The following is a 57,671-nucleotide window of genomic DNA, read 5'->3' as shown; positions in this document are numbered from 1 at the left end:
CACGCCGGCAAGGCGCGGCGGTGCTTGCCGGCGGCACCTGGATGATGCGTGATCCACGGCGCGGGGTCGACCTTCCCGAGGCGGTGGTCGCACTCCACCGAATACCCGCCTTGTCCAAGGTCGAAATCGAACCGGACCATGTCGTGATCGGCGCAGCCGTTACCCATGCAGTCCTTGGCCGCGCGTTGCACGGGGCAGTGGGCTTCGAAGGTCTGGTTGCCGCGGCGGAGAATGCGGCCAATCCCGGCATCCGAAGGGTCGCCACCGTGGGCGGCAACCTTTGTGCCCTCGACTTTGCCGCCGCCGATCTCGCCCCTGCGCTTCTCGTCTGTGAGGCGGCGGTGGAACTGGAGACGTTCGAAGGCCCAAAACTTCTCGGTATTTCAGATTTCCTCAAAGACAGGCATACGCTGCTGGCCGAAGCGATTGTGACGAGAATTCATCTGCGCCGCGACCTTGTCGCAAGTGCTCATATCCGCCTGCCGCTTCGGAAAGCCGGCGACTATCCGGTCGCCGTCGTCTCGCTTGCGGTAGACAAAGACAAACGATGTCGCATCGCCGTCGGCTCGGTGGAGCCGGTAGCGCGGCGCTGGACGGCGCTCGAACAGGCCATGAGGGCAGGCCCGGCCTATGCGCTCGATCCGGAACGCACCGCCGAGCTTGCACTGGAGCACAATGATTTTCAGGGCCGCGACGGTAAGGAGGCGGAGGGTTGGTACCGCCGCCAGGTTCTTCCGCCGCTGGTCAAACGCGGTGTTGCCGCACTTCTCAAGACTGGGGGCCTGGCATGACCGTGACATTCCAGCTGAATGGCGAGGACTGCCGCTTTGATGGCGATCCGATGACGCCGCTCGTCGACATCTTGCGGCAGGAACGATTCCTGACGGGGACCAAAGCCGTGTGCCGCGAAGGCTTTTGCGGCGCGTGCACGGTGCATGTCGACGACGAAGCGGTGCCGTCCTGCCTGAAGCCGATTGGCCTCGTCCAGGGATGCGCGGTGACGACCATCGAGGGATTGAGTTTCGGAAGCCAGGCGCTGCACCCGCTCCAGGCCAATTTCGAGGCGGTCGATGCCGTGCAATGCGGCATGTGTTTTCCAGGAATGGTCATGAGCCTTTCGGCGTTCGTGCGTGACAATCCGCATGCGAGCCGTCCCGAAATCAAGGCCGCGATGGCCGGCAACATCTGCCGCTGCACGGGATATGAGCGGATCGTCGACGCCGTGGCCGACTGCCTTGACCAAGCGCGGAAGGCTGGCCAGTTGGCGGGAGGCATACATGTCTGAGCTGTCCGCCACCGTGATGAATCTTCCCCGCCGCGATGCGCAGGACAAGCTGCGCGGGCGGACGAAATACACCAACGACCGGGTTCGCCCCGACATGTTGCATGCCGTGCTGCTGCGGTCGACCGTTCCCGCGGGGCGTATCCGCAAGCTCGACGTTTCGGCGGCACTTCGCTGTCCTGGCGTGCGCGCGGTGGCGACCGGCGCCGACGCGCCAGGGCTCTACGGCATCGGCATTGCCGACCATCCGCTCCTGGCCATCGACACGATCCGCTATCACGGTGAACCAATCGCCGTCGTCGCCGCCGAGACGGAGAAGCAGGCGCGGGCGGCACTTGCCGCCATCATGCTCGAGGTCGAGCCGCTGGCACCGGTGCTCACCATGGCCGACGCGCTCCAGCCCGGCGCCCGTCTCGTCCACGAGGGCTGGCGCGGCTACGAGGTGATCACCGAGGGCGGTGCACGTGCCGGCAACATCGCATGGGAGGCAAAATCCAGCCGCGGTGACGTCGATGCGGCCTTCGCCCGTCCCGACATACGCATTGTCGAGAGCAGCTTTACCGTCGGCCGGCAGAGCCATGTGCCCTTCGAACCGCGCGTTGCCATCGGCTCCTGGGAGGACGGCCGTGCTCACATACAGACCTCGACGCAGGTGCCTTGGACCGTGCGCAACGTCACCGGAAGGGTCATGCAGCTTCCGCCCGGGCGTGTGCGGGTCACTGTACCCCCTGTCGGCGGCGGGTTCGGCCTGAAATTCGATGCATCCATCGAGCCTATCACTGCAGTTCTGGCGCGGATGACCGGGCGCACGGTGGTCCTGGAAAATACCCGGCAGGAAGAGATGGCAACCTGCCTCTGCCGCGAGAATGCGGAAATCCGCATCCGGTCCGCTGTCACTGCCGAAGGATACATCGCCGGGCGCGAGGCGGTCGTGCTGATGGACTGCGGTGCGTATGGAGGCGAACAGGTTTTTCTGACGACGATGACGGCGCACACGCTGGGCGGCAATTACAGGGTTGGCGCAACGCGGCTCGTCAGCCGCGCCGTATACACCAACACACCACCCAACGGTGCTTTCCGGGCTTGCAACGGCGTCTACAACACATTCGCTTTGGAGCGACACACCGACGAAATCTGTGATGCGCTAGGCTTCGACCCGATGGAGTTCCGGAAGAAAAATGTCCTGGGAGATGGTGATCTCGGTGCCACGGGCCAGGTTTTCGAGGCCGACGTGCTGGGTCCGATGCTCGATCGCATGGAGACACTGCGCGCCAGTACCGGTACATCAGAGGCCGAGGCCGACGGCAGGCTCTATGGTATTGCAACCACGGTCGGCACATGGTTCGTTTTCGTCGGGCCTTCGGCGGCGACGGTGAATTTGAACGCCGACGGCAGTGCAACACTGGTCACGTCGGGTGTGGAGATCGGATCTGGCACGATGGTGCAATCCCTGCCGCAAATCGTGGCCGGGCAACTCGGCCTCGCTCCCGACCAGGTGATCGTGCGCGAAGCCGACACCGATGCCGCCGGTCTCGATGTCGGCGTTGGCGGCGGACGAACCACCGTGTCCATCGGCGCGGCAAGTGTGGCTGCCTGCGCGGAAGTGCGGGAAAAGCTGCTGCGGACCGCCGGCGAGATGCTCCAGACCCGACCGGAAGACTTGGTGCTGCGGGATGGTCGTGTCGAGATCGCGGGACGTCCCGGCTCCGGCATATCGATCCCCGCTGTCGTCGCCCATGCGCAGGCAACCACCGGCCCGGTCACCGGAAGCGGAGCCTTTACCGCCAGGAACACTCCGGCAATGTCCGGCTGCGCGATGGGGCACTTCATCGATGCGCTCGACATCCCCGTCTTCGTTGTCCACGAGGCCGAGGTGGCGGTTGATCCGGACACCGGTCATGTCGAGGTGCTGGCCTATCGCGTGGTGCAGGATGTCGGCCGCGCACTCAACCCGCGCGCGGTCATGGGCCAGATACAGGGTGGTGTCGTGCAGGGTCTCGGCTACGCCCTGCATGAGGAGGTGACGATCACCGCTGACGGACGTATCGCGCAGGACGATTTCGAGACCTATCGCCTGCCGCTGGCGCAGGACGTGGTTCCGGTCGCCGCCGACCTCTACGAGGGCGCTCCGTCGATGGGGCCTCTAGGCACCAAGGGCGCGGGCGAGGTCCCGATCCTGGCCGTGGGCGCGGCGATCGGCTGCGCTGTGGCACGCGCTATCGGCAAGCCGGTGCGGCAGCTGCCACTGACGCCGCCGCGCGTGCTTCGACTGCTGCACGAGCGCGAACCGCCGCCGGAATTCCCCCACATCGCCCACGGCTGGGCGTCGAACACTCTGGGCTGAGGCAAGCAAACCATGGTCACCCTGAACTGCGACATGGGGGAAAGTTACGGCAACTGGCGTTTCGGCGACGATGCCGGCATCATGCCCCACATCGATTGCGCCAACATCGCATGCGGCTTCCACGCCTCCGATCCATGGACGATGCTGAAGACCGTGCGGCTCGCGCTTTCGCACGGAAAGCAGGTTGGCGCGCATCCGTCCCTTCCCGATCGCGAGGGGTTCGGCCGGCGCGAGATGAAACTTCAGCCCGAGGAACTGACAGCCGCCTTCCTCTACCAAATCGGTGCGCTGACAGGAATGCTGGCCGCCGAGGGCGGGCAGCTCAGCCATGTCAAGCCGCATGGCATCATCTACGGCATGGCCGCGCACGACGTGGACACTGCCCGGGCGATTGCCGCGGCGGTCAAGCCGTTCGGCGTCCCTCTCTTCGGCCTGGCGGGAACCTGTCACGAGACGGCGGCAGCCGAACTCGGCGTCGCCTTCGTGGGCGAGTTCTTTCCCGATCTTGCCTACGCTCCCGGCGGCAGCCTGATCATTCCGCGCGTCCAGTCGGCCATCGACCTGACGCTTGCCGAGCACCGCATGGTGGGGGCGCTTACCCGACGCGAACTCGTCACGACAGACGGTACGATCCGCCCGGTCGACTTCGACACCGTCTGCATCCACTCCGATCCTCCGAATGCGCGCGACGTCGCCGCGCTGATGCGGCGGATCATCGACACCCATTCCAACAGCCTGCCATGATTCATTTCCCGAATCGTGAAAGCTCCACGCATGGGATCGAGGACTATCTCGCACTCACCTCCCGAACCATTTCCCCAAGCCGCTGAGGACTTCCATGGATGCGCTTTCCAACTCTCTCGCCGCCGCCGACATCGCCACCTCCATGCACCCCTACACAAACCTGCGTCAGCACGAGGAAACCGGGCCGCTGATCATCAGCCGCGGCGACGGCATCCGTGTGTATGACGAACGCGGCAAGGAATACATCGAAGGGCTCGCCGGGCTGTGGTCGGTGGGCGTCGGCTTTTCGGAAAAGCGGTTGGCCGACGCTGCCTACCAGCAAATGCTGAAGCTGCCCTACTACCACACCTTCTCCTCCAAGGCGCATGAGCCATCCATCCGGCTCGCTGAGAAACTCGTGGAGATGACGCCGGAAAACCTGACGCGTGTCTTCTTCACGTCGTCGGGCTCGGAAGCCAACGACACCATCGTCAAGATGATGTGGTTCATGAACAACGCGCTGGGCCGGCCAAAAAAGAAGAAATTCCTGGCACGGACCAAGGGCTATCACGGCATCACCGTCGCCTCCGGCAGCCTGACGGGCCTGCCGGTCAACCATCGCGACTTCGATCTGCCGGCGATTCCCGTTCGCCATTTGACCTGCCCGCACTTCTATCGCTTCGGCATGGAAGGCGAAGACGAAGCCGCCTTCACGGCGCGTCTGCTCGCCGAGCTGGAAGCGGCGATCGCGGAAGAAGGGGCTGACACCATTGCAGCCTTTATAGGAGAGCCGCTCATGGCAGCCGGCGGCGTTCTGCCGCCGCCGGTCGGGTACTGGGAAGGCGTGGAGAAAATCTGCCGGGCAAATGATATCATCCTGATAGCAGACGAGGTGATCTGTGGTTTCGGGCGGCTTGGTACGCCTTTCGGCGCTCAGAAATACGGCTTCACGCCTGATATCATGACGGTCTCCAAGCAAATCACGTCGTCTTATATGCCGCTTGCCGCCGTCATTTTCTCCGATGCGATCTATCAGGCGATCGCCGACAACACCGCAACGATCGGCAATTTCGGCCACGGCTTCACGGCGTCGGGTCATCCGGTCGCGACGGCGGTGGGTCTCGAAAACCTCGCCATCTTCGAGGAGCGGGACTTGATCGGAAACGCGGCCCGCCTTGAGACGTCGTTCCAGGCCGGCATCCGCTCGTTCGCCGATCACCCGCTTGTCGGCGAAGCGCGGGGCACCGGTCTTATCGGCGCCGTGGAGCTGGTGGCAGACAAGGCGACGAAACGCCCCTTCGCCAAGGTTGGGCGCGCAGGGAGTATCGCAGCGGGAATCGGCCACGAGGAAGGCCTCATCTTCCGCGCCATCGGCGACCAGCTCGCGCTCTGTCCGCCGATGATCTCGACAGAAGACGATGTGAAGGAAATCATGACGCGCATGGGCCGGACGCTTGAGCGCCTGACCGGTGCGGTTGCCAAGGAGGGACTTGAATGACCCGCATGAAAGCCGAACCGGTCATCCATATCGACGACGAACGCTTTCGGGTCACCGAATGGCGCTTTGCCACCGGGGCCGAGACCGGCTGGCACATCCATGGCCATGACTACGTCATCGTGCCGCTTACGGACGGCAAGCTCGGTCTCGAAGGCCCCGACGGCGCGCAGTCGCAAGCCGCTCTCACTCAAGGGGTGCCCTACTCGCGGCGGACGGGTGTGGCCCACAATGTCATCAATGCCGGCGATGCGCCGCTCGCCTTTCTCGAGGTCGAGGTCGTTGAGGCTGGCGATCTCGCAGCCAGGCGGCTCGCCGTGCTCGACCGGTTCCTCGCGGCCTGGAACGCTCGCGACGTGGGCGCGCTGATGGACTGCATGGTTGAGAATTGCGCTTTCCACGGCTCGGCCGGCCCCGATGCCGAAGGGCGCAAGCATGTGGGGCGTGACGCAGTGCGCGTCGCCTATGCAGCGCTGTTCGATGCCTTCCCGAAAGCCGCGTGGATCAGGGGACGGCACATCGTGACGGGCGACACCGGGCTTTCATCATGGCGCTTCGTCGGCACCACGGCAGCGGGGCAGCAAATCGAAGTCGACGGCTGCGATATCTTCGCTTTCTCGGGGGAGCTCATAGCGCTCAAGGATTCCTACCGCAAAGCGCGAGGGTAGCGAAAATCTGGATTCATCGGGCGACAAGGGCGGTCCAAACGGGCCGCCCTCGTTTTTTGCTCAAAGGCAATATCCTCAAAAGACGAAAGGCCCGGTCATCCCAAAGGAACAGGGCCTTCCGCATATGAAGGGCCGGGCTTACCCGGCCCATCTTCTCCTACTTGAGCAAGGCTTCCATCGGTACCGGCTCGGAAATCGTCCAGTTGCCTACAACACCCGGCTTGCCGGCCTTGGTCTCGACGATCAGGTACCGCGTCTGGTTCTGGTGATGCAGTTCCGGCGTGAAGGTACGAGGCCCGAACAGTGTCGGCTCATTCTTCATCTTTTCCAGTTCCGCGACGACCGCGTCGGCATCGGCCGTGCCTGCACGCTCCACCGCCTTGGCCCAGACGTCGACCATGACGTAACCCGGAAAGACATACTGGCTCGAGGGATCGGCGCCTGTCTTCTGCTTGTAGGTGGCATTGAACTTCAGCACGGCCGGATTGGGATCGTCGCCATAGATCGATCCCTGAACGGGGACGTAGAAGTTCGTCAGATCGGGCACAGCCGAGAGCCAATAGCTACCGTCGACGCCCGATCCATTCAGGATCATGGAATTGATACCCGCGGCGCGAAGCTGCTTGATGGCCGAGACGGCGCCCGGCATCATCGTGCAAAGCATGATCGCATCCGGCTCCTTCGGCAGAGACTTGATGCGGGTGATCTGCGCGGCGATGGAGGCATCCTCGTTCTTGAAGGTGTCTTCACCGACAAGCTTCGCGCCCTGGGCTTCGAGCTTCGGCATCATCCAGTCGAAGCCGTCGCAGATGCCCTTGTTGTAGGCCGTCCAGGTATCGAGCAGACGGTAGAAGTCCTTTGCGCCCTTTTCCTTGAATGCCCACTCGGCCATGGTCGCTCCCTGCACGGCCGCCAGCACCGACGCGGAGAAGCTGTGCGGGCCGACACCCTGGATGCCGGCCTTGACCGATTCCGCGCACAGGAAGAAGGAGATACGGCCTGCGTCCTCGGCCGCGAGCGCAGCCGGCGATCCGAAGTCGTAGTCGCAGGACACGACCACGAGATCCGCACCCTGGTCGAGCACGGAGAGGCCAGCCTTGGCGCCTTCGGCCCGGTCGGACTTGGTGTCGGCCTTGACGACCTTGATCTGCTTTCCAAGCAGACCGCCAGCCGCATTGATCTCGTCGATGCGGATCAAAGCCGCCTCCTGGGCAGGCTTGTCATAGGCTTCCATGAAGCCCGACTCCGCAGTGGCGAAGCCGATGACGATAGTCTTGTCATCGGCCAGGGCCGGGTATGCGATGGACATCGAGGCCAGAGCGGTTGCGACAATTCTCATTTTGTATGCCATGCACGTCTCCTTTTTTGTTTTCCGGTCGGGCTTGTGCCGCCGGTCACTTGTTGCGACTGCTGCGAGGTAAGGTGAGTTCGCGGTTGCCCATGAGTCCGGATGGGCGAAGCGCGAGGATCACGATCATGATGACGCCGAGGGCTATTTCCTGAACCCCTTTCGGGAGGGCGAACGTGGACTCGCCGAGCGATACGCCTGCCTCCAGCCAACGCAGCGCCTGGATGAGGGCGGACAGCAGGACGACACCCACCACACCACCCGACAGGCTGCCCATGCCGCCGACGACGAGCATGGAAAGGGTGATGAAGGTGAGACCGAGATAGAATGTATCGGGTGTGACCACGCCGATGGAATGAGCCATCAGCGCACCGCCCAGCCCCATCACCGCGCCCGATACGACGAACGCCACCAGTCTTTCCCTGGGAATGTCGATACCGGAAGCCGCGGCGGCGGTGGGCTCGTCGCGGGCAGCACGAAGGGCTAGGCCGGACCGGGAGATCGCGTGCACCCAGGCGATGAAGATTGCGACCACGGCGCCGATGAGATACGGCCAGATCACGCGCACGATCGGAATGCCGACGACCGACGAGGTCGCTCCGGTCACGCTCTCCCAGTTGGAATAAATTGTGTTGATCATGGCGAGCATCGCGAAGGTCGCGATCGATGCTGCGATGCCCGATAATCGCATCAGCACCCGCCCGAAGATGAGAGCGGCGAGGGCGGCGAACAATGCCGCCAGCACGGCCGATTGCCAGTAAGGCAATCGGGTCGCCAGCAGCCATTCGGGCAGTCCCGGCAACGAACCGCGTTTCATCATCGGGTTGATGGTGAGCCACGCGGCCGCGTAGGCGCCAAGGCAGGTGAAGCCGATATGCCCGAAGCTGAGAACGCCCGAATTTCCGATAAAGATGTATAGGCCCACGACGAGGATGACACGGACGAACACGTCGATCACCGTCTGGTTGAAGGGCCGCGATCCGGTCATCACCGTGATCAGCGCGATGGCCAGCAGCAGCAGAGAAAGCAGGACCGGCGTCAGGATTGTGCGGCGCGCAAGTGCGAAGCGGGCGGGCTTTTGCTTGGCAGCCGCGGCACCGGGAGCGGTAGAGTTGGCTAGGGAGGCGGCGACAGCCATGAAATCAGACCCTTTCCTTGGTGCCGCGCGCGGCAATAAGCCCTTGCGGGCGGAAGAGGAGGACGAGGATGACCGCTCCATAGACAAAGGCATCGCGGAATGGCCGGGCGTCGATGGGCAGCATGACCTGCATGATCACCGAGGCGGCACCCAGCAGGAAGCCGGCGAGCACGGCTCCCCCGAGGCTGCCGAGGCCGCCAATGACGGTGGCGATGAAGGCCATCAACATGATCGAGGCGCCCATCTGGATGTCCAGCGTGCCTGTCTGGGCGCCAAAGATCAGCGCAATGGCGGCGGCCAACGCGCCGGAGAGGGCGAACGCACCCATGATGACCCGGTTCGCACGCACACCCAGCATGCGGGCCATCGAGAAGTTCTCGGCCGCCGCCCGCATCTCCAGGCCGAAGCGGGTTTGACGCAGGAACAATGTCAGGCCGATCAGGATGACCATCGTGGCGACGATCGTTATGAGCTGGAGGAGGGGAAGCCGGGCACCAAGGATCTCCACCGGCTGGGACAATTCGGGCAGCAGCGAAATCGATTTCGGCCGACTGGAGAAAAGCATGAGCAGGAAGTAGCGAATAACGAAACCGAGCGCGAAGGAGGCGATCATCATGGTTGCCGGATTTGCCTGGCGGAACCGCCTGAAGACGACGATTTCGCACAGCACCGACAGCCCGGCCCCGCAGAGGAGCACGAAGGGCACCAGCAGGTACCACGGCAATTGGCCGGCGAAGACGATGGCCATGGCGTCTGTTGACGGCCATAGCAGCGCGAAGACGCAGAAGGCGATGACGTCGCCATGCGCGAAGTTCACGAGCCGCATCACGCCGAAGATGAGGGCAATGCCGAGCGCGCCGAGCGCGTACAGCGAGCCAAGCGAGAGTGCGTCGAACAGGATCTGAAGCATCTCAATTGTCCTCGTAGCCGAAATAGGCAGCCTGGATCGCCTCGCCGTTGCCGAGCGTCCGCGCGTCGCCATCGAGCACGATCTGTCCGCCACGCATCAGGATCATCCTCCCGCCCACCATCATCGCCCGGGCCGAGCTCTGCTCAACGATCAGGAGCGTGAGTTGGCGCTGCGCACGCAGCGCGATCAGCCGCTCGTAGACCTGGTCGTTGATGTTGGGGGCGAGGCCCAGCGAAGGCTCGTCAATGGCTACAAGCCGCGGATTGGTCATCAGCGCGCGTCCGATGACCAGCATTTGCTGCTGCCCGCCGGACAGCAATCCCGCCTGCCCGTGCCGCCTCTCTTTCAGCATCGGGAAGGTTGCGTAGACGGCTTCGAGTTCGTCGGCCGCTCGGCTGCGCCAGCCGCGTTCGCGGGCGTGCATGCCGGTTCCGACCAGGAGGTTCTCTTCGGTCGTCAGCGAGCCGAAGACATCGCGCCCCTCCGGCACCATGGAGAATCCGAGCCGGGCGATGTTTTCCGGCGCCTGGCCGGTGATCTCATGACCTGCAAGGTCGATCCGGCCGCCCGCCACCGGCGTAACACCGGCGATCGCGCGCAGCAGCGAAGACTTCCCGGCTCCGTTCGGGCCGGTGATGAACAGGATTTCTCCCTCGGCCATGGAGAAGGAGACATTTCGGACCGCCGTGAGACGGCTATAGCGAATAGTGATATCGGAAAGGGCGAGCAGGCTCATTCCATCGCCTCCAGAACAGGCAAGTCGGTGTTCGCGGCCGTGCCCATATAGGCGTGGCGCACCTTCTCGCTGTCGCGGATGGCCGCAGGCGGGCCTTCCTCGATGATCGCTCCGGAATCGAGCACAACGATATGCTGGCAAAGGCCGAGCACCAGCCCGACATTGTGCTCGATGAGCAGGACACCGCAGCCGAGATCGCTGGCGATATGTCTTATCAGGGCCGAAAGCTCCCGCGCCTCCAGTGCACTCATGCCAGCCGCGGGCTCGTCGAGCAGGATGTATGCGGGCCGTCCCATCAGGGCGCGGCCAATGGCGACGCGGCGCTCGTCCGTATATGGCAACGTTCCGGCGATGCGGGTGCTCAGCGCACCGATGCCTATCCAGTCGAGCATCGCTTCCGCTTCGGCGATGGCAGCGCGCCGGCTCATTCCCAGGCCAACGCCGGTTACCTCCAAATTGTCCAGCACAGGCAAGTCGCGGAAGAGCCGCCCACCCTGGAAGGTGCGGGCGATGCCGCGCCGCCGGACCTGATGCGGCTTGAGACCCGTGAGTGCTGCGCCGTCGAGCTTGATGGTGCCTTCCGTCGGTGCCTGGAAGCCGGTCAGCACGTTGACGAGCGTGGTCTTGCCAGCGCCATTCGGGCCGATGAGGCCACTAATGCGGCCGGGCGTAATTTGGAGGTCTACCGATGACAGGGCCTTCAGCCCCGCAAACGATACCGAGACGTTCTCCGCGCTCAGATGACTCATGACCCTTTCCTTCTTTCTACCGACGGAAAGGCGCGAAGCATCCGGCCTTGCGGCCAGTCACGTTGCAAATGTCTTCCCCTGTCGGTTCCGGCGGTCTCTAGCGGACTGCTCGGATGCCAAATTCACGCCGTTGCCCGGCGTCGTCTTGTCGTTTCGCGCACCGGATTTTGTCTTCCGCCACGCACGGTCGGTTTTGGCCGGCCGATCTCCTCGCCACCGGCTCCTCCGCCGGCATTTTTCCGGCTGACGTCAGCCGGCCAGATGTCCTTCAGCACGCGCCAGCGCGGCGCGCTGTTCGGTTCGCGCGGCAAGCGCGTCTTCCAGCGTCACCGGAACGAAGCGCGCCGGGGTGTGCGGCTGGAGCTGGGCGATAAGGTCCATGTCGGCCGATATCACCACGCCCAGCATCATGTACCCGCCACCCGAAACCGCGTCCCGGTGAAGAACGATCGGCTCCGTGCCACTCGGCACCTGGACGGATCCGTAGGGATAGCAGGCATCGACGATGTTCGAGGGGTCGGAGCCCGCACCGAAAGGCTGCTCGCGCTCGACGAACTCCAGCGGCGTCCCGCCCCGGAAGCGATAGCCGATGCGGTCGGCTTCGGGCGCGACCTTCCAGGTTTCCTCAAAGAACCGATTGCCGGCAGCCTCGGTGATCCGATGCCAGTACATCCCGGGAAGCATTCTGAGTTCCGCCGGACTATTGCCCGCGCGGCGCAGATTTGCAGGCAGTGAAAGACCGGCTTTGCCGGAACCTTCGCCGAGGGGAAGCTCATCACCCGCCTTCAGCGTGCGGCCCTGATGGCCGCCGAGTGCGCCCAGAATGTAAGTCGAGCGCGAACCGAGAACCACGGGTACGTCGATGCCGCCGGAGACGGCCAGATAAGCGCGCGCGCCGCCCTTGAGGAAGCCGAAGGAAAGCCGGTCACCGGCCTTCACCGGAAAACTTTCCCAGGTCGGCCGCTCCTCGCCATTGAGTTTGGGGGGGAGTTCTCCGCCGGTGACGGCGACGACCGCGGATTGGGTGAATTCGAGTTCGGGGCCCATGAAGGTGGCTTCGAGCACCGCGGCACCCGGATTGTTGCCGACAAGCAGGTTTGCGATGCGTGTGGCAAAGCGGTCCATGCCGCCGCCTTCGGGAATGCCGACATGATAGTGGCCTGGTCGACCAAGGTCCTGCACGGAAGTGGAGAGGCCGGGAGAGATTACCTTAACGGCCATTGATAAGCTCCATCAGCTTTGCATTGGTGCCGTAAATATCGCTGTTGAAGTCCTTCAGGCTGAAGGTGCACTCGCGAACCGTCGGCTGCCACCGATTGGCTTCAATTTCCTCCAGCGTGGCGTCGTAGTCATCGCGGCCAATGGCCTTGAACTTGACGATGTCGCCTGGCTTGAACAGGCACATGTCATCGGAGAGGTAGCGCACCTTCCTGGTCGGGTCGTAGATCGGGGCCGGGGTTATGCCATACATCTGGTAGCCGCCAGCGCCGCGTACTGAATAGATCGCTGCGAAGCAGCCGCCATGGCCAATGGTGAGCTTGGGAGTGTCGGTGCGTGGACGCAAGTATTTCGGCGCCTGAATCTGTTTCTTGCGCTCAACCATCTGGTACAGGAAGGGCAGTCCGGCGACGAAGCCGACCATCGATACGAACCAGGGCTGGCCGGAATAGGCCTCGATAAATTCTTCCACCGTGGCGTAGCCGTTGATGCGGGCCGAATATTCAAGATCGGTGGAGGAGGGGTCCTGATGGCGCTCGCGGAAGCGCAAGCAGGTTTCACGCGTCCATGGATCCTGGAAATAAACCGGCAGTTCGATGATCCGGGTCTTCAGCACCGGGTCCGCCTTCGAGGCCGCCTCTTCCATCGACTTCAGTTCGCTGAGCAAATCCTGCGGCTTGACGATGTCGGGGTTGAAGCGAATCTGGAAGCTGGCGTTGGCAGGGCAGATCTCGGTGACACCTCGGATGCCTGCCGTACGCACCGCGTTCGTCATCGAAAGGCCGGTAAAGAAGGAGGTGAGCGACATTTCCTCGGACACCTCGCCGAAGATATGTTCGTCACCGCCGAAGTTGAATCGTATCGACATCGGTCCCCCTTAAACCGCCAAAGCTGCGGCGTTTTCGATGAGCCAGCCTTCCAGCCAGCGGGTATGCACGTCTCCCGCCCGCACCGCCGGATCGGCGGCCAGCGCAAGAAACAGCGGCTTGGTGGTCTTGAGCCCGCCGATCTTCAACTCGTTGAGCGCGCGGATCAGGCGCACTATCGCCGCCTCGCGCGTCTCTGCATGCACGATCAGCTTGGCAAGCAGCGAGTCATAAAAGGGCGGCACCTGATAGCCTTGGTAAAGCATCGAATCGAAGCGTACGCCCGGACCGCCGGGAATGCGAAGCTCGGCCACTTGCCCCGGGAATGGAGCGAACTCCTTCGCCGGGTCTTCGGCATTGAGCCGGACTTCGATCGCATGCCCCTTGACGGAGACATCGCCTTGCCGGATCCGCAGCTTCTCGCCGCCGGCGATGCGAAGCATCTCCGCAACGAGGTCGATGCCGGTGATCGCTTCGGTGACCGGGTGCTCGACCTGGATACGGGTGTTCATCTCGATGAAGTAAAAGCGATCTGCTTCATCGTCATAAAGATACTCTACCGTGCCGGCACCAGAGTATTTGACCGCCTTGGCCAAAGCGACCGCCGAAGCGCAGAGCTCCTCGCGCAGCCTGTCTGAAAGTGCGCGCGACGGCGCCTCCTCCCAAACCTTCTGGCGTCGCCGCTGCAGTGAGCACTCCCGCTCGTAGCAGTGGATGGCATCGCTTCCGTCTGCCAGCACCTGCACCTCGATATGGCGGGCCTTGCCGATCACCTTTTCCATGTAGAGGCCACCGTCGCCAAAGGCGGCGAGGGCTTCTGCTTTGGCTTGAGGAAAGGCTTGTTCGAACTCGGCGAGCGAGTTGGCGATGCGGATGCCCCGCCCACCGCCGCCTGCCGCCGCCTTGATCATCACCGGAAAACCGGTTGCGGTCAGCACCTCGTGGCCAGCCTTGAGGCCCTCGACCCGGCCAGCCGAGCCAGGCACCACAGGGACACCTGCAGCGGCGGCGGCGGATCGCGCCGAGACCTTGTCTCCCATCATCCGGATCGCATCTCCCGACGGGCCGACGAAGACCAATCCAGCGCCTGTGACCGCGTCGGAAAACGCGGCATTCTCGGCAAGGAACCCATAGCCTGGATGAACGCTGTCGCAACCGGTGTCGCGGGCAGCCTTCAGAATTGCTTCGACATTGAGATAGGACTTCTTTGCCGCTGGTGGGCCGATGTTGACCGCTTCGTCCGCAAGCTGGACGTGGAGCGACTCGGCGTCTGCGGCCGAATACACCGCCACGGTGGTGATCCCCAAATCTTGCGCGGCCCGGATGATCCTGACCGCTATCTCACCCCGGTTGGCAACCAGAAGCTTTTTCAGCATCAGTCGAGATCCGCAATAGGTGCGCCGGCCATGATGGGGTCTTCATTGTCGGCAATGAAGCGGATGTTCGTACCGGCCGTCTCGGCCCTCACTTCGTGGAACGACTTCATCACTTCGATGAGACCGATTACGTCTCCGGCGGAAACCGCGTCGCCATCCGCCTTGTAGGGCGGCTGGTCTGGCGAAGCGCTGCGATAGAAGGTGCCGGGAAGAGGCGAAAGAATCTGGGCCATAAAAAGCTCCGGAAAACTGCGGACAGATTAATTTGGAACCGCCCGCGCGGGCGGGTTCGGTCGAGTTCAGTGCCAGGGGGCGATTGCGGTGCGCACGGCTCTGGCTATTTCGATGGCGTTCGGCGTATCGGAATGCACGCAGATGGTTTCGCAGCGTACGGGGAAGAAACTGCCGTCCTCTGCCGTGCCCTCGCCCTCCCTGATGGCGCGTACGCACCGCTCGGCCATCTCTGCGGGGTCCTTGGCGTCATGAACGCGTGTCAAGATCAGCTTGCCGGAGGCATCGTAGTCGAGATCGGCATAGAACTCGGCGACGAATGGGATACCGCGCTCTTGATAAATCTTCTCATGCAGGGTGCCCGTCATGCCGAAGAGGGGTACGCCGAAAACCTCTGCGGCGTCACACACGCCATGGGCGATTGCCTCCTGCTGCATGGCCATGAAGTAAAGGCTGCCATGCGGCTTGATGTGGTGGAGTTCCACACCTTCGGCCTTGAGGAAGCCGGCAAGCGCTCCCACCTGGTAAATGATGGTGTTCCTGACTTCTTCGCGGGTCATCCGCATCTCGCGCCGGCCGAAACCCTGAATGTCGGGCAAGCCTGGATGGGCGCCGATCTTGACGCCACTCGCCTTGGCGCTGCGGACGGCGGCGTGCATGTGATCCGGATCAGAAGCGTGGAAACCACAGGCGACATTGGCAACGTCGATGATGGGCATCATGCCCATATCATCGCCAACCTTGTAGAGGCCAAAGCTTTCGCCCATGTCGCAGTTTAGCGTCACCGCCATCGCATTGTTACCCCTCGAAGCTGCCGTCTTTGCGGCGTTGCAGCATTTTTTGCGCATGCGAAGGCGTTTGTGAAATAGTAGTTTATTGATTGTCATATCAAAAAAACAGATAATGGTTCTGGGCCGGAGCGCACCATGACCATCACCTTGAAACAGCTTGATTATTTTATCGCGACCGCCGAGAGCGGACAGGTCAGTCATGCTGCGGTGGAACTCAACATCTCGCAATCGGCGGTCACTGCGGCGATAAAGACGCTTGAGGCTGACCTGGGCGTACGGCTTTTGGAGCGTAACCACGCTGGCGTAAGATTGACGATGGAGGGCGCGCGGTTTCTTGAACATGCGCGGGTTATCACCGGGGCCGTCGCTGCCGCCGTCCGAAGCCCGTTGCGCGATAGGAAAGGCCTGGCGGGCAAGCTGCGGCTGGGCATGACCTACACGGTCGTCGGCTACTACATGTCGCGCCACTACGCCCGGTTTCGAAAAACTTATCCCGAGATCGAGGTCGAGGTGCTGGAACTGCCCCGAGACGCTCTCGAAAGCGGGTTGATGTGCGGGGACATCGACATGGCCGTGATGCTGGTGTCGAACCTGGAGCACACCAAGGAGTTGGCGCAGGAGGTCTTGATGCGGTCGAACCGCCGGCTCTGGCTTTCGGCTGATCATCACCTGCTCGCGCGACAGGAAATCAGCCTCACCGATGTGGCGGCGGAAGATTATGTCATGCTGACGGTTGACGAGGCACGTACGACGGCCGCCCGTTACTGGGATGCCGCGGGGCTTTCGCTCCGCGCCGTCCTTACCACCAGTTCGGTCGAGGCCGTGCGGTCGCTCGTGGCTGCCGGCATGGGGGTCACTGTCCTGTCCGACATGGTTTACCGCCCCTGGTCCTTGGAGGGGCAGCGCATCGAAGTGCGCGGGCTTGTCGAGCCCATCCCCACTATGGATGTCGGCCTGGCCTGGTCGCGTGACAGATCAATCGAACCGGCAGCGGCGGCCTTCCGGGCCTTCATGTCCGTGACCATGGGCGGCGGCGGCTAACCGCCTGCCGTCAGGCAGGCGCTATGGCACAGGCTTGGAATGGTGGCGACGACGCGGATGCCGAACGGTGCGAGTTCCACGGCCATGGCCCGGGTGGCGGCAATCGCCCAGCCCTTGAAGCATTGCACCAAGTCAAATTCGGGCGAGGCGAGACGCCGCCGTTGGCGATCCGGTCGAACATCTCTTCGTCCATCGTCTCGAGCGCCAGGGCGGCTGGGCCACGCCGGCATTGTTGACCAGTATGTCGAGACCGCCAAAGGCCGAGCGGGCCAGGTCTGCCGCCGATGGCGACCTTGCCAGCAAGTCTCATATCTGCTCCTCCATTGCCGGCACCATCGGGGAAGTCGCGTACATTGCACAGTCCGATTATCTGAACGCCCTTTTAGCTTTCTTTGTTTGAGGTCGACCGGCGTGGGAGGCATAGTCGCCACGGAATTGTGAGGAGGAAGGGATGACGCTGAATTTCGACCCGCGGGCGAAGGCCACGGCGCTCTACCACGGCGAATTCCGGCCGATGTTCGTCGGCGGCAAGTGGGTTCCGGCACGGTCCGGCCAGGAGATGCAGGCGCTCAACCCGGCGACTGGCGAAGTGCTGGCCACCGTGCCGCGTGGCTCGGCGGCCGCACGTCGATGCGGCGGTGGCCGCTGCGCGCACGGCTTTCGAAGGGCCATGGTCAAAATTTTCGCCCTATGAGCGGCAGTGCGTGCTTCTGCGCATCGCCGATCTCTTCGAGACCCATTGGGAAGAGCTCAGCGTTTCGGACACTCTCGACATGGGACTGCCGATCACGCGCACGCTCGCCAACCGGCGGCGCGTCATCGGCATGCTGCGCTTCTATGCGGGCATGGCGACCGCGCTGCATGGCGAATCCATAGACAATTCGATCCCTGGCGAGATCGTCAGCTTCACAAGGCGCGAGCCGGTGGGCGTTGTCGGCGCGATCATCCCCTGGAACGCTCCGACCGCCGCTTCGATCTGGAAGATCGCGCCGGCGCTCGCCACCGGCTGCACCATCGTGCTGAAGCCCTCGGAGGATGCCTCGTTGACGCCGTTGCTGATCGCCAGGCTGATGCAGGAAGCCGGCGTTCCCGACGGCGTCGTCAACGTCGTCACCGGCACCGGGGCGGAGGCCGGTGCGTGGCTCGCTAAACATCCCGACGTCAACAAGATCGTCTTCACCGGCTCGACGCTGACCGGCCAGGCCATCGCGCGGGCGGGCGTGATCAACCTCAAGCGCGTTTCCCTGGAACTCGGCGGCAAATCGCCGATCATCGTCTGCCGTGATGCCGACATCGACAAGGCGGTTCCTGTCGCCGCGATGGCGGTGTTCGTGCATTCGGGCCAGATCTGCATCGCCGGATCGCGGCTGTTCGTGGCGCGCGAGATCCATGACGAATTCGTGCGCCGGGTAGCCGAGTTTGCCGGCAGGCTTCGCATCGGCCATGGCATCGAGGCGGAAACCGAAATCGGCCCGCTCATCAATGCCAGGCAGGCCGGCAAGGTGGTGGGCTATATCAAGGCCGGCCGCGACGAAGGCGCGGAACTGATAGCGGGCGGCTCGCGACTGACCGGCGAGATCTACGACGGCGGCAATTTCATCGCGCCGACTGTCTTCGGCGCGGTGTCGGACAAGATGACCATCGCGCGTGAAGAAATCTTCGGTCCGGTGATTTCGGCGATGCCGTTCGACACGCTCGACGAAGCCGTTGCGCGGGCCAATGCGACGCCCTACGGCCTGGCCGCCGGCATTTTCACCAGTCATCTGGGCACCGCCCACAAGCTCGCCCGCCGCATCAAGGCCGGCTCGGTGTGGGTCAACATGTACCACGCCATCGACCCGGCGGTGCCGTTCGGCGGCATGAAGATGTCCGGCTACGGCCGCGAGGGCGGCATCGAACATCTGCATGAATATCTGGAGACCAAGTCGATCTGGATCCAGACCGACTGAGCGTGCGCTGATATTCAGGTGAGGCCGGCCTGCGAATGACGGCGTCCCGCACCATTCTCGGCGCTCGTGCAAGGTGCCTGTCCGAAGGCGCGATGCTCAGTTTGCCAGTTCGCAAATTGGTGCGGATGAGGTTCATCAGCTGTTCGGAGAAGGACTGGTGCACATAGCCCCGCGGTGATGATGCCGACGGAGCGGTGGGCGTCGCGATGGTCGATCGGCACCACTCGCATGCAGTGTGGAGAAAGACGATGAGGAATCGTCGGTTGTGTCCTCTGCCGGATTTCACCTGCCGCAAAGCTCAGCCCGATGCCGGTAGCTGCCGCGATCCCGTGACGGTACTTTCTTGAGTGACGGGAGTGTCTGGCCCGGCAGTCAAGCGGCTCTACTTTCCCCAGCTTCCGTCCTATAGGCCGTTTCCCTCGATCATCGCCATCAGGCAATCGCCAGATTGTGTGCCGCTGATGCCCAGATCACGCACGCTGTTCATGTGGTTTCGGTCATTCAGGCGGAGGTCGCAGACAAGGTGCCCCTGCGCGCGTAAGCGCTTTCCGAAGTCGGCGGCCTGCTGGTGAAAAGGTGACGTTTCCTGATCTCCGACGAGAATGGTCGCTGCCGTCTCCGGGTCATGCCACCGCGTCATCGGGGTGAAGGCAGTTGCCTCCTCATCGGTGATTCCGATTAGCGGCTGGAGGAAGGACGTCTGAAGGGGCTTGAGGTCGTAAAGGCCGCCTAGCAGCAGCGCCGCACGTATGCGCGATGGCATTGGCGTCTTTTCGAACAGGAATGTGGCCAGGTGCGCGCCCGCCGAATGACCACTTACGCTTAGCCGGGCAGGGTCACCGCCATGGGCGGCTATATTGTCCAGCACCCATTGTTTGGCACGCCGGATCTGGTCGACGATTGCCGCCATCCTGACTTCAGGCATCAGCGCATAGTCGACGATGACCGCGATCGCCCCAGCTTTGGTGACTGTGTTCGCTACATAAGAATAGTCGCTTCTGGAGAACATGCGCCAGTAGCCACCATGGATGAAGATGTGCACGGGAAGATCCCTGCGCTCGCCGGGCGGAAAGAACAGGTCCAACCTTTCGGCCTCGCCCTCGCCATAGGCGATATCAGCCGACATCGGCAGGTTCGCCCGGGTTTCCGCGCTGCGAGTCACTATGTCGGCCACAATATAGTCAAAATCGGCCACATGGTCGCGGGTGCGGAAAGGGTCTTTTGACATGACTGCCGGTTCAGAAGGTGACGGCAATATATTTAGCCTCCATGAACTCGGCGATGCCGTGGTGCTGGCCGCCTTCGCGGCCAAGGCCACTCTGCTTGACGCCTCCGAATGGTGCGGCCGGATCCGACATCAGTCCCCGGTTGAGACCGATCATGCCGGCCTCGATCCCCGACGCCACCCGCATGCCGCGTCCAATATCGCGTGTGTATATATAAGCGGCCAGACCATATTCCGTGTTGTTAGCATGTGCGATCGCCTCGGCCTCGGTGTCGAAGCGTGTGATGGGTGCCACCGGGCCGAAAATCTCCTCGTGCGCCATCTCCGCATCGGGCGGCACATCGGACAGCACTGTGGGCGGATAGAAGAATCCTTCTTCCTCCGAAATCGCCCCGCCGCAAAGCACCTTGGCTCCCCGGCCCACGGCGTCCTTGACCAAGCGGTCGATCTTGTCGACAGCCTTTCTGGTGATCATCGGCCCGCATTCTGTGTCTGCATTCGGGCCTGCTCCCACCTTAAGTGCCGCCATGCGCTTGCGGAGCCCGTCGGCAAAAGCATCATAGATTCCCGATTGCACATAGAGGCGATTGGCGGCGGTGCAGGCCTCGCCGGCGTTGCGCATCTTGGCGATCATCGCGCCGTCGAGGGCGGCGTCGAGATCGGCATCGTCGAAGACGACAAACGGGGCATTGCCGCCGAGTTCCATCGAACAGGAAATGACATGCTTTGAAGCCTCGCCGAGCAAGGTTCGGCCCACGCCCGTCGACCCCGTGAAGGACAGCTTCCTGACGCGCGGATCGGCGAGCATGGCCGAAGTCAGCGGCCCGGGACTGGTCGTGGTCAGCACGTTGACGACACCGGCAGGCACGCCGGCTTCGCTGTAGAGTGCCGCCAGCGCATAGGCCGTCAGCGGTGTTTCACTTGCCGGCTTCAGGACGACAGTGCAGCCTGCCGCCAGCGCCGGCGCGATCTTGCGGGTCGCCATAGCGGCCGGAAAATTCCACGGGGTGATCAGCACGCAAATTCCGATCGGCTCATAATCGACCACGATGCGATTGCTGCCGGAGGGCGCGGTGCCGAACTCGCCGGTGATGCGGACCGCTTCCTCAGCATTCCAACGGAAGAACTCGGCTGCATAGGCTACCTCGCCGCGCGCGTCGCGCAGCGCCTTGCCATTCTCCAGGGAAATCAGCATGGCAAGCGTTTCGGAGCGTTCGACCATGAGCTCAAAACAGCGCCGAAGGATTTCCGAGCGTTTGCGCGGCGCCGTCTCCCGCCATCCCTTAGCTGCTTTGGCCGCGGCCTCGACGGCGGCGGTGGCGTCCTCGACTGTCGCATCGGGAACCGCCGCGATCACCGCCCCGGAGGAGGGATCGACAACATCGATGAGCCGACCGTCGGAGGACGGTCGCCAAGTACCGTCGATGTAGAGTCCGTGTGAAAAACCGCGCACGTCATAGCCATCCTGGTCGAGCTGCTGAGCGTTCAAATTCATCGCTTTGTTCCGTTTTCACATAACGCAGGCGGCGAGGTCGCCGTCATGGGCAGCCTGAACGAGGCGTCGCATCGTGCCGAGATCGAAGGCACGCGGATTGTTCTTGATCAGGCGGTCGATGCCGAGCGCTTGCTCGGCGGTCCAGTCAAGCTTATCGGCAGGGAGGCCTAGATCCGCCAGTGTTGGCGTAATGCCGATCGCCGCGAACAATCGCCTGATCTCCTCGATTGTGGCGGCTGCCATCTGGGCGGTGGTTCTCGCCTTCGTCTCCAAGCCAAGTGCCGCGCCGATCTCTGCCATCTCGTCAGCGGCGACGCGGCTGTTATAGGTCATTACGTAAGGCATCATTGTCGCCACGCCCAAACCATGGGCGGTGTGGGTGAGGGCGCCTGCCGGATATTGCACGGCATGCGCCGCCGCCGTGCCGGCAGTGCCGAATGCGCAGCCCGCTGCCAGAGCGCCCATCATGACATCGGCACGCGCGTCGGCATCGGCGCCGTCGCTGCAGGCTTTCTCCAGACTCCGGCCAAGCAGTTTTATCGCGAGCAACGCGAAATGGTCGGTCAGGTCAGTCTTGCCGATGAAGACATGCTGTTGCGGCAGATTGGGGTCTTCACCGCGCCGCATGGCGGTGAAGGCCTCGATCGCATGGGTCAAAGCGTCAGCGCCGGCGATCGCGGTCAGGCCAGGGGGGCAGGTCATTGTCAGTTCGGGGTCGCACAGGGCGACTGCGGCGATAAGGTGAGGGCTCGATATGCCGACCTTGAGCGTCCGGTCCGGGTCGGAAATCACCGCGACCGGCGTCACCTCGGAGCCGGTGCCGGCCGTGGTGGGTACGGCGATCAGCGGCAGCGTCGGACCCGGCACCTTGAACTCCCCGTAATAGTCCTGGAGCTTGCCGCCATGGCTGAGAAGCAGCGTGGTGCATTTGGCGAAATCGAGACAGCTGCCGCCGCCGATGCCGATCACCATGTCCGGTCTGAACCCCTTCGCTTCCTCGACACAGATGCCGACCGTGTCGCGTGGCACGTCGGGCAGAACGCGGTCATGCACAAGGACTTCGATCGAGGCTGATTGAAGGGACTTGATGATGTCGACGAATACCGTTGTGCCCGCGAAACGCTCATCGGTGCAGACCAGCGCACGTTGGCCGAACCGGGCGGCGACCGTCGGCAGCACATGGCGCTGCCCTTTCCCGAACAGGATTTCACGCGGCAACCGCAGGGCGGCGAAGAGGGTCATGATCGGTCCTTTGACGGCGGCTGACTGGAAACGGAGGCATTGAACTGGGCTTGGGATCGGACGGTCTAAGCGCGTGTCTCTCGCCCCTAAAACATATCCGCTTTAAAATCGTATAGGATATAGGATTGCATCGACGGAACCATCGTGTTAGCAGTCCTGACTGTCAAGAGGCAAAATATGCACACCGCAAACTTACCCGACCCAAGCGACGCCACCATTGGAGTTGGTCGCATCCAGCGCGCCAACAGTCTCGTCGAAGATGTCTATGAAGCCATCTTCGCGCAGTTGATGGCGCTGAAAATCCCGCCAGGCTCACGTATTACAGTCGATAGCCTGGTCAAGGAATTCAACGTCTCGCACACGCCGATCCGCGAAGCCCTTGGCCGGCTCGAAGGCGAAGGCCTCGTCCTCAAGACGCATTTGATCGGTTATCGTGCTGCACCCCAGATCACCCGGCGCCGTTTCGACGAATTGTACGAAATGCGTCTGCTGCTCGAACCGCATGGCGCCGCAAAGGCCGCCGTAATGATGGACGAGGCCAAGTTCAATGTGTTGCTCGAAGCCGCCGGCGTGATGTCACGCCGCGACGGCAAGGATGATCGCGTACGCTATTCGAACTTCGCCAGGCAGGATGCGATCTTCCACGACAAGATCTTGGAGTTTTCTCAAAACGAACTCATCCGAGAGACGTTGGGCCACCAGCACACGCACTTCCACATCTTCCGCCTGATGTTTCATGCACGTGTGACCGAGGAGGCACTTGACGAACATGAGGCGATTCTTGCCGCGTTCGGCTCTGCCGATCCCGATGCCGCCGCAAAGGCGATGCGCATCCATATAGAGCACTCGCGCGATCGCCTGCTCCCGGCATTCGATTGAGGTCGGAACGGATGTCTATTGCCGCTAATATCGCCGGGGAGGGCGGGAGCACGTTGTCCAGCAATGCGCATGGTTCGCTCGAACCGGTGCTGCGCGCCCAGCAATTGTCCAAGCAATACGGCCCGGTGACGGTGTTGTCGGACGTCACTTTGGACATCCTGCCCGGTGAGGTCCACGCCATCATTGGCGAGAACGGTGCCGGCAAGTCGACGTTGATGCGGCTGCTGTCCGGCTATGTCGAGCCAAGCCATGGCACATTGTCGATGAACGGACACGCGGTGAAATTTGCCAAGCCCAGCCAGGCACAGGATGCCGGTATCGCCTTGGTCCATCAGGAGATCCTGCTCGCAGAGGGGCTCACGGTCACCGACAATCTGTTTCTCGGGCGAGAGCTTTCGCGTGGCCTTGTCGTGGATGACCGCACCATGCGCCGGCTGGCGGCCGACAAACTGGCGCAGATCGGCTGCGCGGTCTCGCCAAGGGCACTGGTGCGAGACGTCTCGCTGGCAGACCGGCAGATGGTGCAGATCGCTCGTGCTCTGCTTGACGACTATAAATTGGTTATCTTCGACGAGCCGACCGCCGTTCTGACCGGTGGCGAGGTCGAGCGCCTTCTGGAGATCGTCCTGCGACTGAAGGCTCACGGCACCGCCGTGCTGTATATCAGCCACCGGTTGGACGAGGTGCAACGGGTCGCCGACAAAGTGACCGTTCTGCGCGACGGCAAGATGGTCGGCACCTATCCCGGCAAGACGCTGAGCCAGATGGATATGGCGCGGTTGATGGTCGGTCGCGAACTGGCCGCACTCTATCCTGAAAGGACCGCAGCGCCTTCGGATGTACCGATGCTGAGCGTGAGGAACGCCTCCGTTCCCGGCTATGCGGAGGACGTGTCGTTCACGGTCCACAAAGGCGAGATCCTCGGGTTCGCCGGCATGGTCGGCGCAGGTCGAACTGAACTCTTCGAGGGCATTATCGGCCTGCGCCCGGCGGCCGCCAAGGTCGAACTTGAGGGCAAGTCGATCCATTTCCAATCGCCGCGCGCGGCGATCGACGCCGGCGTCGGTTACCTGACCGAGGATCGCAAGGGCAAGGGACTGCTGCTGCAGGAGCGCCTGGCGCCTAACCTGACGCTGTCGGCGCTCGGTTTGTTCCATCCCGGCCTCTCGATGGGTCGGCGCCGCGAAGCGGAGGCCTTGGAACAGGCCGTGGAGACATATGACATCAGGCTGAAGAGCCTCGGCGCCAAGGCGGGCCAGCTTTCCGGGGGCAATCAGCAGAAGCTGCTGCTGGCGAAGGTGCTGCTGACCGATCCTTCGGTGGTCATTATCGACGAGCCCACGCGTGGCATCGACATCGCCAACAAGGCGCAGATCTATGCCTTCATCCAGGAGCTTGTGGCCAAGGGCAAGGCCTGCATCGTCATCTCTTCGGAGATGCAGGAACTGATCGGCATCTGCGACCGCATCCTGGTGATGCGCGAAGGCCGCATCACCGGCGAGGTCAGCGGCGCCGAAATGACCGAAAGCAACGTGGCGGTACTGGCGACCAGTGGCCCCAAGCCAGGGCTAAAAGCCAAGGGAGGCACAGAATGGCTGTCATGACCGAATCCGCACCCAGGCGTCGCCCCCTGGATCTCAATGTCAGTTGGACCGACATCGGGCCCTTCCTTGCGCTGGCGGCCCTCCTGGTCGTGGGTTACCTCATCAACCCCGATTTCCTGTCCGCCACCAATCTCGCCAACGTCATCACCCGCAGCGCCTTCATCGCCATTATCGCGGTCGGCGCGACATTTGTGATCTCGTCCGGCGGGCTCGATCTTTCCGTCGGCTCGATGGCCGCCTTCATCACCGGCATCACCATCATGTTCATGAACACGGTGGCCCCGCATGCCGGTATCTGGGCTATTCCCGCCGGCATGGCGGTGGCGATCCTGGTCGGCCTGCTGTGCGGGCTTGCCAACGGCCTCATCGTCACGGTCGGCAGGATCGAACCGTTTATCGCCACGCTGGGCACGATGGGGATTTTCCGGGCGCTGATAACCTATCTGACCGACGGCGGCACGATACCGATCGACCGATCGCTGCGCGAGGCCTACCGGCCTGTCTATTTCGGCACGGTTGCCGGCATCCCGGTTCCTATCCTCATATCCGTCGCCGTCGCCGCGGCCGCATCCTTCATCCTGTACAAGATGAAATACGGCCGCAAATGCGCGGCGGTCGGCGCCAATGAGGATGTCGCCCGTTATTCCGGCATCTCGGTGATCAGGACACGGACCGTGGCCTATATCGTCCAGGGTGCCTGCGTGGCCATTGCCGCGATCTGCTACGTGCCGCGCCTGGGCGCTGCAACGCCGACGACCGGACAGCTTTGGGAACTGCAGGTCATCACAGCCGTGGTGATCGGCGGCACCGCGCTGCGCGGCGGCAAGGGCCATGTGTGGGGAACAGTCGCCGGCGCCGTCATCCTGGAGCTCATCGCCAACCTCATGGTGCTGTCGGACTTCGTCTCGGAATACCTCGTTGCCGCTGTTCAGGGCGTCATCATCATCATCGCCATGCTCATCCAGCGGTTTTCAAATTCGAAATAGCGCCGCGTCCGGACCACGCGGATCAACGTTCTTATAGGTCCAAGGGAGAAGACAATGTTCAGTAGAAAATGGATTGCGGCGGCGACACTTGGCGCGCTGCTGCTGGCCGGTCAGGCCATGGCGCAAGACAAGAAGGTCATCGCGGTGTCGATACCGGCAGCCGACCACGGTTGGACGGCGGGCATCGTCTATCACGCACAGGCGGCGGCCAAGGAAATCAACGCCGCGTTCCCGAACGTCGAAGTGGTCGTGAAGACGTCGCCGTCCGCGGCGGAGCAGGTCAGCGCGCTTGAGGACCTGTCGGCCAGCCGCAAGCTGGATGCTTTGGTGATCCTGCCTTACAGCTCGGAAGAGCTGACTCAGCCGGTCAAGGCTATCAAGGACATGGGCACGTTCATTACCGTCGTCGATCGCGGTCTGACTGACGCCTCCGTCCAGGATCTTTACCTCGCGGGCGACAATATCGCGGTTGGCACCAACACAGCCAAGTTCATGATCGACAAGCTCGGCGGCAAGGGCGACGTCGTTGTGCTGCGCGGCATTCCGACCGTCATCGACGACGAGCGCATCAAGGGCTTCCAGGACACGATCAAGGGTACGAACCTGAAAGTCCTCGACATCCAGTACGCGCATTGGAACAGCGACGAGGCCTTCAAGCTGATGCAGGACTATCTGGCCAAGTACCCGCATATCGATGCGGTCTGGGCCAATGACGACGACATGCTGCTTGGCGTGCTCGAAGCGGTCAAGCAATCGGGCCGGACCGATATCAAGCTGGCGCTCGGTGGCAACGGCATGAAGGACATCGTCAAGAAGGTGATCGACGGCGACGCCATGACGCCGGTCGAGACGCCATATCCGCCGTCGATGATCAAGACCGCGATCTACATGACCGTCGCCAACCTGATCGGCCAGGCACCCGTCCGTGGCACCGTCAAGCTCGACGCGCCGTTGATCACCCAAGCCAACGCCAAGGAATACTATTTCCCCGACTCGCCATTCTAACCCTATCCGATTTCACCGAAAGGCAGGGCGCGGTCCGCGCACTGCCTAGCTCAAACACTGAGAGGAAGAGCCATGCCAGGCAAGAAGATACTGATGCTGACCGGTGAGTTCACCGAAGAATACGAAATCTTTGTCTATCAGCAAGCCATGGAAGCCGTCGGTCACACCATCCACGTGGTGTGCCCAGACAAGAACGCCGGAGATCTGATCAAGACCTCGCTGCACGACTTCGAGGGCGACCAGACCTACACCGAAAAGCTCGGCCACTATGCGCTGATCAACAAGACTTTCTCGGAAGCCGAGAGGCAGCTCGATCAATATCATGCCGTCTACTGCGCGGGCGGCCGCGGCCCGGAATACATCCGCACCGACAAGCGCGTGCAGGCCATCGTGCGCCATTTCCACGAGGCCAAGAAGCCGATCTTCACCATCTGCCACGGTGTGCAGATCCTGATCGCTGTTGACGGCGTGGTGCGTGGCAAGAAGGTCGCAGCACTCGGCGCCTGCGAGCCTGAGGTGACACTGGCGGGTGGCACCTATATCGACCTGTCGCCGACCGAGGCCTATGTGGACGGGACAATGGTTTCTGCCAAAGGCTGGACGGCGCTTGCTGCGTTCATCCGCGAATGTCTGAAGGTGCTGGGAACGGAAATCCGCCACGCATAAGCTTCTGGAACCGACGCATTTCGCCAAGGGATGCGTCGGTTGCTTTCAACAGCGCATCCATATCCATAAGTTCGATCGGGATCGCGGCTCCCGAGCACAACGATATAGGCGAGATGCTCAAGGGTCGCCGCCTGGTTGCGCTGCTTTCGTCCTTCTTGTTTCACTGATCGCGGTAGTGCTGTTCGACATGCTGGCGCGCGGCGTTGTTTCAGCGTCCGGATTAGAGGTCGTGTCGTCGACCGTGCGGCCCGTCGTCGCCCCGAGGCCATCACGCTCGGTGCCGAGGCCCGGTGAACAAGTTCTCATAAAACCTTCTGACAACCGTTCGATCGGCGCTCAGGCTCGACGTCACTATGAAAGCGGGATGCGCCTGAGTTCAGGCCTGCGTCAGTGAATATGGCATCGCGGATAACCAATAGTCTCTGGCGTCCGGGTTGGTCATCGGCCTAACGAAAAGAACGGCGTCTAGGAACGATTCCGGCCGGCTGCCGTTGCCTAACATTAGCTATCTCTTATGGAATCTGCGAAATGCCGCTGTGTCAGAATCTATGCCCTCTTGAAATGACATTCAAATGCCCGCGTTGCGGATTGGCTTTGCTGAAACCCGGGCGCTGGTTTCAGGTTGCATCCAAATATCGCTGCGAGGGGTGTCACAGCGAAATCCGGATCACTTATCCCGACAAGATTGCACTATTCCAGAAGTATGCGGCTTCGCAACGCGAGGGTCCATCTCCGCCAAAGCATAGCTCAGTCCTGGCCAAGTCATTCAGCGGCTAGGCCATGGTCCTGCCAGGGCAGTCTGAACGCTGACTGCCGGCGGTAGTGCTGCCTGTTGCATGGAACGAAATCCGTTCCTTGCGGTTGGGAGTTCATGCCTCCAGCTACACGCAATTGAGCCGGCCATGCCCTGCAGTCAGGAGCAGTGATGCAAACATACCTGGTAGAGCAAATGGAAGGGGACGACGTAGTTGCGGCGAGTAATGTCAATGCGTCCAGCCCGTTCACGGCGGCGACTATATCAACAGGACGCCAGGTTACCCTGCGGACATGGGAAAACAACTGGGTTCGTGTCACGGATGAGCTTGGAGGAGAAGTATTCGCATATTGCTTCGTTTCAGGCGCCGGCGAAGCGGACAGCAGCGCACAGCCCGACACCTCGGTAAGGTAGTCCCACAGCCCGGGCGGGCGCAGGCTTGCATGCTCAACTTCGAACGATTCAAGCGATCAAGACCGCCTGGCGCATCATCCGAATGATTGATGAAAAGATCATGCCGCGGGGCGATAAGCGGCAACAATCCTAGCGTGGGGCCCTTATGTCTCTGGCGCATTTAGAATCTTCGAGGGCGATTCGAACGGTGCAGACTGACTACCAACCGGTGGTCTCTTGTCGATGGTCAAAAGTTCCCGATCATGCTCTTGACGAGGGCGGGCCCGTTCTACGTCTGCATCAACGGATGGGAACTGGCTTCGTCGACATTCCGGTCTTTGATCACCTGAGGGAAATCGCCGGGCATTATTCCGAAAAATTAGCCGCCAGCGACGGCACCAACCGACTGACCTATTCCGAGCTTTTTCGGGCGGTCGAGGCCTTGGCCAGCCGGATTGAAGCCGTCGTTCCCGACGGAAATGCGGTTGGAATACTTCAGGCCAACTCGGTCTGGTACACAGTTGCGATGCTGGCCAGCATGGCATCCGGTCGACCGTCAGTACCGCTTAACGTGCGAGATCCGGACTCGCGCATCAACGAAATCGTCGCCGACGCGAGGCTCTCCGCCATAATTGGCGACAAAGGCATCCATGGCCTTGATCTGCCCCAGCACGTTGCCCGGATCGAGATAGCGCAATCGTTGCAGGCAACGCTTCGTCCAGCTGAACACCGTACCGTTTCTGTCGATGCACCGGCAATGGTGCTTTATACCTCCGGCAGCACGGGCCGCCCCAAGGGGATTGTCAACAGCCAGCGGAGCTTGCTGTGCCGAGTGCAGCAATATGTCGACGCCTGCCACATCAATGCGCAGGATGTTTTCCTGCCCCTGACCGGCCCGGCAACCATCGCCGGTTGCCGGGAAATCCTTGCTGCTCTTCTTACGGGTGCTACGTTGCAGCTTGTGGAGGTCGAAGCCGTCGGCCTGCGCTCGGTTCGCGGCCGCATGCAATCGGAAGGCGTGACGATCACGTATCTGGTGCCGGCATTGCTTCGCGCTCTCCTGGCGGATGAGCCCGCGGACGCCTTTGGTTCACTCAGGGTTGCCCGAATTGGAGGCGAGAAGGTGTCCTCGGCCGACATCCGCCTGGTGCGCAAGGCTGTCCCGCCAACTTGCCTGGTGCAGATCGGCTATTCATCGACGGAAACGACTGGATCGCAGTGGTTCTTGCCGCACGATTGGCCGGAATTCGATTCCTCAGCTCCCGTCGGTTGGCTGCTTCCGGGAATCAGCTTCGCAATTGTCGATGAAGACGGTTACCCGGTTCAGCCCGGCAAGATCGGAGAACTGTTGATCAGAAGCCCGTATGTCGCACTCGGATATTGGGAAAACGGGGCAGTTGTTCCGTTTGAAATAGATCCCGCCGACCAGACGCTTCGTATCTTTGCAACGGGCGATCTTGTGCAAATTGGGAGTGATGGCCTGTTGCGGATCATCGGTCGCAAAGGGCGCCAGATAAAGGTCAATGGGCGGCGCGTTGAGCCGGCCGAACTCGAACGGGTTCTGCGTGGCGCGCCGTCGGTGAAGGATGCCGTGGTTATCGTCACCCCGGCGAATGAACTGGTTGCGTTCGCCGTACCGCACGGCAGGGCGGGAGTCAGTTTTTGCGACGAGCTGCGCCAATTTGCCAGGACAAAATTGCCGCCGGCGCTTTGCCCGCTGCGGCTCCATGCAAGCGCCGAGATACCGCGGCTGGCCAGCGGAAAGATCGATATGGCAATGCTGGCTGCAATCGACCTTTCGGTGCGGGAAACAACGCCCCCACCGCAAATCGCCCATGCGGGAAATGAAGTTCCTGCTCATCAGATCGTACGGCGTGCCTGGACCAAGGTCCTTAAAACGCGGGTCGCACTGGGGTGCTGGGATGAAGCGGGGGGAGATTCGCTGAAGCTGCTGCATTGCGTGATGGAAATCGAAAGCGCGATCGGGCAAGAGCTCGGATTGGAAGCCTTCACGGTTGGAATGAGCTTCGATGAGATGGTTGCAGCGGTCATTTCCGCTCAAGGAGGCGGAGAGCACGCGCCCGCCTGGAAACACGAGCCTCCGCTGCTTTTCCTTTTCCCCGGGTCGGTCGGCTATGGTCCGAGCCTTGCTTCGTTCGCATCAGCAATAAGCAAGGTCGCCAGGGTGTCTCCCATCAGATATCCGGCCCTGGGCATGATCCTGCAAGGTCAGAACACTGTCGCCGCAATGGTCGAAGCTGCAATTGATCATATCAACCGCGTGCAGCCGACCGGCTGTGTTCGCCTGCTTGGCCACTCGCTCGGAGGAGCGGTCGCTTTTGAGGTTGCCGCGCGTCTGCTTGATCAAGGGCGAGCGGTAGCGTTCACGGGCATTCTGGATACCAGCCTGGTTGGCGAGCGCAGCAAGCGTTGGGAGACCATTACCCGGACATTTCACCGGATCCGAACCAATCGTATATCGGCTAGTCGGGTGGCGTGTCGCGCGCTTGCCAAGGTCGCGGTCAAAATGCACTGCGAATCCCGGCTTGCCGGCTTCCTCGACCGCTATGCCGAGGGTCAGTTCAATCCGACGAGCTTCAGAACCAAACTGGAACTGCAGGAGGTTCTGCGGGCGCGGGCCTTCTTCCAATGGCTGACAGAACCTAGGCCGATACTGCCGATCACCGGCACCTTGTTCCGTTGCGCGCGGCCCGGAATGCCCCTTGCACTCGGGTGGGATCGGGCATTCGTCCATCTGGACGTCATTCCGATCGCCGGCACCCACATCGACATGGTCGTGGAGCCTCATCTGACCGTCAATCGCCCACTCATCGAAAACGCTGTGACCGAGACCTACTCTTCAATCGAGTCACGCAAACAGGAGGCAGTGTCATCGACCTGATCGGCGAATTCAGCAGCGATGTGCTGGCGCTCGATGCCCGGCTGGAGATCGATCGCATCGTCGAGACTTTGCGCGAACAGGTTCTCGGCACACAACGGCGTCGCGGAGTGGTCGTCGGGCTCTCCGGAGGCATCGACAGTTCGGTCGTCGCAACGGTGTGCGCACGGGCGTTCGGAAAGTACAAGGTACTGGGCCTGTTCATGCCGGAGCGCGATTCGTCAGGCGACTCGTTGAGGCTTGGCCGCAGCGTCGCTGGGCAGCTTGGCATCGACACCATCCTTGAAGATATCGAGCCGGCGCTCGAAGGCATTGGCGCCTACGCCCGACAGATCGAGGCCATCCGAACTGCCGTCCCTGGATATGGCGAAGGCTGGAAATGCAAGCTGGTCATGGCATCGGTGCTGGAGAGCAGCGGCCTCAATATCACGCGCCTTACGGTCGAGGATCCGGACGGAAAGATCGACACCGTGCGTCTGTCGCCGGCGGCTTACCTGCAGATCGTCGCTGCTACCAACTACAAGCAGCGGGTTCGCAAGATGACCGAATATTATCATGCGGACCGCCTCAACTATGCAGTGGCAGGCACGCCAAACCGGCTCGAATACGACCAGGGCTTCTTCGTCAAGCAGGGCGACGGCGTCGCCGATGTGATGCCTATCGTCCATCTCTACAAGACCCAGGTTTACCAGCTGGCGGAATATCTCGGGATTGACACGGAGGTCCGAACAAGGCCGCCGACCACGGACACGTTTTCCATGGCGCAAACCCAGGAGGAGTTCTACTTCGCCTTGCCCTATCAGTTAATGGATTTGTGCCTCTACGGCATGAATCACGGAATTTCGGCCGGCGCGGTCGCCGCCGCCGCCGGCCTCACGGCCGAGCAGGTCGAGAAGGTCTATAAGGATATCGTCAGCAAACGCCGCGCCGCACGCTACCTTCACGCACGGCCGCAGCTGTCCGCTGCGATGGACAGGGATTGACCCATGTGCGGCATCGCCGGAATTGTGGCGCTGAAAGCGGCTGCGGAGCCTCCGTCACGAGCCGCGCTTCTGAGAATGGCAGCCGCGCTCTCCCATCGAGGTCCGGACGAAAGCGGCCTTTACCGCGACAAGCGAGCGGGGCTGGCGCATACCCGCCTGTCGGTCATCGATCTCTCGACCGGACAGCAGCCTCTCGCCGACACAGGCAATACCACCTGGATCGTGTTCAACGGCGAGATCTTCAACTACGTCGAGTTGCGTGACCAACTCATAGCCCTGGGACATCGTTTCCGCACCCGCAGCGATACGGAGGTCGTCGTGCATGCCTACCGCGCCTGGGGCGTGGGCGCGTTCGAGCGGCTGAACGGGCAGTGGGCACTCGCCATCTGGGACTCGCTGACAGGCCGCCTCGTCCTGTCGCGCGACCGGTTCGGCATCTGCCCGCTGCATTTGTGCGAACACGCTGGCCGCCTGCATTTCGCCAGCGAAGTTAAGGCCATCTTCGCAGCCGACCCGGCGATACCGCGGGCCTTCGATCCGGCGGGGGTCGACCAGACTTTCACGCTGTGGACCGTCGTACCGCCGCAAGGCGTATTTCAGGGAGTACAGGAACTTACCCCCGGCCATGTCCGCATCTACGACAATGGCAGCGTTCGTGAGCAGGCTTTCTGGAAACCTTGCTATCCCGAGAGCGAGGACCTGTCCCATGGCACCTTCAGGGGCTCGCTGGAGGATGCGGTGGACGAAGTGCGCGGCGCCTTGCAGGCCGCGACGGCGCTTAGGATGGTGAAGGCGGATGTGCCGGTCGGCTGCTACCTTTCCGGCGGGCTCGACAGCTCACTTGTCGCCATGCTCGGGAGGCGCTTCGCCGGCGCGCCGTTCCAGACTTTCTCGTTGCGTTTTGCTGACGCCGAATATGATGAAACCCGTTACCAGCGGCTGGTTGCAAGTGCGAGCGGCGGCGAGCACCACGAGGTGATGGTTTCGCGCAGTGACATCGCCGACATCTTCCCAGATGTGATCCGTCACGCCGAGCGTCCGATTCTCAGGACGGCGCCGGCGCCGTTGTTCCTTCTCTCGAGGCTGGTGCGCGAACATGGCATCAAGGTCGTGCTGACCGGCGAAGGGGCCGACGAGATGTTCGCCGGCTACGACCTGTTCCGGGAAGGCAAGGTCCGCCGCTTCTGGGGGCGGCAGCCCGCCTCTGCCCGACGCGCGCGACTGCTGGAACGCCTCTACCCTTATCTGAGCCGCTCGCCGGTCAAGCAGCAGGCGATGGCGCGCCAGTTCTTTGGACATGGTATCCATGCATTTGGCGCGCCCGGCTTCGCGCATGATACCCGCTGGCGCACCACCAGCGCCATCAAACGGCTGTTCTCGGCCGACATGCACGCCGAAACGGCGCGTCACGACGTGGTGGCGGACCTGCTCTGCCGCCTGCCCGAAGAGTTTCAACGATGGGGTCCTCTCGCGCAGGACCAGTATCTTGAGATCAGGACGCTGATGTCGGGCTACCTGCTCTCCTCGCAGGGAGACAGGATGCTGATGGCCCATTCCGTCGAAGGGCGGTTCCCGTTCCTGGACGACAGGCTGGTGGCCTTGGCGAATTCGCTACCGGCCGACTACAAGCTGCGCATTCTGGATGAGAAACACGTGCTGAAGCGTGTGGCGAAATCGATCGTGCCCGCGGAAGTCGTGGCCCGCAAGAAGCAACCCTACCGGGCGCCCAACGCACTTTGCTTCATCGGCGATAGCGCACCCGCCTATGTCCGCGAAGCACTCTCGGAGACTGCCCTGCGCGCGGCGAATGTCTTTGATCCGAACTCGGTCGCGCGCCTGCTGGACAAATGCGCTGCCAAGACCGGCGATGGGGATCTGTCCAACTCGGACAACATGGCGTTGGTCGGCGTGCTGTCGACGCAGCTCCTCCATCAGCAGTTTGTCGCAAGCCGCCCTTCGAGCGGGTGTGCGGTCGACCTCAGGATAGATGTCGATCACCTGCACAGGCAAGAGGTGCTGGTATGATGCATGGCGCCGTCCCTCTGCTGCACGACTACCTCAGCCATTCGGCCGGCCGGCTCGGCGACAAGGTGGCGCTGGTGTGCGGCGGGCACCGGCTCGCCTATGATGAGCTTGAGACACGTTCCAACGCGGTCGCCCATCATCTCGTCACGTCCGGGGTCGCCCCCGGTGACCGCGTCATGATCTTCGCCGACAACACCGTCGAGACCGTGGTCAGCTTCTGGGCGGTTCTCAAGGCGAGCGCCGTTGTGTGCGTCGTCAATCCGCTCACCAAGAGCGACAAGCTGGGGTATTTGCTCAACGATTGCCTGCCGGCGGCATTGATCACCGACAAACATTTGCAGCCGATCTTTACTGAGCCGGCGCGTAACTGTCCGTCGCTGCGGCGGCTCATCGTCTCCGGTCAGGTGGACGACGCCGAGCTCCGGGGATTGCCGCATGCCGTGCGCTGGGATGAGGCGGCTGCCGGCCACGGCAAAGCGCCGGCCCGCCGCCGCATCGATATCGATCTCGCAGCCATCATCTACACGTCGGGCTCGACCGGCGAACCCAAAGGCGTGATGCTGACACACAGGAACATGATGGCAGCCTGCGCGTCTATCGCCTCGTACCTCGAGCTTGGCGAAGACGACGTGATCCTCAATGTCTTGCCCCTGGCCTTCGATTACGGCCTCTATCAGATGATAATGGCATTCCGTACCGGGGCGCGGTTGGTCCTCGAGCGCTCGTTTGCCTTCCCCGCACAGATACTTGCGATCATCGAAAGGGAGAGAGTTACAGGCTTTCCCGGCGTGCCGACCATCTTTGCCGCGCTGTCGGATCTCAAGACGCTGAAGGCAAATGATTTTGCAAGCATAAGGTATGTCACGAACACTGCTGCGGCACTGCCGCTCAAGCACATTCGCCTGCTCCAGGAACTGTTTGCCGATGCCCGGATCTATTCGATGTACGGCCTGACCGAATGCAAACGCTGCACCTATCTTCCGCCGGAAGATCTTGCGCGAAAACCGTTGAGCGTGGGGATCGCCATCCCGAACACCGAAATGTGGATTGTCGATGAGGATGACCGAAAGGTCGGTCCCAATGTCGTCGGCCAGTTGGTCATCCGCGGAGCAACGGTCATGAAGGGCTACTGGGGTAAGCCGGAGGCTACCGCGAGGAAGCTCAAGCCTGGCCCTTTGCCCGGCGAGCAGGTTCTGTACACCGGCGACTACTGCCGAATGGACGAGGAAGGGTACCTCTATTTTGTCGGCCGCAGCGATGAGATCATAAAATCGCGGGGAGAAAAGGTGGCGCCTAGGGAAGTCGAAAACGTGCTGATGGAAATCCCGGGAGTACGGGAAGCCGCGGTTGTCGGAGTTCCCGACGACCTGCTGGGGCAAGCAGTGAAAGCGTTTGTCGTCATGGAGCAAGGAACGATCATAGGCGAAAAGCAGCTGCGGATGGAATGTCAGAAGCGGTTGGAAAACTTCATGATTCCGAAGTCCATCCAAATTGTGTCCAGTCTACCGATGACGGACACGGGCAAGCTCAAGAAAATAGCGCTGTCATAAAGCGATACCTGGAAATCATTTGGATCGGAGGCCAATTCAATGCTGAGCACGAACAACAGAATTGACACCTACAGCGATCAGATACGCGCCTTTCTGGCGTCAAATTTCTACGTGGCCGACCCGCGTGCCCTGGAGGTTGAAACGTCGTTGCTCGACCAGGGCATCATAGACTCGACTGGAGTGCTTGAAGTTATCGGCTTCGTCGAGGAGACATTCGGCATCACTGTCGAGGACAGTGAACTTCTGCCTGAGAATTTCGATTCCATCCAGGGAATTGCACGTTACGTGGTGAGCAAGGAAAACTGATCGCCGGGCGATGGTAATAAGGGCGTCTTCCCAACCGAGCGCGCAAACCCATGGCGCGGCTCACGCTGGCGTTCTGGCTCGTGCACAAACCACCCTGGCTTCACCAGCATTGTTCGCAACCGTGCGAATGCTCTCGTAGCCTTTGGAACGTTCAACCAAACTCATGACCTGCCGGTCCTGGCCAAGCCCGACCTCGAAAAGCAGCATACCACCTTGCCGCAGATAGCGCCGCGCCTCCTTGATCACCCGCATGTGAATGCTCAGGCCGTAGGGCCCGGCAGCGAACGCCTCACGTGGTTCAAGTTCCATCAAATGCGCGCGGTCGTTTTCGAGCCGCTTCTCGGAGATGTAAGGCGGGTTGCAAACGACCAGATCGATCGTGCCTTCGAGCTCCAGACCCGAGAAGGAATTGAACAGGTCGCCCTGCAGCACCGAAATGCGTCCGGCCAGGCCAAGATGGGCGACGTTCCGGCACGTGGTTTCTACACAGCTGTCAGTGAGATCGCTCGCCCAGACGCGCGCGGTGGGGACCTTGTATCCAATGGCGCAGGCGAGATTGCCTGCCCCGCAGCACATGTCGACGACACGCGGGACCGGCCGATTAAGTTCACGCAGCACATTGAGGGCGGTGCAGCCGAGCAATTCCGTCTCCGGGCGAGGGACGAGCACGCCGGGCGCGACAACCAACTTCAGTCCCATGAAGTCGGTGCGGCCGGTGCTGTAGGCGCTGGCGACATCTATTTCACCAATCACGACAAACCCGCTTTCTTGATTTTCCCATGCTCGATTTCTCAGGTCGCCCATGTCTTCATGCTGTGAGGCGAGGCATCAGCCTCATCGTTCCCGGCTAGGTTCACGTCCGCGTAGCTACTGGATCGCCGCACTCTGCAGGTCGCTGCTGAACCTCACCTCGATCGTGTCTCCAGGCGCGACCTCAGTGTCCTGGTCGACCGGTCGACTTCTCGACGCGTCGCCGGCCCCGCCGGTTATTGTGATCCGCGCCTGGAAGGTTTCGCCGGCGACCGGCAGTGGAAGAGCGGACGCCCCTGATGGCTGAAGCTTCTGGCTGGCTGCGTGGAGCCTTGCAGTGGTCTCGGCGAGGCGAAGGTCGGTGTCCCTCAACTCGTTCAGAAGGCCGATCCTTCGTTGATTTTCATTGCGTTCCTGCTGCCTGACGAAGTCTTCCTGCTGGCGTCGCGTTCTCATGAGTTCGACCGACGTCTCGAGCGCCCGGCTCGACGACATCAGCACGGCACGTCTGACGTCGGCGAGCCTGCTGTTGGTCAGGTTGCCCGATTCGAACGATTTGGTGACCCGCGCCAGATCGTCCTCATCCTGTTTCACCGCGGCCGCTTCCGTCTGCTCGCGCTTGAGCAGAACCTCGACCTCAGCCTCGGCATCCTTGGCGGTCTTGTCGAGATAGCTTTGCTCCTGTTGAAAATTGTTCAGCGAAATTCTGAGACCCTCCGCTTCCGCCTGCGCGACCGCCGATATCAATGCATTCGACAGGGGCGAACCTTGCGGCGGCTGCATGTCAAATTCTGCCTGGTTCTGAAGTTCGGCGCGGATACGGGCGCCATGAAAGTAGTCCCTGATATAATCCCCCCAGATCGACTCGTAGTCGCGTCGCAGATCAACGGGATCAGGTCCGCTTTGGCTTGCCCGCGACCGCAGAAGGCTGAAACCGCCGGCGACCGCAATCGCCTGCCGGACTGTCATGAGTGGCCGGTAAGCCTGCTGCCCTGGCGTCAGCACATCGCCAGTCACGTAGATCGGCCGGTACTCCGCGATCACGGCCGTGACGTCGCTCGGCTTGATGACGATCATTTGCTCCCGTCCATCAGGCAGACGCTGGTGGACGATCTTGGTTGGCAGCACCGCTTCCATGCGCGTCTGCAATTCAGCCGGCGTCAACCCGCCAACTGGGATCATCCCGAACTCGGGCAGCGCGATCGAGCCATCCATCTGGACAATCGCGCGTTGCGTTCGTTCCGCTATGGAGGCAATTCCTATCTCTACCGTGTCGCCGGGGGAAAGCTTGTAGGCCACCGGCGCTTCAGCCGCGGCTGCGATATCCAGGGCCAGGCAGCCGGCAAGCGCTGCAAAGAAAATTCGGCTAACGAAGGCCATTGATGGCAATCTCCCTTTAATTCAAGCTCGGCTGCTGCGGCCAATCGAGACGGGCGACGAATTCGTAGACCGGCCCACCAGGCACCCCCCAATTGCTCGACCAGATCACTTGCGACCCATCAGGGGACGGTGAGGCATGTGTCTCGCTCCAATAGTCAAATGGAGCGTTTCGCGTCTGCACGATGCGTCGGACCTCCTGACGACCGTCAACACGCAGCGCGATCACTTCGCGCGTGTATGGCGCCCAGTTTGGATGGCTCCGAACCTCATCGGGATTGCCCCCGTAACTTATAAATGCCCATTCGGGCCTGTCCAAAGCACGCAGCGACGTATGCTCGGCCTCACCGTACTTCGTGAGCGACGTGACCTTTCCATCGGACAGCCGACGCTTGATCACCTGATATTCGTCCGGAGCGGATTTGCTGGTTCCGACGTAAATCTCGCTACCATCCGCATCGAGAGTCAAATCGCCATGGCCGGGCCGATGATGGTCCTTCCACCTCTGGCGCAGGGTGCCGTCGACTGCGAAAATGGCTCGCTGCTCGGTGCCGTCGACCAGGTTTTGGAAACACAGGATGTTTTCTCCAAGCGGAGAAATGGTGCAGGAACTGGTCGTTCCGGCAACCTGGGCGAGATCGATGTCCGGGTATTTCAGACGCCGGTCGATGTCGTATGCGAAGACGACGGCAGCTCCATCATCGCGGGTCGCGCGTACGGCAATGCGGTTGCCGTCACGACTAGGATTTCCCTTGGACGGGCCGAATTCGAGATCCCGATATTTCGTTGCGGCATACACTATGTCCTCACGATTGGTGCGGGGAGCCCAAGTCGAGATCTTTTGACCGTCGACACAGATCATCATCTCCGCCTTTCGAGGGCGCCATTCGCACTCACCCGACTTGTTGCGGTGAAACAAAGGGAGGTAGGTTTTCCCGTCGAGGAAACACATGCCGTTGCAGCCGTTCATGAGGACGAGGAGGCTCTGATCCGCATTCCACGCTTGCGCGCTCGAGTATCGGTGACTGCAATATATCTTGCCGCAGACAATTCCGCTGCCAAGAGCTCCGGGCTGGGTAATCCGAGTAAAGCTGATCCCTGTCGCCGGATCAGTGACAGGTTTCAGGTAAGCGGGCAGATCCATTGACGGCTCCGTGCCTGCCGCACCGCTCGGCCGGTTTCCGGCTGTGTGCAGCGCCAGCAGAGCGGCCATCAGCAGCACAGCCGGTATGAGCCGCGGAAAGGTCATGTCATATAGCTCATTTCACGACGGACGCGGCCTTCGCTGAGGCGCGAGCGCCACCACTCGATGGTCCTTTCCAGACCATCACGCAGGCTCGTATGTGCCCGCCATCCGACTTTACTTTCAAGGTTTGAGGAATCGGCGAGCAACGCACGAACCTCGGAGTTCTGCGGCCGCACCCGGCTTTCATCGCGGCGGACCGGTTTCCTGGTGCCACTCAACTCGAGCACCAACTCCAAAACGTCCGAGACACTGGCGGCGCGCTGGCTGCCGGCATTGTAGGCATGGCCAAATTCAAGCTTGGCCGCCCCTGCCGCCACAAATGCCGCCGCAGTGTCTTCCACAAAGGTAAGGTCGCGGATAGGGCTGGTGTCGCCGACCATGATCGCCGAACAGTTCTCGTCCAGAGCCTGCCTTATGATGGTCGGCACGATGGCCCGCTCGCTCTGGCGCGGCCCGTATGTATTGAACGGTCGCAGGATCACCACCGGCACATCGAAGGACCTGGCATAGGACGCCGCCATCATGTCCGCGCCGATCTTGGATGCGGAGTAGGGGGATTGTCCCTGCAACGGGTGGGATTCGTGGATCGGCATGGTCAGAGCGGTGCCATAAACCTCGCTTGTGGACGTATGCACAATGCGCTCGGTTTCCCAGTGGCGTGCCGCTTCGAGGACATTCACGGTACCCAGCACATTGGTTTCCACATAGGATTGGGCAGCCGCATAGGAATAGGGAATCGCAATCAGCGCAGCCAGATGAAACACCACCGCCTGGCCGCGCACGATCCGGTTGATGAAGGCGCTGTCACGAACGTCCCCCCGAATGCACTGCAACTGGCTTCGAACGTGGTCGGGCAAATCATCCAGCCAGCCATGGCTGTCGAACGAGTTGTAGAGGGCCAGTGCCGTGACATCGGCACCTTCGCGCACCAGCGCTTCCGTGAGGTGGGATCCGATAAATCCATCCGCACCCGTGACCAGGACCTTCCTGCCGTGATAGTTCACGACCGTGCACTCCTTCGATCATGTGAGCCGTCAAACTGGCGAACGAACAACAATCCATTCATGCCAAACTCTCCTCACTTGCCAACTCTACCCACTTGCCGCGGGAGGCAGGGACACGCCGAAAACCGCCCTGAAGCCCCGCATTATCCAGACGAGGTCCGATGCAATGGTGCGCCGCGGATAGTAGGCGAGGTCGATCGTTGCCTTGGCCGGGAACAGGACCTCTCGATAAAACAGGAGCGGATCAAGGGAGGGCGGGTAAAAACAGGCTTCGTGACGGAAGAGAACCTGGGTTGGGCCGAGCAGGCCAGGCTTCCACTGTAGGACAGCTTCATTGCCGCCGCGGAAACAATCGGCGAAGGCAAGGCTTTCCGGCCGCGGCCCGACAATTGCCATGTCCCCCGTGAAAACGTTCCACAGTTGGGGCAGCTCATCAAGTTTCGTTGCCGCGAGAAAACGGCCTACCCGCGTCATGCGGCTGTCATCGTTCATGGTCAGCGCAAGGCCGAAAGGATCGGCTGTCGTCTTGAATTTGCGGAACTTGTACATGCGAAACGGTTTTGCGCCGGCACCCAGGCGCGTCTGTGCGAAAAGCACGGGCCAACCGCCCTCGACAAAGAGTGCAACGGCAATCAGGAGCATCAGTGGAGCGAGTACCATTCCCGCTACTGCGGCGAGGATGATGTCCATAGCGCGTCTGGCAATTCCGTGGCTGGTGCCAGCTACGGCGGGCCGATGCATCGTCACGTCGAGTGCGTTCATGCCGCGGCTCCCGCCCGCCCGCTGCCTTCAATCGCCGTGGCCAACGCAACAACCACCGACTCGATCGCACTTGCCGTAATTTGCGGGTGTAGTGGAATCGTCAATTCCCGCTGCGCGAAGTCCTCGGTCTTCGGCAGATGGATTTCAGTGAACATCTGGCGATAAAGCGTCATCTGGTGCACGGGCGTATAGTGGATTGTGGTCTGTATACCCTTCGTTCGCAGATGGTCGATTACCGTTTGCCGGTCGACGTCATGCGGCAGGAGGACAGGCATGATGTGGTAGGCCGAGGTCCGCGGTTTGCCGAACGGGACTGTCACAGCCGAGCAATAATCTGCGATCAGACGCCGATAGAGGACGACCAATATGCGCCGGATTTCATTCCATTCCTGCAGGTTCTGAAGTTGGACCAAGCCGATAGCGGCGCGCAATTCGTCCATGCGATAATTGAAACCGAGCATCGTCACGTCGTATTGCGGCGTGCGGCTGTTCAGCCGCTGATGTGTGCCACTGGTCATCCCATGTCCGCGAGCCTGGCGGATCGCTTCACGGAGCTGTGCATCCCGGGCGATAACGGCCCCGCCTTCCGCGGTGGTCATGTTCTTGTTGCCGTAGAAGCTAAAGGCCGCGGCCGCACCGTAAGTCCCCACCTCCTTAAGGCCGGGAGCATGCGCGGCATCCTCGACGATATGCAGTCCTCGCACACGGGCAAATCTCTGCCATTCTTCCCGGTCGGCGAGGTAGCCGGCAAAATGGACGAGAATGACTGCCTTGGTGCGTCCGGTGCACTTGGCTTCCGCGTCGCTTAGAGACATCAGTGGCACTTCGGCCGACTCTATGTCGACGAATACCGGTGTTGCTCCTACGTAGAGCACTGCATTCGCGGTCGCCACGAAGGTCAGCGAGGGAACCAGCACTTCGTCTCCAGGGCCGATCCCAAGTGCATGGAGAATGAGATGCAGGGCGGCGGTGCAAGAGCTGACGGCGACGCAATCGACCGCATCATGCACGGCCGCGAAGGCCTCTTCAAAGGCTCGTACCTGGTCCCCCATCGTCAGCCACCCACTGTCGACAACTTTGGCCAGGGCCGCCTTTTCCGGAAAGCCAAGAATAGGAGCGCTGACCAAGAGCATTACGACCTCCTCATGTTGGCGCGGCCGAGCGTTCGGCCCTCAAGCGGCCGCTGCCGAGACCTCGATCGATGCGGACTGCTCTTCCCAGGCAATGGTTTGTGCGTTTTGAAAATCTTCAACGCGTCCGATATCCAGCCAAAGCCCATCATGTTTGTAGACGTGCACATTCGTGCCGTTTTGCATCATCTGCAGCATGAGGTCGTCGAATCCGAAGGCGATACCGTCAGGTATAAAACGGAAAACATCTGGGTTCATGCAATATATACCCATGCTTACCAGATGAGATAGAGTCGGTTTTTCACGAAATACTTTAACAGTATTGTCGATCTCGTCGATGACGCCGAAGTCCATCTTGATGACGCGGGAAGCGGTGGCTATGGTGACTGGATCCGTGTGAGTCCGGTGTGATGCCACAAACCGGCTGAGACTGAGATCGGTAAGTACGTCCCCATTGAGAACAATGAACGGCTCGTCCAGTTCCTCCCTGATCAGGGAGAGCGGGCCGATAGTGCCGAGAGGTTCCAGCTCCTGGGTATAGCGTATCCTTAGATTCCACTGTGATCCGTCTCCGCATACGGTGCGGATCAAGTGCCCCAGATAGCCGGTCGTGACGTAGACTTCCTGAATGCCGTTCCGTCGCAGCCACTTCAAAAGCAATTCAAGAACCGGTCGAGCACCGATCGGCATGAGAGGCTTGGGCAAGATGGATGTGAAAGGCCGAAGGCGTGTTCCCATTCCACCGCACTGAATGACCGCTTTCATCTCGTCCTCCTATTGATACGACTGTCGCGGTGTGATGGGTCCAGCCCACCGGCCGGAAGGCACGCCAGTGTTGGTTTCGCCTCTCCGGGTGCAGCGATGGTAAGTGGCGCCCGAGAAGGCGTCGTCGTGCATTTGAATGGCACTTTCCCGGCGTTTTGATTTCAATATTCCAGCCGGCAGGGCATGGGCGCGGCAGGGCGGTCAATCAGAGCTGGGAGCTGTAGCCGCTCGATTGGCAACTGCTGTGCGCATGTCCGGCGCCGGTAACGACCTTCTCGGAAGGGCATCGCTACCGTTCGTACGAAAAAAACACTTTGCCATCTGGCCCTGAAATGTGTGCGATTGTAAGCTATATTAGCAGGTTGAAATGTGCGGATGGGCGGCGACGAGCGTCGACATACGGGGGATCAGCGGGCGGCTGATCTGTGTTGGGTCACCGTACAGTCCATCCAAAGGGAGGGTTCGGCAGCTAGGGACACATGCGGGCTGCCAAAAGGTGGGTGGTTCATGTATCGTATTATCATCGCCGATGATCACGGCTTGTATCGTCGTGGGCTGCGACTGGCATTGATGGCCGGCATTCCAGACTTGGAAATATTCGAAGCGGCGTGTTTTGATACCGTCATAAGCCTGCTTGAAGATCAGGCGCCCGTTGATCTCGCCGTCATCGACCTGAACATGCCAGGACTGTCCGGCCAGGACGATCTTCGCGACGTCTTACCGGCTCATCCCGACACACGGTTTGCAATTGTTTCAGGGACCGATTCACGCGCCGAGATTCTAACTGCCCTCTCGATTGGACTTCATGGCTATATCGTAAAGTCCCAAACGGACGAGGAGGTGGTCCTGGCGGTGAAGGAAATCCTGGCCGGCCGTATTTACGTTCCGGCACTTCTTTCACAAAGGTCCAAGGAGCCGGTACGCCTTCCATCCGAGGCTCCCACGCGAATGCCCCACAGGACCACCAGCGTCAACAATCTGGGCAGGCTTACGTCCAGACAGAAGGAAGTCCTCAGGTTGATGGCCGAAGGTTACTCGAACAAAGAGATTGCCCGCTCTCTTGAAATTGCAGAAGCGACGACGAAGATTCATGCCGCCGCCGTCCTGCGCGAACTTGGGGCACGAAATCGGACAGAGGCCGCGGTTCTGCTGAAGACATGGGCCGCCAGAGACGTCAACTAGCGCCGATTGCTTTTGGCGGCAGCCGGACCGAATATTTCAGTCCGTGAGCCAGCATCTCAAGCTTGGAAGAGTGACCCACGATAGGCTCACCGTCGGCTCCAATGATCAACGACCCAAAACCGCGCCGAGCCGAGGTGGAGACCCGGCGCTCTCCCGATTCCGACCATTCAAACACGATGTCGGCGCCGGGCTCCTGGGCTGTGAATTGCCACATGACCTCGATCCGGCCTGCCGGAGTGCCGAGAGCCCCATGCTTCACGGAATTGGTCGTAAGCTCGTGAACGATCATTGCGAAGCTCTCAGCCGAACCCTCTGCGATTTTTACTTCGGGCCCACTGATCGAGATGTTGTGCGTCCCCATGTAGGGCTGCAATTCCTGAACGATGAGGTCGCGCAAGGACGCCGACAGGTTGCCATCGCGTGAAAGAAGCAGATGCGTCGCCTGGAGTGCGCCGATTTTTTGGATCAGTGTCTGCTTATAGCGGGCGATATCGTTGTCGGGGGCACTAACCATATTCACAAGCGCCGTGATCACCGGAAACAGATTGTTGAGCCTGTGGCGCTGTTCAAGCATGGCCCGCTCTCGCTTCTTCGCCGCAGCCCGCAGCAGAATGGTTATGCGCCGATCGGTGACATCCGCGGCGACTCCTATTCGCTGTGCACGACCATCGCGCAATTCGTCCCGTCCGCGAAGAGCAATCCAGCGGATATGTCCGCCAGCTCGCCTGATGCGGATCTCCGCGTCATAGTTGGCGCCGGATGCAAGCTCTCCCGGGGCCGTCAAATTAGGCAAGTCGGCTGGATGAACGACCGCAGCCAGTTCCTGCAGCGGACGGCTCGGCGCGGGTGCCAGTCCCATCATTTCCCAGAACGCGGCCGAGCCGTTCACGGATCCGCTCTCGAAGTCTATGCGCCATGTTCCCAACCGGCTGGACGACAGCGCCAGGTCCAACCATTCCTTCTGAGCCCGGAGTGCCTCGCGGGCGGTTCGCTCTCCCGATATGTCGTCCACCATTACAAAGATGCTTTGAGGGAGAGCATCAGCTGGCACGGCCAAAGACAGCGCCAATCTTGTCCACAAAACCGTGCCGTCCTTTCTCAGGAGACGGATCTCCGAGCCGAACGAAGTCGTGTCTTTGAGGCGAGTCAATGCTTCCGCCAAAGTGTGGTTGTCGTCAGGATGGACGAGTGCCCTGACTGGCAAACTAGAAAGCTCCTCCTCGGCATACCCTGTCATCTCACAAAGACGTTTGTTGGATCGTTGCAACTCTCCGTTCTCGCTCATATTGGCAAAGCCGATAGCGGCACGTTCAAATGCCCAGCGATAACTGTTTTCGGTCGCCTCCAAGGCCACGAGTCTAGCCTCTGCAACCCGCAAAAGGGTGCGGTAGTCCTGCCTCTGCCGGTGGAAAGTCAGGGCGATCATCCCCCCTGCAACCAGCAGCAGGATGGCCCTAATCCAAACGTCGACGTCGGTTGGATTGTGAAGGACATCCCGCGCCAACAAGCCGACAGTCACCATCACAAACGTTGCCGCAAGGGCAATCAGGCGATCTTCGAGATATGAGATGGCAATAATGGTGGGAACAAACTCAAAAAAGCCGATGTCGTATGCCATGGAGGCGGGCAGCGCTGTCTCGACCGCAAGTGTCGCGACCAGGAGCGACATCGAGGCAAGGTGGGTTAGCAACTTGCCTGAGCTGTTCGGATGCAAACTGAGCGAATGCAAACGCATGTGCCAGACTATAACCTTCTGACTAGTCCGTCGAGATTAGACCGAAAAGCGTACAGACTAGTCCGACCGCAGGATTGTTCCCCGGGATTGTAGCGCGCATTTTGTCCGTTGTCGGGGGCGGATCGGACCGCAACTCTCCAAGCGACCTGACTGACATGTTTAAGGCACCTCCTGACAGGGAGGCGTTGCCGTTTTGCGGGAGGTAAGAAAATGGCACTGGTTGGTAGGCAGCATGATGGAATTCTTGGTCGCCAATATGGAAGTTTCGGGGGAAAGCCCGTCTCGGCCTTGAGAACGCAGGGTGGCCATAGTTCCGCCTGGCACCAAGCACCACAAAGGTTCGACGGCGTGGCTGTCGAGCCAAAGCAGAGCAGCCTTGCATCTGTTGTGAGAATGCTTGATCGCATCGGGTGTGGCTATCTGATCCTGAACAGCGACAGGAAGGTCATGGAGTGGAATTCAGCCGCTCAAAACACCTTGGAGCGCGAGGGCGAGGCAGCTGATACGGCCGGCAAGGTGTCGGTTGCTCTGAGGCGGCTGATCGCAAACGTGCCGGGGAATTTTCTTCCTGGCACGCTTTCATGGGTGGTGATCCGCGGTATGGGCGACAGGCCCTTGATTTTGAACGAGAAGGGCATAGCAACGCCTGACGCGACGAGTATCGTGGCGCTGCTGGATCGTGAAAACAGGTCCGGGCCAAATCCCCAGACGCTGCAAAGAATGTTTGGTCTGACGAGTGCCGAAACGCAACTCGCGCTGCGCTTGGCGCAGGGCGATGCCCCTTTGGAGATAGCCCGCAAGCGGCGCTTGAGCCGGACCACGATAAGGTCACAGCTGGCGTCGCTCTTCGCCAAGACCGAAACACGGCGCCAGGCGGAACTGGTAGCTCTTCTTGGGCGCATATGCGTGTTGCCGTGAGGTAACGGCCGTACCATGCGCGCGCGCAACAGGCTTGTGCGCGCGCAATCTGTTGCCGGCGTGCTTGTCCGCCAGCCTCACCCTACCGCCGTCGTGTGCGCACCCGGCCCAATCTTGGGCGGATTGCAAACACGTGGTTAAGCACGTGCCAGCCCGCCACCTTCATGACGGAAGGCCGGAAGATCTGAATCCCGTCCAGGAACGTGGTCAACCAGGACTGCTGGTGGAACCTCATGGGAATACGAGCAACCCGCAATGCCCGCAGCAATGTCTCGGGAGGCGGGAGATGGTTGCGGTCCTTGATGAGATTCCAGTTAAGCTGTTTGACGGCGAGGGTCACTTCGTCGACCTCGCGGAAACTTTTTGACGTTGTAATGCTTGGATGGTTCGTTGCATCGTAAAAGGTAAGCGGATCGCTTATCGCCACCATGTCCCCATGGCTGGCTAGATCCACGAAGAACAGTTGATCCACTCCGGCCGGAATCTCTTTGTGCGTGCGCATCAAGCAGCCGGCACGAATGACGTCGCTGTTGATCAACAATGTGGATGGAATAATCCCCAGGCAGCGTGTCGCGCGCACCAGATAGAGGTCCATCAGGCACTGCTGGCTGGAATAAAGCGAGATCGGTTCCTGCTGCTTGGGGACTTGGCGAAATCGCACTCGCTTGTCCTCGATTATGTTTGCGGCTGACGTCATGAAGGCGACTGAGGGGTACTGTTTGGCAATTTCGGCGAATGTCCTGAGTGCACCTGGCGCAAGCCAGTCATCGTCATGTAGCAACTTGATCCATCGTCCGGAGCAAGCCAGCATAGCGTTGTTGGTGTTCTCCACCTGACCGCGACCTCGACTGTTTTCGATGATGCGGATGCGAGGTTCGCTCCGTGCGTAGTCGGTCACGATAGCCCAGGTCTCGCCCTCCGGCCCCTCGTCGTCGCTCACGACCAACTCCCAATCGGAGTAATCCTGGCCCAAGACGCTGTCGATCGCCCTGCGGATCGTATCCGGTCGACGAAAGGTTGGTATCCCGACCGAGATAAAAGGGCGTGACCACGAGAGATCGGCCCGGTCATGCTGGGTGACCGCAACTGCCGCTTGAAGGTTGTCAACCGACGACGAATTCATGGTGTTTTTTCCTCGAGACATTCATGTTGGATGCACGTTGCAGCGCCTGCTGGTTGAGGGTCGTGGGTCAACAGATACAGTGATGCTGCCATTTTCAGAGCGAAACCCGACGCGCCGCCGGCGGCCATGAAATAGATGACGGTGACTGGCTGCCAGCCCGCCTGGGCGCCGGCGAGCAGCGGGCCAAACACGAGAACCGCCCGTGCGAGGTCGATGACCAGTCTTGTTCCTTGCCGCCGTAATAGAGCGGGAACGTCGCTGAGCGGAGTCGACAACGCCTGTGCCGCGCCCATCAGCGCCAGTGCGGTCATGATTTCCGCAGTGGGCATCCAAGGCTCGCCCAGAAGCGGAACGACCACATAGGGCGCGGCGAGGCCGAGGAGCAAGATCGGCACCGCGGTAAAGGCGGCGGCCAGCAGGAGAAGCCCGCGCGCCACACCAAGCAGGTGTCCACGATTGCTGTTCCGGTTTGCTTCGGCGACAAAAACATTGCTGAGCGGTGTGGCGATCAGCGTCACCGGACCGGTGACCAGCCGCGCGGCCACGCCCAAATATCCGGCAAATGCGGTGCCGAACAGCCCGCCGACAAGGACTGCTGGAAGATTGTTGATTGCTATGCTCGCGAGCGTTGCGGGAATATCGAACAGAGGAAATTTGTATTCCCGCCGAGCCTTTTCCAATACCGCACGCCAAGGTGCCCAGGCGATGCCACGCAAATCCTCCCAACTCATCACCCGATAGCCGATCACCCCGATGAAGACGAACTGGCTTAGAATATGGGTATGGATCATCGCTTCACCGCCGAGTTCGGCGATGCCGAAAGCCAATTGCAGTGCAGCCATGCTCGCCGGCAGGATCAGGCGCCCGAGAGCAAAATCGCGCAAAAGCCCGGCACGCAGACTCCAGCAGTTCATGGCTTCGACCAGACCTGCGCCTCCCATTCCAATCGGAATGAGCCAGGCGAGCGAGCCGAGGCGATTGGGAGCAAGGTTCGACAGCATCTGTCCGGCCGAAAAGGCCAGGACGGTCGTCACGAACACAGCCAAGAGAATAAGCTTGACCGTCACATAGGCCTGCGCGTTCCCCTTGACCCCATAGAGCGAAGCCTCGAAGCGCAATGCCGCGACCCCGGCGAGTATGTTCACGATCGACAGATAAATCGTAAAGATGCCGAAATCGGCCGGCGAATAGAGCCGCGCCAAAACCGGGATTGCGGCAAGAAGGGTGAGCTGGCCGACAATCGCCATTGCCGACACTCCGCTTGCTGCACGAATGATCGAGCCGATCGGGCTCGGCCGAACAACGATGATGGCTGTGCCTGCCGCAGGAACCGTCTTGGGTCTCAGAAGGTCGCTTGGTGCCATCGGTTCGCGCTTCCGAGAGAGGCAAATATCGGGGATTGCCGCAGCCTACGATGCACACCGGACCTTGCCATCATTCACCTGAATGACGCGCTCTGCTGACAGGCTGCACCGTGAATCGTCCTGGCCGCTCCCTGGATGAACCGCCCCAGGATCGTCCGTAGCCCAAGGACGAGCCTGTGGCCGTCATGCTATTTGCTCGCGCAAGAGGTCAGCGCTGTCCTCGAGCCGATATCCGGCATGTTTTTTCAGATTCACTCGCGTGAGGACACTGCCAACAGGTATCGCAAGAGAACCGTTGCCCTGAAGGAGTTCCAGCACCCCGCGAGCGAGGGTGCGTGGCGTTTTCCTCCACCGGATGGCGAAAAGAACCACGTCCGCCCATCCTGGCAGAAATTTGGCTTCCGGCCGCCCCAGCGCCGAGGGCAGGTTTATGATCACGATGCGATAGGTCGCGTGCAGATCCGCCATCACTTTGCCTCCGTCCTCGCATGATAGCAGCGCCAGCAGGTCGTCCGACGGAGCGGCGGTCATTACGTCGATCCCGATTTCATGCAGCCTGGCAACGGCACCTTCCAGGTCGCAGCGATTGCAAACATAGTCAGCGAAGGAATGGCGGTTCTTGCGTTCGCTGAACTGGTGCAGGAACTCGAGCGTGAGCTGAACGCCCTTGCGTTCAAGATCGACCAACAGAACTCGACCGCCCAGTCGCGTGCCGGCGAGCGCCAGGCTCCACGCGAGCTCGGTCCCGCCATCCTGCGGCACGCTGGAGGTGACAAGCGCCGTGTACGACGAACGAGCCCTTAGCGCATTTGGTGCCGCCGCAATCAGCAACGACGTCACGGCGCGGCTATATGCGGACCTGCGCTCCCCCAGCACGAGGTTTCGCAGTTGTTTGGCATGCATTCCGCCTGCTTCGGGAATCTGCCCCACACATGGAACCTTGAGCACCGCTTCTGCCTCGGCCTCGCCACGGAAAGTCCGGTCGAAATGATTGCGCATCGTGACGTACATCGCCCCCAGAATGGCGAATAGGATCATCCCAGGGGGAACAAGGAAGATGGCTGGCAAGGTCTGCGGGATAGTCGGCGGCCAAGCAGCGGACAGGATGGAAATTCCAGCTGAGGGAACTCCGATACGCCGCGTCAAATCCTGTTGTCGACCAAGGAGTTCGTTATATCGCTGGGTCAGCAGGCTGACCTGCGGCTCGAGAGCCCGCAAACCGGAAAGCCGGCTGGCGGTGTCGGCCATGACCGCATCCAGGATGTTCTTTCGGCTTTCAAGAGCGGCGATCTGTGCACGGAAAATGTTTGCATCGGCAGCAATCTTGTCGACGCCTTGTTCGATCTTGCTTTGCGTCGTGGCTCTGAGTTCCTGGTCTGCCGGCGCGAGAGCCTGTCGAGCCGCAAGGTCGGCAAGTTCAGGCGCGCCAATAGCTTCGGCCAAGGCGGTGAGAGAGGCCCCATGCTCTCGAAGCCCCTGGACGTATCGAAGCCGAGATTCCACAGCGGCGAGGTCCGCCTTTGACATCGACAATTGCTGGCTGAGGTCGGCCCGTTCCCTGGCTGCATTGTCAGCCGAGCCTTGGTCGATGGCTCCGTGGCTCAGCCGATATTTCTCAAGGCGGTCTGCCGCTGCCTGCAGATCATTTTGCAGCCCGGGCAAACTGGCAGTGATCGCATCGAGCTCTTGCTGGTCGGATGCCTGCCTTTTCTTCGCTAGGGAGTCGACATAAACCTGAGCGAATGTGTTGGCCACGAGCGCCGCCCGCGCGGGGCTGTCATCGGCAAAAGCGACGGAGATTACTCTCGATCGCAGCTCCTGCCCGACCCGCATGCCTCGCCGCAAATCTCTTAACTCGGAGGCATCCTCGGCTTGTGGACCGTTGGCTGCCTGGTCCGCCCCTGGCCACAGCCAGTCCAGTAGACCGCCGGCAAGTGAGCGTGTCCTTGGGGGAGGGGTGGCAGACGGTTCAAGCCGGGAATTCCTGCTAGCGGAATTGTCCTGTCCGGTTTCCGCCGCACCTGTCTTGCGCAGTGCCGCCATGACGCGGCGCAGGTGATCTTGCGACGATAACATCGTGATGTGGTCATCTATGCTTGAATCAACGAGGTCCTGCGAAGACGGGGCGCCGACGGGCAGTGAACCGCGCGAGGGGGCGTCGACGATAAGCTGGGTTGTTGACTCGTAGAGAACTGGTCGAAGGCTTCCCAGCAACCCCGCCAACAAGCCGCCCAACACAGCGAAGGCAACAATAGACCATTTTCTCCTTGCCAGAATCACGAAGAGTTGGCGCGACGCGGTGGGCGGCTCGACATACTCACGCAATGACCGCACGGGCACTCTGCCTTCGAGAACCGGTGCTGGTAGTTGATTGACCCGTGGCAGCTGGATCGGGCTGATTGCGGAACCTACCATCTTACACTCCTGCCAGGTCGCGTTCATGAGTTGGGCCGGTTTGCTGTGCTTGCCGATTGGCTTTGCTCCGCCAGGCCTGGAACATCAACGCGGACCACAATTCGCGCGAGCGGTTATGGCCATCAATGTGATCGCGCCAGCAGGCGTCGATCTTCGCGGTGTCCAATACGTCACTGCTTTCGGTTCGCATGTCGGCGAGAAGATCGGTGGCCCAGTTGCGCAGCGGACCCCGCAGCCATGCAGCGATAGGGACATCGAAGCCTTGTTTCGGACGCTCGATCAGGTGCTGCGGGAGATAGCGGCGTAGCAATTGGCGAAGGATCCATTTGCCGGCGCCATCACGAACTTTCATGTTGGATGGCAGCCGCCAGGAGAATTCGACAACGCGGTGGTCAAGCAGAGGACACCGACCCTCAAGGCTGTTGGCCATGGTGGCACGGTCCAGCTTCACCAAGATATCGCCAGGCAAGTAGCCCGCCATGTCATCGTACAGAAGACGGGAGAGCAGGTCGTCAAGCGGCGGACCGCCGTAGCCGTGGGTTGGTTCGGTCGGCCGCTGATATCCCAGGTTTTCAGCCTGTGGCCGCGCCAGCCGCTGAAACAATTCGTCTTCGTTCGATGCCGTGAGCAGCCGGGCGAGGCGTTCCATTCGGTCGCTCCGGATAAAATGCCTCGCGCTCGCAGAGAGCGGCAGTTTGCCAACGGCATCGTCACGTCCGGCGCGTGCGAAAAACCCTGCCCCTGCCGCCAAGGTTCGGCGCAGTTGTCGGGGCAGGCGCAGGTGCCGTTTCAGCCGCTCCGCCATAAAGTGGCGGCCGTATCCTGCGAAGCATTCGTCACCACCGTCGCCCGACAGCGCTACGGTGACGTGCTGACGAGCGAGCCTGGCAACGAGCAAGGTCGGTATTTGTGATTCATCGGCGAAGGGTTCATCCCAGACCTGGGGCAACTCGGGAATGACGTCACGTGCGGCGCTTGGCGAGAGGTGAAGTTCGGAGTGGTCGGTACCCAGATGACGGGCAACGGCCGCTGCGTATGGAGCTTCATCAAAGCCGCCCTCTCCGAACGAGATCGTGAAGCTGCGAACCGGCTTGCAGGATTGGGCCTGCATCAAGGCGATCACGGCTGAGCTGTCGATCCCGCCCGACAGGAAGCCGCCCAGAGGCACGTCGGCGATCATACGTTCCCGCACAGCCAGCCGAAGCCGGTTGTCCAGTTCGTCAACCAGATCTTCGTCGGTGCCGATGGCGGGATTCCGTCGCCCATCGGCAGCGACGGCAGCCAGCGACCACCAGCGGTGAACGCATCGGGAAAGACGGTCCGCGCTGCGGTCTTCGGCAAAATTCGCCGCCGTGACGGAAAGGACAGAACCAGGCGGCAGTTTGAACACGCTTCGCCAGATACAGCGATGGTCCGGCACCCATCCCGTCGAAAGCATTGCCGCGGCGGCATCAAGATCAAGGTCGGGAGAAAAGCCCGGAAAGCAATTGATCGCCTTCAGCTCAGACGCGAAAACCAGCGCATCTCGGGTCGATGCGACATAGAGGGGCTTTTTGCCCATTCTGTCGCGGGCCAGATGCAGGGTTCTTGTCTTGAGATCCCACAATGCGAAGACGAACATACCGGCAAAGCGATTGAGGGCGGCCTCAAGCCCCCAATGCTCGATTGCGCAGAGCATCACTTCGGTGTCGCTAGCACCTTGAAAGGTTTGGCCCGCACACTCGAGTTCGCTACGCAAATCGCGAAAATTGTATATCTCACCGTTGAAGGTGATCACGTACCGACCGCTGGCGGAATGCATCGGCTGGTGCCCGGCGGCTGACAGGTCGACAATTGCCAACCGCCTGTGGCCCAGTGCGATTCCAGCTTCGCGGTCGATCCAGAGCCCCTCGCCATCCGGCCCCCGGTGACGCAGCGATGCAGTCATCCGCCCGATCGCTCCAAGCGGCTTTATGTCCAGAGCGTCCGAAGCCAATAGAATTCCCGCGATCCCACACATTAGGCCACCCTCGGTTCAGCAAGCTGCCGCCGAAGTGCGGTCGGATTTCCGGCAACGAGGCAGAAAGCCAGCGAAAACCACACGATCGGGTGGCGGATGATCAGGTGAGGCATGCTGAAGATTATCGTCGATCCCCCGAGCACCAGCAGGGCGTCGAATCCCGCTCGCCAGGCGGAGGACATGGCGGCGCCCACGATCCAGACCAACGCCATCACGGCAAGCAATCCGCCCTGCAGGTAAAGGTCGAGAACGGTGTTATGCGCCTCGAAAGGTCGCTGTAGAAATTGACGGTCGGCCACGGGAGGCCGCTCGAGGTGGGGGCCAGGGCCCAGTCCCAGGGACCCGGATTTCAATCCTTTTTCCACAGCCTCCTGCCACAGATAAAGCCGGAGTTCGAACGTTTCGACGGTCGCTTCCCCGCCTTCGTCTTTGGTAAGGCTCTTCGCAAAATTGGCGACGCTGGTCTCTTCGGTGAGCGCGTACGGCGTCATTGCAAGCGCTAGAGGGAAGGAGCCTGCCAACAGCATAATTGCCGCCAGGCGGGGCATGCTGGCGCGGCCGCTCGTTGCTATCCATGCACGAAGCCGCAATCCGATGAAGATGAGGCAGCTCAGGATGCTGGTATAGAGATAGGTGTCGCTCTTCGTCAGTCGGCCGACATAGAACGTCAGGAGCAGGCATGAGAATGCTAGCAAACGAGCCCATGGGTTGCGCGTGGTCGTGGCAAGATGCAAAGCCAGCGGGCCAAAGAGCGCGCAATAGAGCGCGAGTTGGTTCGGGTTCTCTGACCAGCCGCGGAACCGGTCCCAATACCAGGGATCGACGCCGGATTGGTGGATCGCACCATAAGCCAAGCCAAGCTGTATCACAAAGGCTCCATTGGCAAACGCGACCACGTACCATGCGCTGCGGCGCAGATGCCGATCGGCGTCCGGCTCCGCCGCGGCCAGGCACGTAAAGCTTGCCAGCAACACATATGCCATAATGTCATGTACAAACCCGGTCAGATAAAGAACGGTGGTCAGGTAACCGACGATCGTGCCGATCCCCAAAGCGAGCGACAGGAGCAGCCAGAAGCTCGCCAGTTGGACAAAAGCGGGTGTGAGCTGGAGACGACCGCCAGCGAGTATTCGTCCAATCGCCAGCACGATCCAGATCGCGATGAACAATTCGCCATAGCCGAGCGGCAATCCCGGAACGCCTAGTTGCGTCGCATAGGACATAGCAACCCCCAGGGCGAGCAAGGCGTCCCGGATCATTGATGTGCCCCGCCTCGGTGATTTGCGAGGCCGCCTCCAAGCCCAACGGCAGGGAGCGGTCGCATGTGCCCCGCGCGGAGTGTGTTGTCGTAAAGGTCGCAGTACTGGTCGACCACCAGCGGCAGGGCAAATCGCTTCCGGACAAGTTCAACAGAACGGGCGCCCATCGCCTTGGCCGCCGCGCGGTCGGACAGCAAGTCTATTGTTCGCGAGGCGAGGGCATCGGCATCATGCGGCGCAACCAGGTAGCCGTTCCATCCGTCTTCGACGACGTCGCTGCAGCCTGGCATCCTTGAGGCCACGATGGGCAGTCCCGCCAGCCCCGCCTCCAGCAATACACGCGGAACCCCTTCGCGATACTGAGTGGGAAAGGCGAATACATCGGCCATGCCAAGGAGGTCGGCGACATCGCGTCGTGGACCCAAGGCCAGCACATGAGGTGCATGCCGATCGAGTTCCGACTTGTCGATTGCGAATGAGCCTTCGGATTCTCGTGGGCCGACGAGCACAAACCGTGCCGAGGGCCTTGCGGACAGAATGCGAGGGACCGCCTTGAGAAGGGTCGCCACGCCTTTCTGGCGCGTCAAACGGCCGACGAAGATCACCACTTCGGCGGACTGAAGGCCGAGGTCCTTTCGCATCTTCGTTGCTGAGGACCCGAGATGGCGCACCGTTGCGAACGCGCCGACATCGATTCCGGAACTGCGTATCAGTCGCGAACTTCCGCGACCGATCAGCCGAAAGCGCTCGAAGAACAGTTGGTCGTCGCTATTTTGGAATACGGTCGCTGCCGTCCAGGAAGACGCAAGCCATTGCAGTGCGCAATAGACCGGACGCAAGGCCAGGGCTCGAGGCTCCAGCGATGAGAACGTCCATCCCAGTCCGTTGATGGTGCGAATGACCGGAACAGTTCCCCGTACCGAAAGGGGCGTTAACAGATTTGGCTTGGTGTCGAAGCTCTGGATGATGTCAGGCTGAAGCTCCTGCATCAAGCGGCGCATCGTTCCGAGAGTGCGCCATTCCCCGCCTCCGCTTGCAAAGCGGTCGAAGGAGAACCTGTGATGCGAAATGTCATGCCGTAAAAACGGTACGGGAGAACCGCTCGAGACCGCCGTAACGCGAAAGCCTTTCTCTCGCAACGCGATGAGGAAGGGAACTCTCAAGGCGTGATCCTCGCCTCCCACGCAGACCAGGTGCGGGTTCATCTGCCTCTCCCAAGCGCACATGGCCGATTGGCTCTCGATGCTGCCATGGCCCGGTTTAATCACCTCTGAGCGCATGCCGCCCGAGTGCACGCTAGGGGGACACCAGGTGCCTGTCCTCGTCCGTTTGAATGACACCAGTGATGTTTGGAAGGGTGGCGACCAGCGAGGCGAGATTCCCTCGCGATTGCCGGAGCGTTCATGTGACTCGTGTCTTGCGGGATGAGCGCGGTGCTTGCCTGAGCCGGTACGGGTGGCCGGTCTGCATCACCTTGGTTGTCCAAGGTTTTCGAGTGTCCAATTGCGGCGGCGCGGTGCCTGAGCTCCGCGGTTCGCTGATGGCAAAAAATCTTTGTGGTTGCGCTGGGCCGTCAAGCCGGCCCTCGGCCTGCGTCGCCCGGTCTTCAGGACGGAACCCGCACGTCAGCTGTTGGTCCACACATCCGGAACATCTGTCGGGGGGGGGCCCCGCGCGGCCGGCGGGGAGGAAAGAGATATTGGGGGGTGGTGGGGTGTTGTGGCGCAAAAAAACACAAGGGGAGTAAAAGAAAGCGCGAGGCGGG

At 61.2% G+C, this 57,671-nt stretch carries 47 protein-coding genes and 1 pseudogene (1 of these 48 running past the window's edge); 20 read left to right on the top strand and 28 right to left on the bottom strand.

Features of this window, described 5'->3' with window-relative positions; genetic code table 11:
• The 6 genes from NKH95_RS06960 to NKH95_RS06935 form a co-directional block, all read left to right on the top strand.
• Window positions 1–791, top strand: the 3' portion of a protein-coding gene (locus NKH95_RS06960; RefSeq protein WP_352794549.1) for an FAD binding domain-containing protein. 61 nt of this gene lie to the left of the window's left edge; the window shows 791 of its 852 coding nt (coding positions 62–852); its start codon lies off the left edge, out of view; the stop codon is at window positions 789–791.
• Entirely contained in the window at window positions 788–1,285 is a 498-nt protein-coding gene (locus NKH95_RS06955; RefSeq protein ID WP_352610068.1) for a (2Fe-2S)-binding protein, read from the top strand. Before NKH95_RS06960 ends, NKH95_RS06955 begins: the two co-directional genes overlap by 4 nt.
• A complete protein-coding gene (locus tag NKH95_RS06950) occupies window positions 1,278–3,626 on the top strand; it encodes a xanthine dehydrogenase family protein molybdopterin-binding subunit (RefSeq protein WP_352794550.1) in 2,349 nt (782 codons plus the stop codon). The genes NKH95_RS06955 and NKH95_RS06950 overlap by 8 nt, the downstream gene beginning before the upstream one ends.
• Before the next feature lie 12 nt (window positions 3,627–3,638).
• Complete coding sequence (locus tag NKH95_RS06945; RefSeq protein ID WP_023808987.1) at window positions 3,639–4,370, top strand: LamB/YcsF family protein; 732 nt, start codon at window positions 3,639–3,641, stop codon at window positions 4,368–4,370.
• A 94-nt stretch (window positions 4,371–4,464) separates the two neighbouring features.
• A complete protein-coding gene (locus NKH95_RS06940; protein WP_352440676.1) occupies window positions 4,465–5,847 on the top strand; it encodes an aspartate aminotransferase family protein in 1,383 nt (460 codons plus the stop codon).
• Window positions 5,844–6,512 carry a nuclear transport factor 2 family protein gene (locus NKH95_RS06935; RefSeq protein WP_127294316.1) on the top strand — a complete coding sequence of 223 codons (669 nt, stop codon included), beginning with the start codon at window positions 5,844–5,846 and terminating at the stop codon, window positions 6,510–6,512. Before NKH95_RS06940 ends, NKH95_RS06935 begins: the two co-directional genes overlap by 4 nt.
• A 157-nt stretch (window positions 6,513–6,669) precedes the next feature.
• Here the strand turns inward: NKH95_RS06935 and NKH95_RS06930 are convergent, their stop codons facing one another.
• The 10 genes from NKH95_RS06930 to NKH95_RS06885 form a co-directional block, all read right to left on the bottom strand.
• On the bottom strand, window positions 6,670–7,863 hold the full coding sequence (locus NKH95_RS06930; RefSeq protein ID WP_023808984.1) for an ABC transporter substrate-binding protein: 1,194 nt from the start codon (window positions 7,861–7,863) through the stop codon (window positions 6,670–6,672).
• Window positions 7,864–7,906: 43 nt separating this feature from the next.
• A complete protein-coding gene (locus NKH95_RS06925) occupies window positions 7,907–8,998 on the bottom strand; it encodes a branched-chain amino acid ABC transporter permease (protein ID WP_352440675.1) in 1,092 nt (363 codons plus the stop codon).
• Between the two features lie 4 nt (window positions 8,999–9,002).
• A complete protein-coding gene (locus NKH95_RS06920) occupies window positions 9,003–9,908 on the bottom strand; it encodes a branched-chain amino acid ABC transporter permease (RefSeq protein ID WP_027036291.1) in 906 nt (301 codons plus the stop codon).
• 1 nt (window position 9,909) lies between these two features.
• Entirely contained in the window at window positions 9,910–10,644 is a 735-nt protein-coding gene (locus NKH95_RS06915; RefSeq protein ID WP_023808981.1) for an ABC transporter ATP-binding protein, read from the bottom strand.
• On the bottom strand, window positions 10,641–11,393 hold the full coding sequence (locus tag NKH95_RS06910; protein ID WP_352440674.1) for an ABC transporter ATP-binding protein: 753 nt from the start codon (window positions 11,391–11,393) through the stop codon (window positions 10,641–10,643). Before NKH95_RS06910 ends, NKH95_RS06915 begins: the two co-directional genes overlap by 4 nt.
• Window positions 11,394–11,642: 249 nt before the next feature.
• Entirely contained in the window at window positions 11,643–12,614 is a 972-nt protein-coding gene (locus NKH95_RS06905; RefSeq protein WP_023808979.1) for a 5-oxoprolinase subunit C family protein, read from the bottom strand.
• On the bottom strand, window positions 12,604–13,479 hold the full coding sequence (locus NKH95_RS06900; protein ID WP_128302548.1) for a 5-oxoprolinase subunit B family protein: 876 nt from the start codon (window positions 13,477–13,479) through the stop codon (window positions 12,604–12,606). Before NKH95_RS06900 ends, NKH95_RS06905 begins: the two co-directional genes overlap by 11 nt.
• A 9-nt stretch (window positions 13,480–13,488) precedes the next feature.
• Window positions 13,489–14,853 (bottom strand): acetyl-CoA carboxylase biotin carboxylase subunit, encoded by a 1,365-nt coding sequence (locus NKH95_RS06895; RefSeq protein ID WP_352891243.1) that lies wholly within the window; start codon window positions 14,851–14,853, stop codon window positions 13,489–13,491.
• Entirely contained in the window at window positions 14,853–15,086 is a 234-nt protein-coding gene (locus NKH95_RS06890; protein WP_013533152.1) for an acetyl-CoA carboxylase, read from the bottom strand. Before NKH95_RS06890 ends, NKH95_RS06895 begins: the two co-directional genes overlap by 1 nt.
• A gap of 66 nt (window positions 15,087–15,152) precedes the next feature.
• Window positions 15,153–15,875 (bottom strand): LamB/YcsF family protein, encoded by a 723-nt coding sequence (locus NKH95_RS06885; protein ID WP_127255327.1) that lies wholly within the window; start codon window positions 15,873–15,875, stop codon window positions 15,153–15,155.
• A 135-nt stretch (window positions 15,876–16,010) separates the two neighbouring features.
• Between NKH95_RS06885 and NKH95_RS06880 the strand changes: the two genes are divergently transcribed.
• A complete protein-coding gene (locus NKH95_RS06880; protein WP_127294331.1) occupies window positions 16,011–16,916 on the top strand; it encodes a LysR family transcriptional regulator in 906 nt (301 codons plus the stop codon).
• Here the strand turns inward: NKH95_RS06880 and NKH95_RS06875 are convergent.
• Complete coding sequence (locus tag NKH95_RS06875; RefSeq protein ID WP_281040467.1) at window positions 16,913–17,047, bottom strand: hypothetical protein; 135 nt, start codon at window positions 17,045–17,047, stop codon at window positions 16,913–16,915. The two genes, NKH95_RS06880 and NKH95_RS06875, sit on opposite strands and share 4 nt — an antisense overlap.
• 320 nt (window positions 17,048–17,367) lie before the next feature.
• Here NKH95_RS06875 and NKH95_RS06870 point away from each other — a divergent pair.
• Window positions 17,368–18,865: pseudogene (locus NKH95_RS06870) on the top strand (aldehyde dehydrogenase family protein).
• A 403-nt stretch (window positions 18,866–19,268) separates the two neighbouring features.
• Here NKH95_RS06870 and NKH95_RS06865 read toward each other — a convergent pair.
• From NKH95_RS06865 to NKH95_RS06855, 3 genes are read right to left on the bottom strand one after another with little or no spacing between them, the layout of a single operon-like run.
• Window positions 19,269–20,093, bottom strand: a complete 825-nt coding sequence (locus NKH95_RS06865) for an alpha/beta hydrolase (RefSeq protein ID WP_352440672.1) — start codon at window positions 20,091–20,093, stop codon at window positions 19,269–19,271.
• A gap of 10 nt (window positions 20,094–20,103) precedes the next feature.
• A complete protein-coding gene (locus NKH95_RS06860) occupies window positions 20,104–21,585 on the bottom strand; it encodes an NAD-dependent succinate-semialdehyde dehydrogenase (protein WP_292561310.1) in 1,482 nt (493 codons plus the stop codon).
• A gap of 15 nt (window positions 21,586–21,600) precedes the next feature.
• On the bottom strand, window positions 21,601–22,827 hold the full coding sequence (locus NKH95_RS06855; protein ID WP_352440671.1) for an iron-containing alcohol dehydrogenase: 1,227 nt from the start codon (window positions 22,825–22,827) through the stop codon (window positions 21,601–21,603).
• A 177-nt stretch (window positions 22,828–23,004) separates the two neighbouring features.
• Here NKH95_RS06855 and NKH95_RS06850 point away from each other — a divergent pair, with 177 nt between their 5' ends.
• The 10 genes from NKH95_RS06850 to NKH95_RS06805 all read left to right on the top strand — a co-directional run bounded on the left by NKH95_RS06850 (window position 23,005) and on the right by NKH95_RS06805 (window position 36,877).
• A complete protein-coding gene (locus NKH95_RS06850; protein WP_352440670.1) occupies window positions 23,005–23,706 on the top strand; it encodes a GntR family transcriptional regulator in 702 nt (233 codons plus the stop codon).
• Between the two features lie 11 nt (window positions 23,707–23,717).
• Window positions 23,718–25,310 carry a sugar ABC transporter ATP-binding protein gene (locus NKH95_RS06845; RefSeq protein WP_352440669.1) on the top strand — a complete coding sequence of 531 codons (1,593 nt, stop codon included), beginning with the start codon at window positions 23,718–23,720 and terminating at the stop codon, window positions 25,308–25,310.
• Window positions 25,307–26,296: an ABC transporter permease gene (locus NKH95_RS06840; protein ID WP_352440793.1), complete on the top strand. Its 990-nt coding sequence runs from the start codon at window positions 25,307–25,309 to the stop codon at window positions 26,294–26,296. Before NKH95_RS06845 ends, NKH95_RS06840 begins: the two co-directional genes overlap by 4 nt.
• A 54-nt stretch (window positions 26,297–26,350) precedes the next feature.
• Entirely contained in the window at window positions 26,351–27,301 is a 951-nt protein-coding gene (locus NKH95_RS06835) for a substrate-binding domain-containing protein (protein ID WP_023808960.1), read from the top strand.
• 72 nt (window positions 27,302–27,373) lie between these two features.
• Complete coding sequence (locus tag NKH95_RS06830) at window positions 27,374–27,967, top strand: DJ-1/PfpI family protein (protein WP_013533129.1); 594 nt, start codon at window positions 27,374–27,376, stop codon at window positions 27,965–27,967.
• Between the two features lie 1,313 nt (window positions 27,968–29,280).
• A complete protein-coding gene (locus NKH95_RS06825) occupies window positions 29,281–32,016 on the top strand; it encodes an AMP-binding protein (protein WP_352891242.1) in 2,736 nt (911 codons plus the stop codon).
• Window positions 32,013–32,996, top strand: a complete 984-nt coding sequence (gene nadE / locus NKH95_RS06820) for an NAD(+) synthase (protein ID WP_032908690.1) — start codon at window positions 32,013–32,015, stop codon at window positions 32,994–32,996. The genes NKH95_RS06825 and nadE overlap by 4 nt, the downstream gene beginning before the upstream one ends.
• A gap of 3 nt (window positions 32,997–32,999) precedes the next feature.
• Window positions 33,000–35,021, top strand: a complete 2,022-nt coding sequence (gene asnB, locus NKH95_RS06815) for an asparagine synthase (glutamine-hydrolyzing) (protein ID WP_023808957.1) — start codon at window positions 33,000–33,002, stop codon at window positions 35,019–35,021.
• Window positions 35,018–36,571 (top strand): class I adenylate-forming enzyme family protein, encoded by a 1,554-nt coding sequence (locus NKH95_RS06810; RefSeq protein ID WP_031212342.1) that lies wholly within the window; start codon window positions 35,018–35,020, stop codon window positions 36,569–36,571. The genes asnB (NKH95_RS06815) and NKH95_RS06810 overlap by 4 nt, the downstream gene beginning before the upstream one ends.
• 39 nt (window positions 36,572–36,610) lie before the next feature.
• Window positions 36,611–36,877 carry an acyl carrier protein gene (locus NKH95_RS06805; protein WP_013533122.1) on the top strand — a complete coding sequence of 89 codons (267 nt, stop codon included), beginning with the start codon at window positions 36,611–36,613 and terminating at the stop codon, window positions 36,875–36,877.
• 60 nt (window positions 36,878–36,937) lie between these two features.
• Here the strand turns inward: NKH95_RS06805 and NKH95_RS06800 are convergent, their stop codons facing one another.
• The 7 genes from NKH95_RS06800 to NKH95_RS06770 all read right to left on the bottom strand — a co-directional run bounded on the left by NKH95_RS06800 (window position 36,938) and on the right by NKH95_RS06770 (window position 43,911).
• Window positions 36,938–37,681 carry a N5-glutamine methyltransferase family protein gene (locus NKH95_RS06800; protein WP_050592622.1) on the bottom strand — a complete coding sequence of 248 codons (744 nt, stop codon included), beginning with the start codon at window positions 37,679–37,681 and terminating at the stop codon, window positions 36,938–36,940.
• Between the two features lie 63 nt (window positions 37,682–37,744).
• Window positions 37,745–39,007: a polysaccharide biosynthesis/export family protein gene (locus NKH95_RS06795; protein ID WP_023808954.1), complete on the bottom strand. Its 1,263-nt coding sequence runs from the start codon at window positions 39,005–39,007 to the stop codon at window positions 37,745–37,747.
• Between the two features lie 16 nt (window positions 39,008–39,023).
• Window positions 39,024–40,253 (bottom strand): hypothetical protein, encoded by a 1,230-nt coding sequence (locus NKH95_RS06790; RefSeq protein WP_031212341.1) that lies wholly within the window; start codon window positions 40,251–40,253, stop codon window positions 39,024–39,026.
• Window positions 40,250–41,254, bottom strand: coding sequence for an SDR family NAD(P)-dependent oxidoreductase (locus NKH95_RS06785; RefSeq protein WP_023808953.1), 1,005 nt, complete (start codon window positions 41,252–41,254; stop codon window positions 40,250–40,252). Before NKH95_RS06785 ends, NKH95_RS06790 begins: the two co-directional genes overlap by 4 nt.
• An 87-nt stretch (window positions 41,255–41,341) precedes the next feature.
• Complete coding sequence (locus tag NKH95_RS06780) at window positions 41,342–42,016, bottom strand: sugar transferase (RefSeq protein WP_023808952.1); 675 nt, start codon at window positions 42,014–42,016, stop codon at window positions 41,342–41,344.
• Complete coding sequence (locus tag NKH95_RS06775) at window positions 42,013–43,149, bottom strand: DegT/DnrJ/EryC1/StrS family aminotransferase (protein ID WP_023808951.1); 1,137 nt, start codon at window positions 43,147–43,149, stop codon at window positions 42,013–42,015. Before NKH95_RS06775 ends, NKH95_RS06780 begins: the two co-directional genes overlap by 4 nt.
• Window positions 43,150–43,188: 39 nt before the next feature.
• Window positions 43,189–43,911 carry a nucleotidyltransferase family protein gene (locus NKH95_RS06770; RefSeq protein WP_023808950.1) on the bottom strand — a complete coding sequence of 241 codons (723 nt, stop codon included), beginning with the start codon at window positions 43,909–43,911 and terminating at the stop codon, window positions 43,189–43,191.
• 507 nt (window positions 43,912–44,418) lie between these two features.
• Between NKH95_RS06770 and NKH95_RS06765 the strand changes: the two genes are divergently transcribed.
• Window positions 44,419–45,093: a LuxR C-terminal-related transcriptional regulator gene (locus NKH95_RS06765; RefSeq protein ID WP_023808949.1), complete on the top strand. Its 675-nt coding sequence runs from the start codon at window positions 44,419–44,421 to the stop codon at window positions 45,091–45,093.
• On the opposite strand, the gene NKH95_RS06760 is transcribed toward NKH95_RS06765, so the two are convergent.
• Window positions 45,086–46,828 carry a PAS domain-containing protein gene (locus NKH95_RS06760; protein ID WP_023808948.1) on the bottom strand — a complete coding sequence of 581 codons (1,743 nt, stop codon included), beginning with the start codon at window positions 46,826–46,828 and terminating at the stop codon, window positions 45,086–45,088. The two genes, NKH95_RS06765 and NKH95_RS06760, sit on opposite strands and share 8 nt — an antisense overlap.
• A 210-nt stretch (window positions 46,829–47,038) precedes the next feature.
• On the opposite strand from NKH95_RS06760, the gene NKH95_RS06755 reads away from it, so the two are divergent.
• A complete protein-coding gene (locus tag NKH95_RS06755; RefSeq protein ID WP_031212340.1) occupies window positions 47,039–47,746 on the top strand; it encodes a helix-turn-helix transcriptional regulator in 708 nt (235 codons plus the stop codon).
• Window positions 47,747–47,828: 82 nt separating this feature from the next.
• Here NKH95_RS06755 and NKH95_RS06750 read toward each other — a convergent pair whose 3' ends face one another.
• The 6 genes from NKH95_RS06750 to NKH95_RS06725 form a co-directional block, all read right to left on the bottom strand.
• The gene (locus tag NKH95_RS06750) at window positions 47,829–48,869 is read right to left on the bottom strand and encodes a glycosyltransferase family 2 protein (protein WP_023808946.1); all 1,041 of its coding nucleotides are present in this window, start codon (window positions 48,867–48,869) and stop codon (window positions 47,829–47,831) included.
• Window positions 48,866–50,233, bottom strand: coding sequence for an oligosaccharide flippase family protein (locus NKH95_RS06745; protein ID WP_352891241.1), 1,368 nt, complete (start codon window positions 50,231–50,233; stop codon window positions 48,866–48,868). The genes NKH95_RS06750 and NKH95_RS06745 overlap by 4 nt, the downstream gene beginning before the upstream one ends.
• A 183-nt stretch (window positions 50,234–50,416) precedes the next feature.
• Window positions 50,417–52,648, bottom strand: a complete 2,232-nt coding sequence (locus tag NKH95_RS06740) for a GumC family protein (RefSeq protein ID WP_352891240.1) — start codon at window positions 52,646–52,648, stop codon at window positions 50,417–50,419.
• A gap of 1 nt (window position 52,649) precedes the next feature.
• On the bottom strand, window positions 52,650–54,647 hold the full coding sequence (gene asnB, locus NKH95_RS06735; RefSeq protein ID WP_352440667.1) for an asparagine synthase (glutamine-hydrolyzing): 1,998 nt from the start codon (window positions 54,645–54,647) through the stop codon (window positions 52,650–52,652).
• On the bottom strand, window positions 54,647–55,906 hold the full coding sequence (locus tag NKH95_RS06730; RefSeq protein ID WP_352440666.1) for an O-antigen ligase family protein: 1,260 nt from the start codon (window positions 55,904–55,906) through the stop codon (window positions 54,647–54,649). Before NKH95_RS06730 ends, asnB (NKH95_RS06735) begins: the two co-directional genes overlap by 1 nt.
• Window positions 55,903–57,111 carry a glycosyltransferase family 4 protein gene (locus NKH95_RS06725; RefSeq protein ID WP_128302536.1) on the bottom strand — a complete coding sequence of 403 codons (1,209 nt, stop codon included), beginning with the start codon at window positions 57,109–57,111 and terminating at the stop codon, window positions 55,903–55,905. Before NKH95_RS06725 ends, NKH95_RS06730 begins: the two co-directional genes overlap by 4 nt.
• Window positions 57,112–57,671: the final 560 nt, after the last annotated feature.

This window comes from Mesorhizobium sp. M0848 (genome assembly GCF_040319805.1).
GTDB lineage: Bacteria > Pseudomonadota > Alphaproteobacteria > Rhizobiales > Rhizobiaceae > Mesorhizobium.
This window is presented reverse-complemented; position numbering and strand designations above follow the sequence as displayed.

Bases quoted from the DNA above. Each gene is read 5' to 3' on its own strand.
- NKH95_RS06955 (WP_352610068.1), top strand. From the start codon at position 788: ATGACCGTGACATTCCAGCTGAATGGCGAGGACTGCCGCTTTGATGGC.
- NKH95_RS06950 (WP_352794550.1), top strand. From the start codon at position 1,278: ATGTCTGAGCTGTCCGCCACCGTGATGAATCTTCCCCGCCGCGATGCG.
- NKH95_RS06945 (WP_023808987.1), top strand. From the start codon at position 3,639: ATGGTCACCCTGAACTGCGACATGGGGGAAAGTTACGGCAACTGGCGT.
- NKH95_RS06940 (WP_352440676.1), top strand. From the start codon at position 4,465: ATGGATGCGCTTTCCAACTCTCTCGCCGCCGCCGACATCGCCACCTCC.
- NKH95_RS06935 (WP_127294316.1), top strand. From the start codon at position 5,844: ATGACCCGCATGAAAGCCGAACCGGTCATCCATATCGACGACGAACGC.
- NKH95_RS06930 (WP_023808984.1), bottom strand. From the start codon at position 7,863: ATGGCATACAAAATGAGAATTGTCGCAACCGCTCTGGCCTCGATGTCC.
- NKH95_RS06925 (WP_352440675.1), bottom strand. From the start codon at position 8,998: ATGGCTGTCGCCGCCTCCCTAGCCAACTCTACCGCTCCCGGTGCCGCG.
- NKH95_RS06920 (WP_027036291.1), bottom strand. From the start codon at position 9,908: ATGCTTCAGATCCTGTTCGACGCACTCTCGCTTGGCTCGCTGTACGCG.
- NKH95_RS06915 (WP_023808981.1), bottom strand. From the start codon at position 10,644: ATGAGCCTGCTCGCCCTTTCCGATATCACTATTCGCTATAGCCGTCTC.
- NKH95_RS06910 (WP_352440674.1), bottom strand. From the start codon at position 11,393: ATGAGTCATCTGAGCGCGGAGAACGTCTCGGTATCGTTTGCGGGGCTG.
- NKH95_RS06905 (WP_023808979.1), bottom strand. From the start codon at position 12,614: ATGGCCGTTAAGGTAATCTCTCCCGGCCTCTCCACTTCCGTGCAGGAC.
- NKH95_RS06900 (WP_128302548.1), bottom strand. From the start codon at position 13,479: ATGTCGATACGATTCAACTTCGGCGGTGACGAACATATCTTCGGCGAG.
- NKH95_RS06895 (WP_352891243.1), bottom strand. From the start codon at position 14,853: ATGCTGAAAAAGCTTCTGGTTGCCAACCGGGGTGAGATAGCGGTCAGG.
- NKH95_RS06890 (WP_013533152.1), bottom strand. From the start codon at position 15,086: ATGGCCCAGATTCTTTCGCCTCTTCCCGGCACCTTCTATCGCAGCGCT.
- NKH95_RS06885 (WP_127255327.1), bottom strand. From the start codon at position 15,875: ATGGCGGTGACGCTAAACTGCGACATGGGCGAAAGCTTTGGCCTCTAC.
- NKH95_RS06880 (WP_127294331.1), top strand. From the start codon at position 16,011: ATGACCATCACCTTGAAACAGCTTGATTATTTTATCGCGACCGCCGAG.
- NKH95_RS06865 (WP_352440672.1), bottom strand. From the start codon at position 20,093: ATGTCAAAAGACCCTTTCCGCACCCGCGACCATGTGGCCGATTTTGAC.
- NKH95_RS06860 (WP_292561310.1), bottom strand. From the start codon at position 21,585: ATGAATTTGAACGCTCAGCAGCTCGACCAGGATGGCTATGACGTGCGC.
- NKH95_RS06855 (WP_352440671.1), bottom strand. From the start codon at position 22,827: ATGACCCTCTTCGCCGCCCTGCGGTTGCCGCGTGAAATCCTGTTCGGG.
- NKH95_RS06850 (WP_352440670.1), top strand. From the start codon at position 23,005: ATGCACACCGCAAACTTACCCGACCCAAGCGACGCCACCATTGGAGTT.
- NKH95_RS06845 (WP_352440669.1), top strand. From the start codon at position 23,718: ATGTCTATTGCCGCTAATATCGCCGGGGAGGGCGGGAGCACGTTGTCC.
- NKH95_RS06840 (WP_352440793.1), top strand. From the start codon at position 25,307: ATGACCGAATCCGCACCCAGGCGTCGCCCCCTGGATCTCAATGTCAGT.
- NKH95_RS06835 (WP_023808960.1), top strand. From the start codon at position 26,351: ATGTTCAGTAGAAAATGGATTGCGGCGGCGACACTTGGCGCGCTGCTG.
- NKH95_RS06830 (WP_013533129.1), top strand. From the start codon at position 27,374: ATGCCAGGCAAGAAGATACTGATGCTGACCGGTGAGTTCACCGAAGAA.
- NKH95_RS06825 (WP_352891242.1), top strand. From the start codon at position 29,281: ATGTCTCTGGCGCATTTAGAATCTTCGAGGGCGATTCGAACGGTGCAG.
- asnB (WP_023808957.1), top strand. From the start codon at position 33,000: ATGTGCGGCATCGCCGGAATTGTGGCGCTGAAAGCGGCTGCGGAGCCT.
- NKH95_RS06810 (WP_031212342.1), top strand. From the start codon at position 35,018: ATGATGCATGGCGCCGTCCCTCTGCTGCACGACTACCTCAGCCATTCG.
- NKH95_RS06805 (WP_013533122.1), top strand. From the start codon at position 36,611: ATGCTGAGCACGAACAACAGAATTGACACCTACAGCGATCAGATACGC.
- NKH95_RS06800 (WP_050592622.1), bottom strand. From the start codon at position 37,681: ATGGGCGACCTGAGAAATCGAGCATGGGAAAATCAAGAAAGCGGGTTT.
- NKH95_RS06795 (WP_023808954.1), bottom strand. From the start codon at position 39,007: ATGGCCTTCGTTAGCCGAATTTTCTTTGCAGCGCTTGCCGGCTGCCTG.
- NKH95_RS06790 (WP_031212341.1), bottom strand. From the start codon at position 40,253: ATGACCTTTCCGCGGCTCATACCGGCTGTGCTGCTGATGGCCGCTCTG.
- NKH95_RS06780 (WP_023808952.1), bottom strand. From the start codon at position 42,016: ATGAACGCACTCGACGTGACGATGCATCGGCCCGCCGTAGCTGGCACC.
- NKH95_RS06775 (WP_023808951.1), bottom strand. From the start codon at position 43,149: ATGCTCTTGGTCAGCGCTCCTATTCTTGGCTTTCCGGAAAAGGCGGCC.
- NKH95_RS06770 (WP_023808950.1), bottom strand. From the start codon at position 43,911: ATGAAAGCGGTCATTCAGTGCGGTGGAATGGGAACACGCCTTCGGCCT.
- NKH95_RS06765 (WP_023808949.1), top strand. From the start codon at position 44,419: ATGTATCGTATTATCATCGCCGATGATCACGGCTTGTATCGTCGTGGG.
- NKH95_RS06760 (WP_023808948.1), bottom strand. From the start codon at position 46,828: ATGCGTTTGCATTCGCTCAGTTTGCATCCGAACAGCTCAGGCAAGTTG.
- NKH95_RS06755 (WP_031212340.1), top strand. From the start codon at position 47,039: ATGGCACTGGTTGGTAGGCAGCATGATGGAATTCTTGGTCGCCAATAT.
- NKH95_RS06750 (WP_023808946.1), bottom strand. From the start codon at position 48,869: ATGAATTCGTCGTCGGTTGACAACCTTCAAGCGGCAGTTGCGGTCACC.
- NKH95_RS06745 (WP_352891241.1), bottom strand. From the start codon at position 50,233: ATGGCACCAAGCGACCTTCTGAGACCCAAGACGGTTCCTGCGGCAGGC.
- NKH95_RS06740 (WP_352891240.1), bottom strand. From the start codon at position 52,648: ATGGTAGGTTCCGCAATCAGCCCGATCCAGCTGCCACGGGTCAATCAA.
- asnB (WP_352440667.1), bottom strand. From the start codon at position 54,647: ATGTGTGGGATCGCGGGAATTCTATTGGCTTCGGACGCTCTGGACATA.
- NKH95_RS06730 (WP_352440666.1), bottom strand. From the start codon at position 55,906: ATGATCCGGGACGCCTTGCTCGCCCTGGGGGTTGCTATGTCCTATGCG.
- NKH95_RS06725 (WP_128302536.1), bottom strand. From the start codon at position 57,111: ATGAACCCGCACCTGGTCTGCGTGGGAGGCGAGGATCACGCCTTGAGA.